Annotated in this window: 53 protein-coding genes and 3 tRNA genes (2 of these 56 only partly in view); 22 read left to right on the top strand and 34 right to left on the bottom strand. The window is 64.2% G+C overall.

The features are described from left to right. Together aceB and rraA are read right to left on the bottom strand one after the other, a co-directional pair. Window positions 1-79, bottom strand: the start of a protein-coding gene (gene aceB, locus KPL76_RS04900) for a malate synthase A (protein WP_216335368.1). Its footprint begins 1556 nt before the window's first position; 79 of the gene's 1635 nt are visible here — the first part of the coding sequence; its start codon is at window positions 77-79; the stop codon falls past the left edge of the window. 287 nt (window positions 80-366) lie between these two features. Continuing rightward, window positions 367-831 (bottom strand): ribonuclease E activity regulator RraA, encoded by a 465-nt coding sequence (gene rraA / locus KPL76_RS04895; RefSeq protein WP_216335367.1) that lies wholly within the window; start codon window positions 829-831, stop codon window positions 367-369. Window positions 832-1043: 212 nt separating this feature from the next. On the opposite strand from rraA, the gene KPL76_RS04890 reads away from it, so the two are divergent. The 5 genes from KPL76_RS04890 to KPL76_RS04870 all read left to right on the top strand — a co-directional run bounded on the left by KPL76_RS04890 (window position 1044) and on the right by KPL76_RS04870 (window position 6808). Continuing rightward, complete coding sequence (locus tag KPL76_RS04890; protein ID WP_216335366.1) at window positions 1044-2051, top strand: NAD(P)/FAD-dependent oxidoreductase; 1008 nt, start codon at window positions 1044-1046, stop codon at window positions 2049-2051. A 112-nt stretch (window positions 2052-2163) separates the two neighbouring features. Continuing rightward, window positions 2164-3879 (top strand): NAD(P)/FAD-dependent oxidoreductase, encoded by a 1716-nt coding sequence (locus KPL76_RS04885; RefSeq protein ID WP_216336090.1) that lies wholly within the window; start codon window positions 2164-2166, stop codon window positions 3877-3879. A 9-nt stretch (window positions 3880-3888) separates the two neighbouring features. Continuing rightward, window positions 3889-4902, top strand: a complete 1014-nt coding sequence (locus KPL76_RS04880; protein WP_216335365.1) for a magnesium and cobalt transport protein CorA — start codon at window positions 3889-3891, stop codon at window positions 4900-4902. A 108-nt stretch (window positions 4903-5010) separates the two neighbouring features. Continuing rightward, a complete protein-coding gene (locus KPL76_RS04875; RefSeq protein ID WP_216335364.1) occupies window positions 5011-6003 on the top strand; it encodes a rhodanese-related sulfurtransferase in 993 nt (330 codons plus the stop codon). 22 nt (window positions 6004-6025) lie between these two features. Beyond that, window positions 6026-6808 (top strand): isocitrate lyase/phosphoenolpyruvate mutase family protein, encoded by a 783-nt coding sequence (locus KPL76_RS04870; protein WP_216335363.1) that lies wholly within the window; start codon window positions 6026-6028, stop codon window positions 6806-6808. A gap of 53 nt (window positions 6809-6861) precedes the next feature. On the opposite strand, the gene KPL76_RS04865 is transcribed toward KPL76_RS04870, so the two are convergent. After that, window positions 6862-8334, bottom strand: a complete 1473-nt coding sequence (locus KPL76_RS04865; protein ID WP_253202181.1) for an LssY C-terminal domain-containing protein — start codon at window positions 8332-8334, stop codon at window positions 6862-6864. A 123-nt stretch (window positions 8335-8457) separates the two neighbouring features. Here KPL76_RS04865 and KPL76_RS04860 point away from each other — a divergent pair, with 123 nt between their 5' ends. From KPL76_RS04860 to KPL76_RS04850, 3 genes are all read left to right on the top strand, one after another. Beyond that, window positions 8458-9438, top strand: a complete 981-nt coding sequence (locus tag KPL76_RS04860; protein ID WP_216335362.1) for an MDR family oxidoreductase — start codon at window positions 8458-8460, stop codon at window positions 9436-9438. 79 nt (window positions 9439-9517) lie between these two features. Continuing rightward, complete coding sequence (locus KPL76_RS04855) at window positions 9518-11173, top strand: hypothetical protein (protein ID WP_216335361.1); 1656 nt, start codon at window positions 9518-9520, stop codon at window positions 11171-11173. 49 nt (window positions 11174-11222) lie between these two features. Further along, a complete protein-coding gene (locus KPL76_RS04850) occupies window positions 11223-13232 on the top strand; it encodes a hypothetical protein (RefSeq protein ID WP_216335360.1) in 2010 nt (669 codons plus the stop codon). Between the two features lie 51 nt (window positions 13233-13283). Here KPL76_RS04850 and KPL76_RS04845 read toward each other — a convergent pair whose 3' ends face one another. The 12 genes from KPL76_RS04845 to hemE all read right to left on the bottom strand — a co-directional run bounded on the left by KPL76_RS04845 (window position 13284) and on the right by hemE (window position 24154). After that, window positions 13284-13670 (bottom strand): hypothetical protein, encoded by a 387-nt coding sequence (locus KPL76_RS04845; protein WP_216335359.1) that lies wholly within the window; start codon window positions 13668-13670, stop codon window positions 13284-13286. 4 nt (window positions 13671-13674) lie between these two features. After that, window positions 13675-15027, bottom strand: coding sequence for a glutamate-1-semialdehyde 2,1-aminomutase (locus tag KPL76_RS04840; protein WP_216335358.1), 1353 nt, complete (start codon window positions 15025-15027; stop codon window positions 13675-13677). Window positions 15028-15055: 28 nt separating this feature from the next. Beyond that, on the bottom strand, window positions 15056-15985 hold the full coding sequence (hemB, locus tag KPL76_RS04835; protein ID WP_253202300.1) for a porphobilinogen synthase: 930 nt from the start codon (window positions 15983-15985) through the stop codon (window positions 15056-15058). Window positions 15986-16327: 342 nt separating this feature from the next. Further along, on the bottom strand, window positions 16328-17107 hold the full coding sequence (locus KPL76_RS04830; RefSeq protein WP_216335356.1) for a uroporphyrinogen-III synthase: 780 nt from the start codon (window positions 17105-17107) through the stop codon (window positions 16328-16330). Next, entirely contained in the window at window positions 17104-18057 is a 954-nt protein-coding gene (gene hemC, locus KPL76_RS04825) for a hydroxymethylbilane synthase (RefSeq protein ID WP_216335355.1), read from the bottom strand. The genes KPL76_RS04830 and hemC overlap by 4 nt, the downstream gene beginning before the upstream one ends. Window positions 18058-18143: 86 nt before the next feature. Then, entirely contained in the window at window positions 18144-19334 is a 1191-nt protein-coding gene (locus KPL76_RS04820) for a ferrochelatase (RefSeq protein WP_216335354.1), read from the bottom strand. Next, complete coding sequence (gene hemQ / locus KPL76_RS04815) at window positions 19331-20098, bottom strand: hydrogen peroxide-dependent heme synthase (RefSeq protein WP_371733938.1); 768 nt, start codon at window positions 20096-20098, stop codon at window positions 19331-19333. The genes KPL76_RS04820 and hemQ overlap by 4 nt, the downstream gene beginning before the upstream one ends. Before the next feature lie 167 nt (window positions 20099-20265). Further along, complete coding sequence (locus KPL76_RS04810) at window positions 20266-20616, bottom strand: DUF3618 domain-containing protein (RefSeq protein WP_216335353.1); 351 nt, start codon at window positions 20614-20616, stop codon at window positions 20266-20268. Beyond that, window positions 20609-21058, bottom strand: coding sequence for a phage holin family protein (locus KPL76_RS04805; RefSeq protein WP_216335352.1), 450 nt, complete (start codon window positions 21056-21058; stop codon window positions 20609-20611). The genes KPL76_RS04810 and KPL76_RS04805 overlap by 8 nt, the downstream gene beginning before the upstream one ends. Before the next feature lie 15 nt (window positions 21059-21073). Further along, on the bottom strand, window positions 21074-21433 hold the full coding sequence (locus KPL76_RS04800) for a YtxH domain-containing protein (RefSeq protein ID WP_216335351.1): 360 nt from the start codon (window positions 21431-21433) through the stop codon (window positions 21074-21076). 32 nt (window positions 21434-21465) lie between these two features. Then, the gene (locus tag KPL76_RS04795) at window positions 21466-22980 is read right to left on the bottom strand and encodes an NAD(P)/FAD-dependent oxidoreductase (RefSeq protein WP_216335350.1); all 1515 of its coding nucleotides are present in this window, start codon (window positions 22978-22980) and stop codon (window positions 21466-21468) included. Between the two features lie 34 nt (window positions 22981-23014). Then, a complete protein-coding gene (gene hemE / locus KPL76_RS04790) occupies window positions 23015-24154 on the bottom strand; it encodes a uroporphyrinogen decarboxylase (protein ID WP_371733972.1) in 1140 nt (379 codons plus the stop codon). A 96-nt stretch (window positions 24155-24250) separates the two neighbouring features. Here hemE and KPL76_RS04785 point away from each other — a divergent pair, with 96 nt between their 5' ends. Further along, on the top strand, window positions 24251-25582 hold the full coding sequence (locus KPL76_RS04785) for a glutamyl-tRNA reductase (RefSeq protein WP_216335348.1): 1332 nt from the start codon (window positions 24251-24253) through the stop codon (window positions 25580-25582). Window positions 25583-25696: 114 nt separating this feature from the next. On the opposite strand, the gene KPL76_RS04780 is transcribed toward KPL76_RS04785, so the two are convergent. Next, complete coding sequence (locus tag KPL76_RS04780; protein ID WP_253202180.1) at window positions 25697-26608, bottom strand: serine hydrolase; 912 nt, start codon at window positions 26606-26608, stop codon at window positions 25697-25699. Window positions 26609-26675: 67 nt separating this feature from the next. Next, window positions 26676-28655, bottom strand: coding sequence for a M13 family metallopeptidase (locus KPL76_RS04775; RefSeq protein ID WP_216335347.1), 1980 nt, complete (start codon window positions 28653-28655; stop codon window positions 26676-26678). Window positions 28656-28680: 25 nt separating this feature from the next. On the opposite strand from KPL76_RS04775, the gene KPL76_RS04770 reads away from it, so the two are divergent. Next, window positions 28681-30006 (top strand): MATE family efflux transporter, encoded by a 1326-nt coding sequence (locus tag KPL76_RS04770; protein ID WP_253202179.1) that lies wholly within the window; start codon window positions 28681-28683, stop codon window positions 30004-30006. Window positions 30007-30018: 12 nt separating this feature from the next. Here KPL76_RS04770 and KPL76_RS04765 read toward each other — a convergent pair whose 3' ends face one another. Genes KPL76_RS04765 through KPL76_RS04755 form a run of 3 tightly spaced genes read right to left on the bottom strand, consistent with a single transcriptional unit; the run spans window position 30019 to window position 33100 of the window. After that, entirely contained in the window at window positions 30019-30783 is a 765-nt protein-coding gene (locus KPL76_RS04765; RefSeq protein WP_216335345.1) for an MBL fold metallo-hydrolase, read from the bottom strand. A gap of 9 nt (window positions 30784-30792) precedes the next feature. Further along, window positions 30793-31986, bottom strand: coding sequence for an MFS transporter (locus KPL76_RS04760; protein WP_216335344.1), 1194 nt, complete (start codon window positions 31984-31986; stop codon window positions 30793-30795). 40 nt (window positions 31987-32026) lie between these two features. Then, entirely contained in the window at window positions 32027-33100 is a 1074-nt protein-coding gene (locus KPL76_RS04755; RefSeq protein WP_253202178.1) for a LacI family DNA-binding transcriptional regulator, read from the bottom strand. Window positions 33101-33195: 95 nt separating this feature from the next. Here KPL76_RS04755 and KPL76_RS04750 point away from each other — a divergent pair, with 95 nt between their 5' ends. Further along, complete coding sequence (locus KPL76_RS04750) at window positions 33196-34434, top strand: MFS transporter (RefSeq protein WP_216335342.1); 1239 nt, start codon at window positions 33196-33198, stop codon at window positions 34432-34434. A gap of 9 nt (window positions 34435-34443) precedes the next feature. Continuing rightward, entirely contained in the window at window positions 34444-35139 is a 696-nt protein-coding gene (gene nucS / locus KPL76_RS04745) for an endonuclease NucS (RefSeq protein ID WP_216335341.1), read from the top strand. A gap of 145 nt (window positions 35140-35284) precedes the next feature. Here the strand turns inward: nucS and KPL76_RS04740 are convergent, their stop codons facing one another. Continuing rightward, the gene (locus KPL76_RS04740) at window positions 35285-36427 is read right to left on the bottom strand and encodes an SLC13 family permease (protein ID WP_253202177.1); all 1143 of its coding nucleotides are present in this window, start codon (window positions 36425-36427) and stop codon (window positions 35285-35287) included. Between the two features lie 114 nt (window positions 36428-36541). On the opposite strand from KPL76_RS04740, the gene KPL76_RS04735 reads away from it, so the two are divergent. After that, window positions 36542-37219, top strand: a complete 678-nt coding sequence (locus KPL76_RS04735; RefSeq protein WP_216335340.1) for an HAD hydrolase-like protein — start codon at window positions 36542-36544, stop codon at window positions 37217-37219. A 42-nt stretch (window positions 37220-37261) separates the two neighbouring features. Here KPL76_RS04735 and KPL76_RS04730 read toward each other — a convergent pair whose 3' ends face one another. Both KPL76_RS04730 and KPL76_RS04725 read right to left on the bottom strand, forming a co-directional pair. Continuing rightward, on the bottom strand, window positions 37262-37564 hold the full coding sequence (locus tag KPL76_RS04730) for a helix-turn-helix domain-containing protein (RefSeq protein ID WP_216335339.1): 303 nt from the start codon (window positions 37562-37564) through the stop codon (window positions 37262-37264). 187 nt (window positions 37565-37751) lie between these two features. Further along, a tRNA-Leu gene (locus KPL76_RS04725) sits at window positions 37752-37838 on the bottom strand. A 208-nt stretch (window positions 37839-38046) separates the two neighbouring features. Here KPL76_RS04725 and KPL76_RS04720 point away from each other — a divergent pair. Genes KPL76_RS04720 through pknB form a run of 7 tightly spaced genes read left to right on the top strand, consistent with a single transcriptional unit; the run spans window position 38047 to window position 47277 of the window. Continuing rightward, window positions 38047-38895: a DUF3662 and FHA domain-containing protein gene (locus KPL76_RS04720; protein WP_216335338.1), complete on the top strand. Its 849-nt coding sequence runs from the start codon at window positions 38047-38049 to the stop codon at window positions 38893-38895. Continuing rightward, window positions 38892-39563, top strand: a complete 672-nt coding sequence (locus KPL76_RS04715) for an FHA domain-containing protein (protein ID WP_216335337.1) — start codon at window positions 38892-38894, stop codon at window positions 39561-39563. Before KPL76_RS04720 ends, KPL76_RS04715 begins: the two co-directional genes overlap by 4 nt. 18 nt (window positions 39564-39581) lie before the next feature. Continuing rightward, on the top strand, window positions 39582-40910 hold the full coding sequence (locus KPL76_RS04710) for a Stp1/IreP family PP2C-type Ser/Thr phosphatase (RefSeq protein WP_216335336.1): 1329 nt from the start codon (window positions 39582-39584) through the stop codon (window positions 40908-40910). 13 nt (window positions 40911-40923) lie between these two features. Continuing rightward, window positions 40924-42315, top strand: coding sequence for an FtsW/RodA/SpoVE family cell cycle protein (locus KPL76_RS04705; protein WP_253202298.1), 1392 nt, complete (start codon window positions 40924-40926; stop codon window positions 42313-42315). 4 nt (window positions 42316-42319) lie between these two features. Beyond that, window positions 42320-43774 carry a penicillin-binding transpeptidase domain-containing protein gene (locus tag KPL76_RS04700; protein ID WP_216335335.1) on the top strand — a complete coding sequence of 485 codons (1455 nt, stop codon included), beginning with the start codon at window positions 42320-42322 and terminating at the stop codon, window positions 43772-43774. Beyond that, complete coding sequence (locus tag KPL76_RS04695) at window positions 43771-45522, top strand: serine/threonine-protein kinase (RefSeq protein WP_216335334.1); 1752 nt, start codon at window positions 43771-43773, stop codon at window positions 45520-45522. The genes KPL76_RS04700 and KPL76_RS04695 overlap by 4 nt, the downstream gene beginning before the upstream one ends. A 57-nt stretch (window positions 45523-45579) precedes the next feature. Continuing rightward, entirely contained in the window at window positions 45580-47277 is a 1698-nt protein-coding gene (gene pknB / locus KPL76_RS04690) for a Stk1 family PASTA domain-containing Ser/Thr kinase (protein ID WP_371733937.1), read from the top strand. A gap of 11 nt (window positions 47278-47288) precedes the next feature. Here pknB and KPL76_RS04685 read toward each other — a convergent pair whose 3' ends face one another. From KPL76_RS04685 to KPL76_RS04675, 3 genes are read right to left on the bottom strand one after another with little or no spacing between them, the layout of a single operon-like run. After that, the gene (locus KPL76_RS04685; RefSeq protein ID WP_216335332.1) at window positions 47289-47930 is read right to left on the bottom strand and encodes an aminodeoxychorismate/anthranilate synthase component II; all 642 of its coding nucleotides are present in this window, start codon (window positions 47928-47930) and stop codon (window positions 47289-47291) included. Beyond that, complete coding sequence (locus tag KPL76_RS04680) at window positions 47927-48088, bottom strand: hypothetical protein (RefSeq protein WP_216335331.1); 162 nt, start codon at window positions 48086-48088, stop codon at window positions 47927-47929. Before KPL76_RS04680 ends, KPL76_RS04685 begins: the two co-directional genes overlap by 4 nt. 1 nt (window position 48089) lies before the next feature. Next, on the bottom strand, window positions 48090-48836 hold the full coding sequence (locus tag KPL76_RS04675; protein ID WP_253202176.1) for a class E sortase: 747 nt from the start codon (window positions 48834-48836) through the stop codon (window positions 48090-48092). A 179-nt stretch (window positions 48837-49015) separates the two neighbouring features. On the opposite strand from KPL76_RS04675, the gene KPL76_RS04670 reads away from it, so the two are divergent. Next, the gene (locus KPL76_RS04670) at window positions 49016-49261 is read left to right on the top strand and encodes a cell division protein CrgA (protein ID WP_216335329.1); all 246 of its coding nucleotides are present in this window, start codon (window positions 49016-49018) and stop codon (window positions 49259-49261) included. 106 nt (window positions 49262-49367) lie between these two features. Here KPL76_RS04670 and KPL76_RS04665 read toward each other — a convergent pair whose 3' ends face one another. Beyond that, the gene (locus KPL76_RS04665) at window positions 49368-50009 is read right to left on the bottom strand and encodes a rhomboid family intramembrane serine protease (RefSeq protein WP_371733936.1); all 642 of its coding nucleotides are present in this window, start codon (window positions 50007-50009) and stop codon (window positions 49368-49370) included. Between the two features lie 237 nt (window positions 50010-50246). Beyond that, window positions 50247-50786 carry a peptidylprolyl isomerase gene (locus KPL76_RS04660; protein WP_205111420.1) on the bottom strand — a complete coding sequence of 180 codons (540 nt, stop codon included), beginning with the start codon at window positions 50784-50786 and terminating at the stop codon, window positions 50247-50249. A 142-nt stretch (window positions 50787-50928) separates the two neighbouring features. On the opposite strand from KPL76_RS04660, the gene KPL76_RS04655 reads away from it, so the two are divergent. Continuing rightward, complete coding sequence (locus tag KPL76_RS04655) at window positions 50929-51447, top strand: hypothetical protein (RefSeq protein WP_216335327.1); 519 nt, start codon at window positions 50929-50931, stop codon at window positions 51445-51447. A 295-nt stretch (window positions 51448-51742) separates the two neighbouring features. Here KPL76_RS04655 and KPL76_RS04650 read toward each other — a convergent pair. From KPL76_RS04650 to KPL76_RS04625, 6 genes are all read right to left on the bottom strand, one after another. Then, a tRNA-Ala gene (locus tag KPL76_RS04650) sits at window positions 51743-51815 on the bottom strand. Window positions 51816-51829: 14 nt separating this feature from the next. After that, window positions 51830-51903 (bottom strand) — tRNA-Ile (locus tag KPL76_RS04645). A 52-nt stretch (window positions 51904-51955) separates the two neighbouring features. Then, window positions 51956-52363, bottom strand: a complete 408-nt coding sequence (locus KPL76_RS04640) for a DUF3566 domain-containing protein (protein ID WP_205106132.1) — start codon at window positions 52361-52363, stop codon at window positions 51956-51958. Further along, window positions 52356-54923, bottom strand: a complete 2568-nt coding sequence (gyrA, locus tag KPL76_RS04635) for a DNA gyrase subunit A (protein WP_253202297.1) — start codon at window positions 54921-54923, stop codon at window positions 52356-52358. The genes KPL76_RS04640 and gyrA overlap by 8 nt, the downstream gene beginning before the upstream one ends. Window positions 54924-55050: 127 nt before the next feature. Next, the gene (gene gyrB, locus KPL76_RS04630) at window positions 55051-57012 is read right to left on the bottom strand and encodes a DNA topoisomerase (ATP-hydrolyzing) subunit B (RefSeq protein WP_216335325.1); all 1962 of its coding nucleotides are present in this window, start codon (window positions 57010-57012) and stop codon (window positions 55051-55053) included. Window positions 57013-57132: 120 nt separating this feature from the next. Beyond that, a protein-coding gene (locus KPL76_RS04625) for a DUF721 domain-containing protein (protein WP_216335324.1) crosses the window boundary here: on the bottom strand, window positions 57133-57407 show its end. It continues 283 nt past the right edge of the window; 275 of the gene's 558 nt are visible here — the last part of the coding sequence; its start codon lies beyond the right edge, outside the window — the gene reads right to left on this strand; its stop codon occupies window positions 57133-57135.

Below are 57407 nucleotides of genomic sequence, written 5' to 3'. Positions count from 1 at the left end.
CAAGGGCATCCGGAGTCAGAATCTCATCGAAGCGATACTCGTTCTCACCGAGGATCTCGATGCGGGGTTGTGTAGCCATTGGTCTGTTCCTTTGAAGGGGGTCGGTGTGGTCGCCGCCATCGTGACGGTGACCGCACCCGGTGGGTTTGGTGGAACTGCTCTGCTTCGCCGAATCACCGAGAGCGAGGATTGCGCTTTCGGGGTTCAACGCAGTGGAGACCCGGTCGAGTAGCCGGTTTCCACCTCACGTTTCTGCTTGTTCACTCCACTGTGATGGCCACACGAGCCCTCCGAACCGAATTCAGGAGTAGAAGATTGGCAAAAGTTCTGCGAACCGAAAAACTGCACGCGGGGCCGGAATGAGCCTCACCGCTCGACGAGGATCCCGTCTTCGTCACACCAGATCCCGGCCCCCGGCCTGAAGATCACCGAACCGACGGTCAGCACCGCATCCAGCTCGCCGGAGCCGGTCTTCGAGCTCTTTCGCGGATTGCTGCCGAGAGCTCGTATGCCCAGTGGCAGCAGCGACAATGCCACACGATCTCGAACCGCACCGAAGATGACGACGCCATTCCAGCCGTTCTCAACCGCAGCTGCGCCGATCATGTCGCCCATGAGGGCAGATCGAAGAGATGACCCGCCATCGACGACGAGTATCTTCCCCGTCCCCGGAGTATTGAGGACTTGTTTCACGAGGCCGTTGTCTTCGAAACAGCGAACCGTTCGGACTTCTCCCTCGAACCTGGCCGCGCCGCCGAACGATCCCATCTGGATCTCAAGCGACTGGAGATCGTCCCCTCGCTCGTCATAGAGATCTGCAGTTGCCGTCATCCGGGGCCCTCACTCTTCGTCTCCATCAGCTTGGCAGCACCCTCCGCGCATTTCGCCCCCGACCGCAGCAGAAGAATGCCGATTCATCTGAATCTGCAAAGGTCGGTCGACGTCAGGCTCACGCCCGCTCGGTCCACTCTCTCGCCGGGAATGCCGGTGCACCGATTCGACAGCCGCGCGCTCGATCCGAGGGCGAGCGGCAGGATAGGGTGATGAGCCTTTCCTCGTCGCCCACATCATCTCCGTCTGTGCTCGTCGTCGGCTCCGGTATCGCGGGCCTCGCCTGCGCCCGGGCACTGCACGACAACGGCGTTTCCGTGAGGGTCGTCGATCGCGGCCGGGTCGTCGGCGGCCGCCTGGCGACGAAGCGGGTGGATGATCGGCCAGCAGACATCGGCGCGCGGTACTTCACCGTGCCAGAGGGCTCCGGTTTCACTTCTGTCGTCGAGGACTGGGTCGCCCGCGGCCTGGCCCGTCCGTGGACCACCACATTCGACGTGTTCTCGGCCGACGGCACGCGACAGAGCAAATCGGGCCCGATGCGGTATGCCGCCCCTGGCGGGCTCCGCTCCCTGGCCACCGACCTGGCCGACCGCCTCCGACGAGACGGAGTCACCATCGACCAGGAGCACACCGTGGAGGGGGTCTCCGACGAGGGTGTTGTGGCGGGCATCCAGTACGACAACGTCGTTCTCGCCATGCCCGACCCCCAGGCCCGGCGGATGCTCGGGCCCGACTCGGCACCGGCCCAGAGTCTCCACCGGGCCGAGGAATGGGAGCCGACGCTCTCCGTCGTGGCCACCTGGCCAGCGAGGCACTGGCCGGCGGATCTTCACGGAGCGTTCGTGAACGGCTCATCCGTGCTCGACTTCGTCGCCGACGACGGTGACCGTCGGGGTGACGGTGCAGCGGTGCTCGTGGCGCACACAACCGCTGAGTTCGCCCGCAAGCACCTCGACGGGCCGGAGAATGCCGTCGGCGAGGTGGTGGATGCCCTGCGCACCCTGCTCGCAATCGATGAACCTCCTTCGAGCACCCTCGTCCACCGCTGGAGCCTGGCCAGGCCGAAGACTTCACACGCTGCGTCGTACCTCGTGGACGGCCACCTCGCCGTCTGCGGTGATTCGTGGGGCGATCGTTCTGCCGTCGCCACGGCCTGGGAGTCGGGTACCGCCCTAGGAACGGCACTTGCGCCAATTGAGTCAAGAAGCCGGAGCTGATGCTCGACCCCCAACCGCGCACCGGTGGTGAGGGGTCACCTCGGGCTCATCCGCACGAATTGTGTCTAGGCTCAGAAGCGTGAGCGAAACCGTGAACGAGGCAGCGTCAACGATGCACGTCATCGCGGAACCGACCTCCTCGAAGGTTGTGATCGTCGGGGGCGGTCACAACGGGCTTGCTGCGGCTGCATACCTCGCGCGAGCCGGCCTGTCGGTGACCGTGCTCGAGCGGCTGCCCCACACGGGAGGTGCGGCCGTCTCGACGTCGCCGTTCACGGGTGTGGATGCTCGGATCTCCCGCTATTCGTATCTGGTCAGTCTTCTCCCCCAGAAGATCATCGACGACCTCGGCCTTCGACTCAGCTTCGCCGAACGCCGCTACTCGTCGTATACGCCGGTTCCAGGAGGCGAGGGCGGGCTCCTCATCGACACGCGTGACGCGGCAGCGACGAAGGCGTCATTCGAAGCGATCGGCGCGGGCGACGATGCCGAGCTCTTCACCCTCTTCGACGAACACTGCGCCCAGCTCACCGGCGCGCTCTGGCCGACCCTCACCGAACCGCTGTTGCGCCGAAGTGAGGCGCGCGCCCTGGTCGGGCACGACGACACCTGGGAGGCGATGATCGAACGACCCATCGGCGACGTCATCGAACGGCACCTGCAGAACGATCTCGTGCGTGGCGTCATCCTCACCGACGCCTTGATCGGCACCTTTGCGCGCGCCACCGACCCGAGCCTCGCCCAGAACGTCTGTTTCCTGTACCACCTGATCGGCAATGGAACGGGCCTCTGGAATGTGCCGGTCGGCGGCATGGGCGCCGTCACCGACGAGCTGCTGCGCGCGGCGACCGAAGCCGGAGCCACGATCGTCACGGGGGCGGAGGTCTGTGCGATCGACGGCGGTTCAGCATCCGTGCCCGCGTCGGTGACCTACCGGCACGATGGCGGCGAGCGCGTCACGGTTTCGGCTGAGACCGTACTGGCGAACGTCGCCCCGGCAGAACTCGACCGCATGCTCGGGCGCGCCACGCCTCCCGCCGCCGCTCCACCTGCCGCTACTACGGCACTTCGGGCGGAGCTAGGCCACTCTGCCCCCTATACGGCCCCAGCCCCGCTGATCTCCGCCCAGAGTCCCCTTGTCCCAGCGGTAGCCGCGCCCGAGGGCGCCCAGGCGAAGGTCAACCTGCTGCTCACCCGCCTGCCGCGACTGCGCGACTCCTCCCTCACACCTGAGGCGGCATTCGGGGGCACCTTCCACATCAACGAGACGTATTCGCAGCTCGACCGGGCGTACCTCATGGCCGAGAGTGGCAGCCTGCCAGAACCGCTGCCGTGCGAGATCTACTGCCACAGCCTGGCTGATCCGAGCATCCTGTCGCCTGCCCTGCAGGCCGCGGGCGCCCAGACCCTTACCGTCTTCGCCCTGCACACCCCGCACCGGCTCGTCACGCGCGCGAGCAACGAGGCCTTTCGTGCCGAGGTGCAGGCTGCCGTGCTCGCCTCACTGAACAGCGTGCTCGCCGAACCCATCGAAGACTGTCTGATGCGAGACGCCACCGGCGAACCGTGCATCGAGACCAAGACCACCCTCGACATCGAAGACGCGCTCCGGATGCCCGGAGGCAACATCTTCCACGCACCCCTCTCGTGGCCCTTCGTCGACGACGACGCCCCCCTCGACACCCCCGCTGAGCGATGGGGAGTCGAGACCGCAGACCCGCGAATTCTGCTGTGCGGCTCGGGATCACGCCGCGGGGGTGCGGTCAGCGCCCTCGGTGGGTACAGCGCCGCAATGGCCGTGCTCGGGGCCCACAGCACAGCGGGGTAGCCTCACTCCATGACCATTGTCGACAACGCCATCTACGTCGATGGCCGGCGCACAGTCGAGCCACAGAACCTCGAGGAGACGTTCGAGGTGATGCGCGAGAACCACGGTGTGGCCTGGATCGACATGTTCCACCCCGACAAGGCCGAACTTCAGCAAGTGGCCGACGAGCTCAGCCTGCACCACCTCGCCGTGACTGACGCGCTGACCGGGCACCAAAGGGCCAAGCTCGAGCGCTACGGCGACACCCTGTTCATCGTGCTGCGCCCCGCGAAATACCTCGACGACGTCGAGAAGGTGGAGTTCGGGGAGGTGCACCTCTTCATGGGGCCGGATTTCGTCGTCTCGGTGAAGCACGCCGACTTTCCCGACATCGGGGCAGTACGCAGGCGTCTCGAGAGCGAGCCCGAGCTGTTCGCAGCAGGGCCCCACGCCATCGTCTACGGCATCATGGACTACATCGTCGACGGCTACGCACCCGTCATGGCCGGCCTGCAGAACGATATCGACGAGATCGAAGACCAGCTCTTCAACGGTGATCGCGAGGTCTCGCGCCGCATCTACGACCTGCTTCGCGAGGTGATCGACTTCCAGCGCGCGACCAGGCCCCTCGACGAGATGCTGCGACCCCTGCTCGACGAACTGAAAGACGATGCCGACCTCGAGATCCGCCGCCACCTCCGTGACGTGCTCGACCACGTGCTGCGCATCATCGACCGGTCTGAGGCGTTCAGAACGCTGCTCGAGAATGCCCTCACCGTGCACTCCACCCTCATTGCGCAGAAGCAGAACGACGAGATGACCCGGATGACCGAGACCAGCCTTGCGCAGGGCGAACAGGTGAAGCGCATCTCCGCCTGGGCTGCCGTGCTCTTTGCCCCGACCCTCGTGGCCGCGATCTACGGGATGAACTTCACCAACATGCCCGAGCTGAAGTGGTTTCTCGGCTACCCGTTCGCCGTCGCCCTCATGCTCGGCTCCGGTGTCGCCCTCTACGTCGCGTTCAAGCGCCGCGGCTGGCTCTGACCCGCCGAGCGTCCTCTTCACTCCATTTCTTCCCCCCTACCTGACTCGGCTCCCGCCGGCCGGGCTCCAGCCGGGGCCCGCCCCAGCACGGGCAGGTAAAATCGCTGCGTGGCCGTTTCGAAGATCATCCTGTACTACGCATTCGTGCCACTGGCCGACCCCGAGGCGATCCGGCTCTGGCAGCGTGATCTCTGCGAAAGCCTGGGCCTGCGCGGCCGCATCCTCATCTCTGAACAGGGCATCAACGGTACGCTCGGCGGCGAGCTCTCTGCGATGAAGCTCTACGTGCGCAAGACCCGCGAGTACAAGGGGTTCGCCGAACTCGACGTCAAGTGGAGCGACGGCTCCGGCCTGTCAGCAGACCCCACGGCAGACACCGAGGCAGGGCGGGCGAGGCTGCCATCGAGCGCCGTCGCCCCGCACGGCTACTCCGTCGACTTCCCCCGGCTGAGTGTGAAGGTGCGCGACGAGATCGTGAGCTTCGGCGCACCCGGCGAACTGCTGGTGGATGATCGTGGCGTCGTGGGCGGCGGTACCAAGCTCTCGCCGCTCGAGCTCCACACTCTCGTCGAGTCGCAGAAGGCCGCTGGCGACGAGGTCGTCTTCTTCGACGGGCGCAACTCCTTCGAGGCCGAGATCGGGCGCTTCGACGGTGCGATCGTTCCCGACGTGAGCAATACCCGCGAATTCGTCGCCGAACTCGACAGCGGCAAGTACGACCACCTGAAGTCGAAGCCGGTCGTCACCTACTGCACCGGTGGCATCCGCTGCGAAGTGCTCTCGTCACTCATGGCGTCGCGCGGCTTCGAGCACGTGTATCAACTCGACGGCGGCATCGTGCGCTACGGCGAGAGCTTCGGTGACACCGGGCTCTGGCAGGGCTCGCTGTATGTTTTCGACAATCGCCTGTCGGTGAATTTCTCACCGGATGCTCGCCCCATCGGAGCCTGCTACCGCTGTGGTTCGCCCACCAGCTCCATGCAGAACTGTGCGGACCTTGCGTGTCGCGCCCAGCTGGTGATCTGTGACGACTGCTCCTCCACAGGGCATGCCGCCTGCGAGCTTCACACCGCTTCGCTCGCTAACCCTCCTCTCGCCTGAACCCTCGACGTAGGCTGGCCGCATGAGTACTCCTACGATCCAGACCAAGGCCGACGAGCTCCTTCGACTGCACCTCTCACCCGACATCCTGTCGGTCGTGAACGTGTGGGACGCGATCAGTGCGAAGGTCATCGCCGATATTCCCGAGACCAGGGCCCTGGCCACGGCGAGCCACAGCATCGCTGCGTTGTTCGGTTACGACGACGGCGAGAAGATCCCGGTCGACCTGATGATCGACATGGTCGGCCGTATCGCCGCGTCGACCAGCCTTCCCGTCTCGGCCGACCTCGAAGCGGGGTACGGCTACCCCGGTGAGACGGTTCGAAAGGCAATCGGTGTCGGCATCGTCGGCGCCAACCTCGAAGACCAGATGAAACCGTTCGACGAAGCAGTGAGTGCCGTTGCGCAGGTCGTAGCGGCCGGCCAGGCCGAGGGAATCGATTTCGTGCTGAATGCCCGCACCGATGCCTTCCTGCGCGCAGGCGACCGCCCCCACGAGGAGGTCATCGCCGACGCCATAGCGCGAGGGCGGGCATTTCTCGAGGCCGGGGCCGCCTGCGTGTTCGTGCCCGGCAAACTCGACGTCGTCACCGTCGAACGCCTGGTCGCCGGTATCGGTGTGCAGCGCGTCAGCGTGATCGGTATTCCCGGCTCGCTCGCACCCGCCACTTTCGAGAAGCTCGGCGTCGCGCGGATCTCCTATGGCCCGTGGAGCCAACGTGTTGCACTCACTGCCCTGGCCGACCTCGCCGTCACCCTCTACGGCAACGGTTCACTTCCCGACAACGCGCGCGCCCTGAACTGAACCCCGGGCGGACGCCGTCACTCGGCCGATCCGTGCGGGTCAGAGCGCCAGTATCAGGCAGCGAGGGCTTCCCCCGCATTCACCGACCTCGACGCGCGCGCAAGGGCACGGCGCGCACGTCGGCGTTCGCGCCGCTCCGAGGAGAAGACCCGCGCGTCCGAACTCGACAGCGCGAAGAGTACGAGGATGTCGAATGAGAGGTTGATGAGCCCAGTCGCGAGTGTGACGTTGATCCGCGTCTGAACAAAATCGATAGCTACTATCGCGACTGCGAACAGGCTGAGCGTCATCGCCGTGAACCGGGCCCAGTTGTACCCCAGGAACATCAACTGGGCGAGCAGGAAGTACCCGACAACCGCTGCGATCGCAAAACCGACGACGATCCACAGCACGAGGTCGGCAAACTGGGCGCTCTCGACGGTGTTGCCCGAAGGAAGGTCGACGACAATCGTCTTCACCGAATCGGCCCAGCCGGCGAAGATGGCGATGACTGTGGTCAGTCCCACGACTCCACGGATGACCATGATGAGAAAACTGATGTAGATCGAGATGGGCCGCTTGACCCGGTTCGAGGAGCCCGAATTGCGCGCCGTGTCGAGAACCACGCGGCCCAACCGGGTGGCGTCAGCGGGGATCGGCGCAGCCGTCACCTCTGCAGCCTGCTCGGCGCCGGCAGCCGACACCGGAACGTCGCTGAGATCGATGATGGGCAGATCGCCGTCTGTCGTGATCGCGTCACCACCGCCGTTGACCGAGTGGTAACCCGTTGAGAAGTTCTTGATGACAGAGAACCGGCCCTCAGGGTTGGCCTCGCGCAGAGTCGAGACGATGTGGTCCCGCTCCTTGTCGGTCTCCTTCTCGATGCGGTGCGTCACCTGGAGGGTGAACAGCGAAAGGCCGACATTGCGGTCGTACGTGCCCGCGGCCATCCATTCTGCCTCGTAACCACCGGGTAGCAACCAGTCACCGGGGGTCTTCCAGAAGCGCACGTGGTGGCGTTTCGCAGGGTTCCCGGCGACCTCCTGCTGGTAGGTGAAATCCTGCATGTTGCCGAAGAGGTAGAGCGGACTCACTGGAGCATCGGAGTAGCTGCGCCGGAAGAGCGTCGACGTCACGATCCGGAGCGAACTGCGAAAGCCGACGTCATCGGCCCGGTGCCAGCCCGCCGCGAGCATCGCCGTGTGCAATTGCGCTTCAGAACCGAACAGGGCCAGGTTCACGGGGTCGCCGAGCAGGCCCTCGTTGGTGCGGGCCCGGCCGATGAAGTAGTCGGGCACGTAGATGAGAGTCAGCATGCTGTGGATGCGCGGGAGCAGCAGGTAGGCGAGCAACAGCCAGAAGATCAGCAGAAACCAGATGTACTGGAATCCCTTGCTGAACGACTCGGTGAGCACGAGGTAGGCAAGCCAGCCGGCCGCGATGGCGCCGAGAAAGAAGTAGATGGTGTCGAGAAACGCCATGATCGAGCGCCGAGGGCGACGCGAGACGGCTGGAGACGGTACCCCCGAGCTCACGCTGGCTGACATGACTCAACCGTAGGGCACGACGCTGTCACGGCGCACCTACAACAAACGTCGCATCGCCTTCCATGAGGTGGGGTCACGCGCCCACGGCTGATGCGCGAAGCTCAGGCTGATTAGGCTGGGAGCATGTTCAGAGCACTGGTGGTCGACAAAGACACCCCTCCCACACTTCGCGAAGTCGACGATGACTTTCTCCCTGAAGCCGACGTAACGATCGCGGTCGAATACTCCAGCGTCAACTTCAAAGACGGCCTCGCGCTCAGCGAGAACGGAGGCGGGGTGGTGCGCACGTTCCCGCTCGTTCCCGGAATCGACCTCGTCGGCACTGTCGAGCATTCCGAAGACCCGGCCTTCGCCATCGGCGACCGGGTGATCCTCAACGGAGACGGTATCGGCGAGAAGTACTTCGGTGGCCTGGCCGAACGGGCACGCGTGCGATCAGGCGCCCTCGTTTCCCTCCCCGACGGCCTCACCGCCGAGCGTGCCGCGGCAATCGGCACTGCCGGATTCACCGCGATGATCGCCGTTCTGGCCCTCGAACGGAATGGGGTCATGCCGGGTTCCGGAGAGATCCTCGTCACAGGGGCGGCCGGCGGCGTGGGGTCCGTCGCAATCGCCCTCCTTGCTGGGCGGGGGTACACCGTGGTGGCGTCGACCGGGCGCGCAGAGGCCGAAGGCGCTTACCTTCGCAGCCTGGGCGCAGACACCGTGATCGACCGCTCCGAGTTCTCGAGCACGGGCAAGCCCCTGCAGAAGCAACGGTGGGCTGGCGCGATCGACTCGGTCGGCAGTACCACGCTCGCGAATGTGCTTGCCCAGACGAACTACGGCGGCACTGTCGTTGCGTGCGGCCTCGCACAGGGCGCCGACCTCCCGGCAACGGTGATGCCGTTCATCCTTCGCTCGGTGACCCTGGCAGGAGCCAATTCCGTCGAGGCGCCTGCAGCCCTTCGCAAACAGGCATGGGCGGCCCTTGCGAACGAACTCGACGGCGAACTGCTCGACTCGATGACCACCACGATCGGCCTCAGCGACGTGATCGCCACTGGAGCCCAGATTCTGGCCGGCTCGGTTCGGGGGCGAACCGTGGTCGACGTTCGCCGCTGACGGGCCGGATGACACTGGCACCCGAAGTGGTTTAGTGAGCATAGTTCACTCATGAGCAAACCTCGGGTATACTGAATGGATGCCCGCGTCCTCTTCCACGTATTCGGTCGGCGTCGCCCGCTTGCCGCGTTCGGCACGAAACTCCGCCGATCCGCAGGGGCGTCGCGTCCCGGCAAATGAGTCCGGTTCAACCAGCGCACCAGCCGGGCACGATCATCCGGGGGCGAAGTCGAATTCGTGGTGGCGACGAGCGCCTGAACGAATCTTCGGTGCGCCGAGCCGGATCATCGCGATCGATGTCACCCGGGGCCTGGCGCTGGTCAGCGTGGTGGTGCTTCTCGCTGTGCCCGGTCTGCTGGCTACGGGAGCGACCGGTGCCGCCGTTCGGAGCAATGCGCCTCTAGATCCCGGCGGTGTTCCTGGAACCCCGGCACTCCCGTCGATGAGCGGCTTCGAGTGGAGCGCAAGCGACTCATGGGTGACTCTGGTTCCTGCCGTTGTTGTTCTTCTGTTCGCAGTGAGTTCCGGGATCTCCGTCTCGTTGGCGGCCGGCGGGCACCGACTGCTGACCGGTGTGCACGGCGTGCAGGTTCGACTCCGACTCCTGTTCCGTGCTGTCATCTGCTTCAGCACCGGGGCCGCCCTGGTCGCAACGTCTGACGCGGTGAGCAGCCACTCCGTTTCTCCAGCACTCGGAATCCAGGGCGAACTGGTTGCACAGCTGGCAGCGCAGCTCGGGCAGGCCCTGCAGGTCATCGCAGCACTGACTGCTCTTTCGATCGTGGTCGTGCGTCTACCGGTATGGGTCCTTTTCACGGTGTCGGGAATCGTCGCAGTGGTCCCGCCGATCGTCTCCAGCATCGTCGGTTCGATCGGTTCTGATACGTCACCATTCATTTCGCAACGGCTCAGCTCGCTCGGTCTTGACCCCTCGTCGTTTGCCCGGTCCGTCTTCGCTTCGAGCACGCTCGGCACCCCGACTGTTCTTTGGGCCGCGCTCTTCTTCGTCGGGCTTGCTCTCGCAAAGCTCAATCTCGCTCGCGTTCGAACGCGACTTGTGGTGTTGGGGGCAGGATTCCTTGCAGCTGGAATCTGCTTCGGCACGGGGTGGGCTCTGGGTCACTCCTCGGCGTCGCTGCCGTGGGCACTGGGCACGCTCACCAACGCGCCTGCCACCTCGAACGTGTTCGCCTTTGTCGGAGTCAGCGGCTCAGTGATCACGGTCGTGGCCGTGCTCCTGCTCGTGGCCCCCCTCCTCCGATGGGGGCTCATTCCTCTGGCGACGACCGGTTCTCTCGCAGCGACCGCGTCGTTCCTGGTGCTGGGAGGAGCGGCGATCACCGATGCAGTGACTCGTGGCGGCTTGCCCGCGAACGCCGTCCTGATCGGGGTCGCAGCCCTGCCCGTGTTCTGTACCCTCTGGCGCTTGCTGCTCGGTCGAGGCCCGCTCGAGCGCCTCGGGCGAAGTATTGAACGCTTCATCTCAGCAGAAGCCCCCACCGAAGATGGGGCTGAACCGAAGTCGTCTGAAGGGAGAGCGGCTCAGCCTGCGTCGCCTGAACCACGGGCAGCCCGGCCACCGCGAGTTCGAGAGTCCAAAGCCCGCGGCCTCGTTCGCCAGAAGCGCCCAGCTCGCCGCGAAGCTCAGACAACGTCTGTCGCTCTGCCTTCCACCGACGTCGGTGCACGCACCAGCTGGAGCCCCGGGGAGACACTCGGCAGGTCGCCGTTCTGACCGACCAGCCCTTCGACTATCGGGCCAAGGGCCCAAGAATCCGAACTTCATGCAACCCGAAATTCACATAAGACGCCTGCTGGGCACGAGCGATCGCCTCCCGGCGGGCCCTCTTGAACGACAGCTCATCGACGAAGCGATTGTGCTTGCCGACGCACTCGGTGACGAACGACTGGGCTACGAAGCTCGACGCCGAATGGCCCGATCGTCAGAGCTGGCGGCCGAAGCGGTCACACTCGCTCCGATGTCCGCCACAGGTTGTCCGATCGATGACGTGCGCAACGACACAGCTGGGGCGAATGACGTTCTGGAATCGGCCACCCCAAACACGATCGAGTTCGAACTCGCGCCCGCATGGCTGCGCGTGGCCCGGGAGCGCGCGACGGTCGGTGACGTCACAGGGGCCAGGTCTGCCATTGCCCGATGCCGTGACTGCCTGGATGCCCCGCCCCCGCCAGGCACTGGGCGTTCAGCTGTTGCACGCCTCTCGGCCGAGCTCTACGCTCTCGAGATACGAATCGCCGTCGAGCGGGGCGATTACGAACAAGCGGAACGCCTGTGCTCGTGGCGCGTCGACGTTCTCATCGAAGATGAACGACTCGACCTGGCCGAGGTGGAACTCCAGCTCGGCCTGCTTCTGTTCGGCGTCGAACCACAGGTCCGGCGAGGCGATCTCGAGCGGGCACTGGGCGAAGCACGACGAAAGGGTTTCGATGCAGAAGCCCAGGTGAGCATCCTGACCGCACTCGCCGAGCTGAAAGTGAACACGGGGCTGGCGAACGAGGCCGTGACCCTTCTTCTCGTCGCGGTCAAGCTCTGCGGCTACCAACCCGACGACGAGACGGTGCAGAGACCCCTCTACCAACTCGCCAGAGCGCGGTTCGCAGCACACGACCACGATGGAGCCCGGGCCGCCCTCGACAGGGTGCTTCGGCACCCACTCGACCGGGCATTTCGGGCCCGCTCACTTCTGCTGCGCGCCCGGGCCCTCGCGTCCGACGGGTCAGAACAGGGCGTCGGGGGCTGGTTCACGGCGCTGGCGCAATCGAAGCCGACCGGTAACCCGGATGCCCGGCGCCTGCTCGAGGCGGTGACCGATGCCGACCGGGCACTCGTTCTCTGCCTCGAGCTCGGTTACAGCCAGGGCATCATCGAGGCCTGTGGCGTTCTCGCAACGCTTCTCGAAGATCTGGGCACGGCCTCCGGGGTGATCGAAGCGTGGCGACGGGCTCTCACCGAGTCAGAGCGCATCCGCCACCCACACACCCAGTTCCTGCGGTTTCGCCTCGCCCGAGCACTCATTGCCGCGGAACGCGGTGCAGAAGCCTGCGCAGAACTGATGGAGGTGTTCGCGTTCGTTGTCGAGATGGGACTGCCCACGACGGAGCGAAGCGAAATCCTGTACTGGCTCGGGCACGCGCAGCGACTCGCAGATGACGACCAGGCTGCCTATGCGAGCTGGAGCGTGGCGCTCTCACTCACACAGCCGCCGCACGAGCCGCGAGCGGCGGTCAGGCTCGGACTCGCACTGGGCCGCCTGTTGCTCGACGACGACGACCAGGCGGCCGTCGATGTACTGAGCCGCGCGCTCCGCTGCGCCCGCCTCCTTCCGGCCGGATCATGGGAAGTCGTCGATGCTCTGCACCTGCTCGGCCAGGCGCAGTGTGCTTTCGGCGATCGCACCGGACTCGACACCCTCGACGAAGCGATCTGCCTGGCGGCCGACTTCGCATTCGACGTGGACGGGTTGTTCGCGAACATCACCGAGTCACGTGCCCACGCCCTCGACAGTCTCGGGGATGACGACGAAGCAGTTCGCGTTGCCGCCCGTGCGACCGCGCTCTACGAACGGGTAGGGCAACGATCATCCGCTGGCCACACCAGTCTCTTCACGGCACGGTTGTTGAGATCGGTCGGCCAGTTGACCGAGGCACAACAATGGTACGAACACAGCGTCGAACTCCTGTCTGCTGAGGGCGCCGTCGCACGGGTCGCTGACGGCGAGCTCCGCATCGTGCGCAAGCAGACTCAGTCGGCCGTGGGTCGGGCTTCGGCCTGAAAGAGACCAGGAGGCCAGCGGCACACCCCCGGTTGCGCGCCGAAGCGCGTTTCAGTCGGCCGCGATCTCCCGCGCGTCAGACGCCTCGAGCGGCGGCAGCCTCAGCGCTTTGAGAAGGCTCAGCGAATGGCGGGTCGTGACGATGATGCGCGAGAACTCCGAATCCTGCAGGTCGATGACCACCGACGTTCGCGTGCCCTTGATCAGCAGGAAGTCCTTGCCATCGTGATACTTCCATGAGCCGACGGCCAGCGTGAGTGGAACTGCCGTTCCCGGAGCGCGAATACCGCGGACCCAGACCCACGGGTCGTCTGTGAGGGCAGCCGACCGGATGTTCTCCAACGGCACTTCGATGTCGCTTCGCCGCAGCGACATGATCTTCTCGGCTCGCGTCAACCTGATCTCGAGGCGATCGGGGTGAACGAACAGAACAGACATGGGTCTATTTTGCCGGTGATTCCTGTGCAGCGGAACGAGCCGCGCCCGGGAGCGCAGACACGATACGATCCATTGCTCTCTCGTCCAGGGCAGCAGAGACGAACCAGGCCTCGAAAACAGAGGGGGGCAGCGAGACGCCGGCATCGAGCATCGAGTGGAAGAACGGCGCGTAGCGGTACGATTCCTGCGACTGCACCTCGGCATAGGTACGCGGCCCACCCGCAGTGAAATCGCCGAAAGCGAAGCTGAAGAGATTTCCCGCCCGCTGTACCGAATGCGCGACACCCTCGGCATCGAGAGCCAGGGAAACGGCGTTCGAGATGGTGGATGCTGCGCTGTCGAGCTTCGTATAGACGCTCTCATCGGCCAATCGCAGGGTCGCGAGACCTGCCGCCACAGCCACCGGGTTTCCTGAGAGTGTTCCGGCCTGGTACACCGGGCCGAGGGGTGCCAGGTAGTCCATCACGTCTCCCCGACCGCCGAGCGCCGCCAGGGGCATACCGCCGCCGACGACCTTGCCGAATGTGAAGAGGTCGGGGGCGTACGGCGTTTCGGCATTCACCTGCGCAGGGGTAGAGGACTCGAGGCCCCACCAGCCGGCCGGGCCGACCCGGAAGCCGGTGAGAACCTCATCCACGATGAGAAGGGCCCCATTCGCGTGCGCAATGTCAGCGAGTGCGGCGTTGAAGCCGGGATCCGGAGCCACGACCCCCATGTTCGCCGCCGCAGACTCGGTGATGACGGCCGCGATCATGCCCTCGTGTGCGGCAAAGACGGCGCGAACAGCTTCGAGGTCGTTGTACGGCAGCACGAGTGTCTGGGCGGCCGTGGCCGCTGTGACCCCGGCGGATGCCGGCAATGCGAGGGTTGCCAACCCTGATCCGGCCTCGGCCAGGAGGGAGTCGGAGTGGCCGTGATAGTGACCCGCGAATTTCACGAGGATGTCGCGGCCGGTGAAGCCCCTCGCCAGACGAATGGCGGTCATTGTCGCTTCTGTACCGGTGGAGACCAGGCGTACCTTCTCGACCGGCGATACCCGAGCTGACGACATGCGAGCGCGAATGGCCTCAGCCAACTCGGTCTCGCCTGGCGTTGAAGCGCCGAACGACAGTCCACGCGCCGCCGCCGCCTGCACGGCCGCGATGACCTCGGGGTGGGCGTGCCCGAGAATCGCGGGCCCCCACGAATTGACCAGGTCGACGTACTCGACGCCATCGGCATCGGTGATGTGGGGGCCGCTGGCCGACACCATGAAGCGCGGCGTGCCACCAACGGAGCGAAACGCGCGTACCGGCGAGTTCACTCCGCCAGGGATGGAGACGCTTGCGCGGGCGAACAGGACGTCGGATTCAGACATGTGTGGTGACCTTGGTTTCAGCGGCTGATTAGGACTGGTCGAGCAGGGTGCGAGCGATCTCTGAAGCGAAGTACGTGAGCACGGCGTTGGCGCCCGCACGGCGGATGCTCGTCACAGACTCCACGATGGCCCTCTCCCTGTCGATCCAGCCGTTGGCGGCCGCAGCTTCGATCATCGAGTACTCACCGGAGACCTGGTATGCCCAGACGGGAACGGGCGAGACCGCCGCGACATCGGCCAGTACGTCGAGGTAGCTCATTGCCGGCTTCACCATGACGATGTCTGCACCCTGCTCGACATCGAGAAGCGCCTCTCTCGCACCCTCCCGACGGTTCGCCGGATCCTGCTGGTATGTCTTCCGGTTACCTCGTAGAGACGAGCCGACTGCCTCCCGGAAGGGGCCGTAGAAGGCAGAGGCGTATTTTGCGGAGTAGGCAAGGATTGCGGTGCCTTGAAATCCGTTCGAATCCAGTTCATCGCGTACAGCAGCCACCTGGCCGTCCATCATCCCCGAGAGCCCGAGGAGTTCGGAACCGTTCTCGGCCTGCGCCAGGGCCATGTCGCGGTATCGAAGCAACGTCGCATCGTTGTCGACCCGCCCTTGGCCATCGAGCACCCCGCAGTGGCCGTGATCGGTGAATTCGTCGAGACAGAGGTCGGTCTGCACCACGAGCGAGTCGCCCACTTCGGAGACGACGACCTGGGTGGCGCGGTTGAGGATTCCGTCGGGATCGGTCGCTCCCGACCCGATGGCGTCTTTCCTCTCGGGGACACCGAAGAGCATCACGCCGCCAAGGCCGAGCGCGGCCGCCTCGGTCACAACACTCCGCACTGAATCCAGGGAGTGCTGCATGACACCGGGCATCGAGCTGATCGGCCGGGCTTCGCCCTCGCGCACGAAGAGCGGCAGCACGAGGTCAGCGGCGTGGAGCCGGTTCTCAGCGACGAGACGTCGCATCGCCGGCGTCGACCTCAGCCGACGAGGCCGAATCGAGAGGTCGATCGTCTGGGCCGGGGCGAAAGTACTCATGCGATAAACCCTACGCGTACAAGCTGTGGGGCCGATCTGTGGGAAGGCATGCCTGGGGCGTGTCGCCCAACTCCGGGTCGAAGGGAGCTGCACGTCTCGGGGTGGCCTGCAAGGCCGAAGAGGAGTTCGCACTGGAAGTGCGGGCGACGATGAGATCCCTACCGACACGGCCCGCCGATCCTACGGATCGTCAGGAACCGGCGGTTGGGGCCCAGCCGCAGGGCGCGTCGAGATGCGCAGCGCAGCCGAAGCGGAGTTGGGAGACAAGCCCTAGCGCGGAGCAAGCGCCGCTTCGATGAGCGCCTGGATCAGGGACTCACTCGAGCGGTCGTGGGCGATTGCGTCGACGCGCAGGCCGTAGGAGCGGGCATCCTGCGCCGTCACCGGCCCGATGCAGGCCACAATCGTGCTTTCGGGAATCGGCCCGAGCTGCAGCTGAACCTGTTCGGCCACGCTGCCCGACGTGACGAGGATGGCGCGGATGAACCCCGCAGCGACCTCTTCACGAATGTTCGGATCGACGGGAACTCCAATGGTGCGGTAGGCGACCACCGATTCGACCGAATGCCCACGCTTGACCAGGCCGTTCGTGAGAACGGGTTTCGCGATCTCACTGCGCAGAGTGAGGATACGAAGCGAAGCACCGGCCTCTTCGAACTGCTTCATCTCACTCAGCAAGCCCTTGGCCGAATTGTCTTCGAGCGGCACGAGGTCGACCTTGTACCCGGCCAGCGACAGGGCTGCCGCGGTCGTTTCACCGACGGCGGCGATGCGTGTCGTCGCAGGGACGATCGCGCGGTGCGCCGAAAGTACGTCGACCGTCGTCGCACTTGTGACTGTGAGCCAGTCGAAAGCACCCCCGGCAAGCCTCTCGAGTGCACTTTCGAGTGCCGCCGCGTCTTCGGTCGGTGCGAAGTTGATGAGTGGGGCGACGATCGGCGTCGCACCGACCGCGCGGAGATCGGAGGCAACTCCGTGGCCCCACGGCCCGCCGCGAGGAACCAACACCCGCCAACCGGTGAGGGGCTTGGTACCAGGTGAGATCGTCATCGGCCACCCCCCAGTTGCGCCAGGTCGGAGGCACCGTCTTCGAGGAGTTGGAGAGCTACATCATGGCCGAGGGCTGTCGCCATCTCGAGCCACAACTGTGAATTGACGGCCGCGTCGCCCGATGGAAGTTCCACCGACCGTTCGCCGCCCAGTTCTTCGGCACCGTCAGCGCTGTAGACGGCTGCCGTCAGTGTGAGAGTGTTTGCTTCGAGTTGTGCGTTTGCTCCGATGGGAGCGCTGCAGCCGGCCTCGAGCGTTGCGAGAACAGCGCGTTCAGCAGCAATGGACAGCCGTGATTCGTCGTGCCGGATGTATGCCAACTGGGGAATATTGTCCTCCTCGCGCGCTTCGATGGCCAGGGCTCCCTGGCCTGGGGCGGTTGGCCAGACGGCGAGGTCGAAGAACTCAGAAACGGCATCGAGCCTGCCCAGTCTGGTGAGACCGGCTGCAGCAAGCACCACGGCGTCCAGTTCCCCGCTCGACACCTTTGCCAGCCTGCTGTCGACATTACCTCTAATGTCGACAACCGTTGCATCCGGCCTGAGACTGAGGAGTTGCGCCACCCGCCTCGGCGATCCCGTACCGATGGTTGCACCCTCCGGCAGATCAGCCAGGGTCAGGCCGTTTCGGGTGATGAGGGCATCGCGAGGGTCCTCGCGCTGGGGCACTGCAGCGAGCACCAGGCCCGGGTATGGCGCCGTCGGAAGATCTTTGAGTGAATGCACAACCAGGTCGCACTCGCCCGCAACCAGCGCCGCCCGCAATGCACTGGCGAACACCCCCGTGCCGCCGATGCTCGACAGCGAGGCACGCGAGGTGTCACCTTCTGTCGTGACCACCGTGATGGTGACCTCGACGCCCGTCAGTCGGGTCAGCTGCTCGGCGATCATGCCTGTCTGGGCGAGGGCGAGGGCACTCCCTCGTGTCGCGATCGTGAGCTTACGGTTCATGAGGTGGGGCGCGTCTCGGTTCGTCAATCGGGTCAAAGGTGTTCTCAGTGCGTGAGCGGTGGTTGTGTTCCCGGGTTCGCCTCTACTCAGGGTGCGAGCCCGCCCAGGGCAGGTTTGAACCCCAGTCGCACATTCTCGCAGCATCCCGAGCGGCAGACGTCATACCAGGGGCCGAGCTCCGTCAGGGACGGGCGTTCGGCTGTCGGTGTTCCGTTCACACGCTCGAGCACCAAGTCAATCAGCCCGCTCACGTACTCTGCGTGAATACCCGGCGTCGGCACCCGAACGCTGTACAAATCGTTATCGGCCGCAGTCTGTGTGGCCTCATTGTCGAGGTCCCACTTGACCTCCATGTGGTCACTGACGAAGCCCAGGGGCACGATCACCACGGCACGGACGCCACGGGCCGGCAATTCGGCGATCGCATCATTGATGTCGGGCTCCAGCCAGGGCTGGGTGGGCGGCCCGCTGCGGGACTGAAAGACGAGTTGCCAGTCCGGCATGGATGATCGCCCGACCCCCACCGCAGCCATCACCACTTCGGCCACCGCCCGGTGCTGCGCCTCGTACGCGCCTCCGGCACCGAAACCGCGCTCGGGCGGGCCGGAGCGGTCGGCGTCGGCCGTCGGAATCGAGTGGGTCGTGAACAGCACCTCGACCTCGCTCGCCAGGTCGATACCCGGCAGAGCCTCGGCGACCTGCTCGAACGCCGTCGTGACACCGTCGATGAAGGGTGAGACGAAGCCGGGGTGGTCGAAGAACTGCCTGACCTTGTCGATCTGCAGTTTCTCACCGAGCCCGGTCTCTTCTAGGGCCCGTGCGTAGTCCTCGCGGTACTGGCGGCAGCTCGAATACGAACTGTAGGCACTCGTACCGATGGCGATCAACTTCGTGTAGCCCGCTGCGTCGGCCTCGAGCAGCGCTTCGCTCAGGTACGGCGCCCAGTTGCGGTTGCCCCAGAGCACAGGCAGGTCGATGCCGCGGGAGACGAGCTCTGCCTCGAGCGCGACCTTCAACTGGCGATTCTGCTCATTGATCGGGCTCACGCCGCCGAAGGCCCGATAGTGGTGGGCGACTTCTTCGAGGCGTTCATCGGGGATACCGCGCCCACGTGTGACATTCTTCAGGAACGGGATGACGTCGTCCTGGCCCTCTGGCCCGCCGAACGAAGCGAGCAGGATGGCATCGTAGGCAACCGGTACCTCGATGTGCTCGGCTCCTGTCGAGGCTGCAGCTGTGGCGTTTCGAACGAGAGGTTGCGACTCGACATCGGTCACTGGAGCACCTCGACGATCTCGGCGGTGCTGATGCGGCGGCCGGTGAAGAAGGGGACCTCTTCGCGCACGTGCCGCCGGGCATCCGTCTGCCTGAGGTCTCTCATCATGTCGACCAGGTTCAGGAGGTTCTCGTCTTCGAGCGCGAGGATCCACTCGTAGTCGCCGAGCGCGAAGCTCGCGACGGTGTTGGCGAGGGTCGTTCGGAAGGCAGAACCCTTGATTCCGTGGTCGCGCAGCATCTGGCTGCGCTCAGCCTCCGGAAGCAGGTACCACTCGTACGAGCGAACGAAGGGGTAGACCGTGACCCAGCTCTGCGGCGGCTTGCCGAGCATGAACGAGGGCATGTGGCGCTTGTTGAACTCGGCGTCGCGGTGAACACCCATGGCGTTCCACACAGGGAGAAGCCCGGTGAACAGTGCCGTGCGGCGCAGCTGGCGCAGTGCCCACTGCAGCGTCTCGGGAACACTGCCGTGGATCCAGACCATGATGTCGGCGTCGGCGCGGAGGCCCGACACGTCGTAGAAGCCGCGGAGGGTCACCTCTTCGCTCTCGATGCTCAGAACAGCGTCATCGAGCTCTGCGACGATCGATGGCACGTCATAGCCGTCGAACGAGACGGGTGCCTCTGGGTTGCGTCGGAAGACAGCCCAGAGCGCGTAACCGGTGACCATCTCGCCGGCGGGCTCCGAGGTGGATTCGATGGTGGAGGGTGCGAGCGGTGCATCGGCCTGGTGCGTCGCCCGATCGGGTGTCGGGAGTGTCATTGTCTTCTTTCGTGCCGCAGGATGCAGAGCGGATCTCGCGGAGTTCGGTGCAAATCGATGGTGGTGTGGAGTGAGGCCTGTGCGTTGTGATGCGTGAGGTTCCCGGTGCATCCGCATCGAGCCTCCCGCACGAAAGGGGAGGGAGATGCAGTCGGAGCCGTGAGTTCTCAGCGCCGAGCTGCGCGGATGCCCAACCAGACGGCGGCGCCCACTACGGCGGCGACACCGGCCGCTGCTGCGACGAGAACAGCAGGATTCTCCTCGCGGAGGGTCTCGACGTGCGCCGCGAACCGGCGCGCTGCGAGCTTCGCCTGCTTCGGAACATTGAGTTTGGTCTCGATTGCGTCGAGCGTCTCCTGCAGGTCTTTGCGATTCTTGGCGACATCGCTGAGGATCTGAGCGTGCGTTCGGGTATCAGCTGGCTTCTCGGGAGCCGGCGGTTGGTTCTTCGCCAGCCCCGCAGCGGCGGCCTTCGAGGCCGCGCCCAGGGGAGCATTTCCCGTGGAGCTGTCACTCATGCTTCTCACCCAATCCCTTTACCGCGTTGATGTCCTTCTTGATGCTGGTGATCGACTCTTCGGGCACCGGGGGCACGCCCTTCTTGATCGAGAGCACGCCGACGAGGATCAGGATCGCAGCGACAACGAACAACGCGGCCGCCACGATGAGTGCGGCCAGCCAGGCTGGGAGGGCCGTCGCTATGCCGAGAACGGCAGCGGCGACCAGCACCGCGAATACGAAGAACAGCAGGAACAGGGCAGCCGCGATGAGCCCGGCCCCGATGCCCAGCTTCGTCAGCTTGGCGGTTACCTCGGCCTTGAGCAGCGTGATCTCGTCTTTGACGAGAGTCGTGATGAGGCTCGGCAGCGCCGAGACGAGTTCGGCAAGGGACTGCTTGGACTTGGGGTTGAGTGCGCTGGAGGTCGGGTCGTGCGGTGTGTCGCCGGGGCGGTCAGCCATGAGAGCTCCCCGCGCCTAGACGGTTGCGTCGGGTGTCGCGGCGGTTGCCGGGCTGGTACTGCCGGCCTTCACGCTGGCATCGCTGGCGGTGGGCTTGGTGCTCACGACGGTGGTCGTGGTCTTCTTGACCCCGAGAACGGTACCCAGCACCTTCTTGACCTGGTCGGCCGCCTTGCCAGAGAGGGTGTCGATCCGCTGGTTCGCGAAACCCTTCACCTGGGTCACCCCAGCCTGCACAGGCTGCGACATCCACACCTTGTCTGCGCCGGCCTTGATCTGTTCGTACCGGGCTTTGCCCGCTCGGGCGCCGAGCACATAGCCTGTGGCGAGGCCGACAACGAAAAGCAGCTTTCCGCGCATGATTTCTCCGATCATCGTTGAGTTGCTTATAGAGGTAAATCGTAGCCCTACGTGCTGAAGAGACTCGCAGCGAGCTCGCGGGCCTTGACCGCAGCTCCATCGATGACATAGGCAAGCCCCGTGCCCGAGATCCAGGCACCGACCACTTCGAGCCCGGGATGCCCGTGCACAGCCTCCACGACGGCATCCACCCGCGCGCGATGACCCACGGTCGCGAACGCCAGCGAGTCGCGCCACTCGGTGAGCGCGAACCCGCGCAGTTGTTCTTCGCTGAGCGGGATCCCGAGCAGCGTGCTGGCGTCGGCCAGCACCTGCCGACGGGTCACCTCACCGACGGGCACTGGTTCCCCTCCCCTGCCGTACGAGAGCCGCACAACGTGCAGGCCTCCGGTGTTGCGGGCCAGCCACGGCCATTTCGCGGTCGCGTGGGTGAGTGCCTTGGCCTTGACCGTCGTGACACCGTCGGCGACCAGCACACCCGTGCCGCGGGGCGCCGCGTCGAGCGCGGGCGCATCGAGAACAAGAGTCGCGAGCGTGACGGCGCTCGCTCCGGGCCAGTCGGCGGTCTGGGTTGCGAGCGTGAGGGCGTCGGGCTCACCGGGGCCCTCCTGCCCGGCGCTCCGCACGAGCTCGAGAGCGGCTCGAAAGCCGGCCGCGACGATTACCCCGTTCGAGCCGAGCACGGTGCCGTCGTCAAGCACGGTCATCCATTCGGCAGCACCCGCAACGGCAGAGGCGACCCGTCGAACGTTTGTCGCGCCGACGCCGAGCTGAATGTCGACTCCCAGCCCTTCGCACTCGGCCTGGAGCGCCTCGACGAGTCGATACATTCCACCGTCGATGCCGGCCACCGCAGAACCAGACCTGGCACCCGCCGCAACATCGATTCCCGACCGCTCGCCCGCGTCTGGGGGTGCCGCCTTCTGGGCGAGCCCCTGATCGGCGATCAGCGACATGACAGCACCCGAGAGCGAGCCCTGGTTGGTCATGGCGCGAGTCAATCCCGGCGCGACGGAGTGCACGTCGACGAGGTCGGGGTGGGCCGAATGCACGCCCGAGACAATTGGTGCCACGAGCCGGTCGAGCACCTTTGAGCCCATACGCCGGCGCACGAGGTCACCGAGGTCGGTCTCTCTTCGCACGCGCAGAAACGGCATCACCCTGTCGAGCTGGGCGCGGAGCGAACCCGACCAGCCGAGAATCGCCCGCACGTCGTTGGCCAGGGGCACGCCGGGAATTCCGAGAACGGTGTTCTTCGGCAGCGGGGCCGCGAATCCGTCGAGCTGCAGCCAGGCCCCCGAGCGATTCGGCGTGACGAGTGCGTCGCCGAGGCCCAGACCGGTCAGGTACGCCTCGACGGTTCCGCCGCGGGTTGCGAAGCTCTCAGCCCCACTGTCGAGCCGGATGCCCGCCACCGTGTGGGTCTGGACACACCCTCCGGCGGCCACCGCCCGGTCGAGAACCGTGACACGCAGCCCAGCCAGGGCCAGCTCACTCGCGGCAACAAGCCCGCCGATGCCGGCACCGATGACGATGACGCTCTGCGAGATTCGTGCAGGCATCGGAGTCGGTGTGGGCGACGGGGCCTCCGGCGTTTCAGGCATCGGTGGAACGCGCGTGCACGAACTCGACGAGCCGGGTGAGAACGGCCGGGTCGGTTTCGGGCGGAACGCCGTGCCCCAGGTTCAGTACGTGTGCCGGGGCTGTGAGACCCCTCTCGAGCACGTCGACGACGTGGGCCTCGAGCACGGGCCACGGTGCGGCGAGAAGGGCGGGATCGATGTTGCCCTGGATGGGCACCGTGCCGCCGAGACGGCGGGACGCCTCATCGAGCGGGATGCGGTAGTCGACGCCGACGACATCTGCGCCGACGTCGTGCATCGCTTTCAGCAGTTCGCCAGTTCCGACACCGAAATGCACAATCGGCACCGTGCGCGCATCGCCTGCCGGGGAGCCCGATGCGCTGGTGTACCCGAGACCGTGCACACTCGACAGTGCCTGGGCCGATGCGGGGGCGACCTTCGAGGTGTAGTCCGCGAGCGACAAGGCCCCGGCCCACGAATCGAAGAGCTGCGCTGCGCTGGCGCCGGCCATGATCTGCGCCCGCAGGAATGCGCCGGTGATCGTGGCGGTCCACTCCATGAGCTCGGCCCACGCTGTCGGATCGGAATGCATGAGCGTGCGTGCAGCGAGGTGGTCCTTCGATGGGCCACCTTCGACGAGGTAGGCGGCCAGGGTGAAGGGGGCTCCGGCGAAACCGATCAGCGGCGTGTCACCGAGAGCGGCGACGGTGAGGGCAACCGCGTCGGCGATGGGGGAGAGGGCGGCTTCGTCGAGCGCGGGAAGTGCCCGAACATCCGCCGCCGTTCGAACCGGGTGAGCCAGAACGGGCCCACGACCGGGAACGATGGTCACGTCGACGCCGGCCAGCTTCATCGGAACGACGATGTCACTGAAGAAGATGGCCGCGTCGACGCCGTGACGCCGAACGGGCTGCAGCGTTATCTCGCTCGCCATCGCCGGGTCGAGACACGCGTCGAGCATTTCGGTGCCGATGCGCAGGCTCCGGTACTCGGGCAGCGATCGCCCGGCCTGGCGCATGAACCACACCGGCGTGACCTGCCCGCGAACGCCCTGGTAGGTCGTGATGAGACGAGATGACGAGGTGCGGCCGTCTTGCAGCGGGTGCGACGCCGGCAATACCTGGGCGTCGACCGTCTTGATGTCTGAGTTCACATCGAACAGTGTCTCACTGGTGTCTGCGACAACCCGAACCCGGGGCAGGACTATGGTCCCGAGCTTCACGGGGCAATTCGCGGATATCATGAGTCAGTGCTGATCTGTCTTACTGCAAGCCACCGGAATGCGAGCTTCGACGTGCTCGAGAAGCTCTCCGTCGGCGCACCGACAGCCGCTCGCACGCTCGTGCTGAACAGCGACTTCATCACGGGTGCGGTCATTCTCGCAACGTGCAATCGCTTCGAGGCCTACCTCGACATCGACGACTCCCACGCTGCCGGCCACCGGATCGCCACTCGCGAGGTCATCGAAGCCGTGAGCGCGGCCTCGGCCGTCGAATCGTCGACCGTTGCAGATATTGTCAGTGTTCTCTCAGGAGATCTCGTCACCGAGCACCTCTTCTCCGTCTCGAGCGGGCTCGAATCGGTGGTCGTGGGCGAAGACGAGATCGCCGGCCAGGTGAAGCGCGCACTCCAGTCGGCCCGCGACGACGGCACCACATCTTCGGCGCTCGAACGCCTCTTCCAGCGGGCTTCACACACCTCCCGCGACGTCAAGACCAAGACAGGGCTCGGGGGTGCCGGCCGGTCGCTGGTGAGGCTCGCGCTGGAGCTCGCGGAAAGCCGCGTCACCGACTGGAGCGCCACTCGCGTGCTGCTCGTGGGCACAGGCAAGTACGCGCGGGTCAGCCTCACAGCGCTGCAGGAACGCGGTGTCACCGATTTCACGGTCTACTCGCCCTCGTCACGCACGGCGCCGTTCGCCGAGCGCCTCGCGATTCCGCAGGTCTTCGGTGACGGGCTGGTCGACGCCATAGCCACTTCCGACATCGTCGTCACGGCAAGCCAGTCACCCGTGACGGTGCTGAAAGCCGACCACTTCACGGCCGCCCTTGCCACGGCCGGAGCCCTGCAGCGCCGCCTGGTCATCGACCTCGGGCTGCCCCGCAACGTCGAGCCCGCCGTGGCCGAGATCACCGGCGTCGAACTCCTCGACCTCGAGACGATCAGCCTGCACGCGCCGATCGACGAGTTCGCTTCGACGACCAGCGCGCGGGCCATGGTCGATGAGGCCGCTGCAGAGTTCACCGCTGCCCGCGTCGAGGCAGAAGTGACCCCGGCCGTCGTGGCCCTGCGTTCCCACTTCTTCGACGTGCTCGACGCCGAGATCGCCCGCGCAGAAGCGCGCGGCGACCATACCCCGGAGACCGAGCGGGCGCTCCGACACCTCGTCAGCGTGCTCCTGCACACCCCCTCCGTCCATGCCCGCGAACTCGCCCGCGCCGGCGAGGGCGAATCGTTCGTCGCCGCGCTCGAGACACTGTTCGGAGTGCATCCGGAGCCGGCGGCCGCACCGGTGACCAAACTCGGCACCGCTCACCTGCCCGTGCAGCTCCCTCAGACACCGCCCGCGCAAACCGCCTGAGGCGCTTCTCACCTCGTGCTCCTCGCAAGCTCCCCGGCCAGGAGACGATCGACTTTCCCCGAAGTGCGAGAATTCGAGCACAATGCTGCGCTTTCGGGAAAATCGACGAGTACCTCAGTACACGTACTCCAGAATGTCGGTGCCGAGGGTACGCATGCCGTCGAGCACAGCCAGCCGCGAGGTGAGCTCCTCATCATTGAAGCGCATTGTCACGGCATAGCTGACGCTGGCTCGCGGGCCCCGAAGTATGCCCACTTCTGAACGGATGCCCGGGCCTGACCCCGTCTTGTTCACCAGGAGCAAGCCGTGGTCGGAGTGCACGTGCGAAAGCGGGTCGAGCCCGAACGCGCTGGCCACCATCGACAGGTCGGCGCTGAGCCCGAGCCAGGCCAGAACCTGCTGGCTCGTCGCCACATCGACGACGGAACCCTCCGCGAGGTCGCGGAACAGTGTGCTGAGTTCGCGCGCCGAACCAACAGAGAGGTGGGGTGCATCATCGGGGCCGCGGTGATCGCGTACTTTGTCGAGAAGGAACGTGCGGTTCAGGCCCAGCGCTTCGCCCCTGGCCCGCACCGCGTCGAGCCCGATGTGCCGCAGCAGAACATTGGTGGCGAGATTGTCACTGGACTGGCCGACCAGCACGGCGAGGTCGGCGACCGGCATCGTCGGAATCTGCAGGTGCTGCCAGAGCCCTGTGCCCGCAGCGGAGTCGGCGACCGTGCGATCGAGCAGGCCATGCGCAGACCCATCTCGCTGGGTCAGCCGGGCCGCGACCTCGATGAGCAGGATGACCTTACCGAGGCTCGCGGTGGGTACAGAGAGGTGGTCGTCGATCGAGAAGAGCACCTTCTCTGTAGTGACATCGAGTGCCGACGCCGTGATCTGAACCCCGGAGAGGGCGAGCTTGGTCAGCGAGACGAAACCACGCTTGAACGTGTCGGTGTCGTGCGACGGGGCGCTCGACCGACGACCGCTGGGCAGCTCGGGCTGGGCTCTGCGCCGATCCTTCCGCATGGTCTGCTTCACCGCCGATCCTTGTTCGGGCAACGTCGTGGCGTTGCTGTCTGGGGCGCGAGAGTGATTCGTGCCGAATTCACCAGATGGCGACGCGGGATTCCGGGGCCAACCACAGGGCATCGTCGTCTGTGACGCCGAACGCTTCGTAGAACTCGGGAATGTTGCGCACGATCTGGTTGCAGCGGAATTCATTCGGCGAGTGGGGGTCGATCGCCAGCAGGCGGATCACCTCTTCGTCTCGGGACTTCTGCTGCCACGCCTGAGCCCACGACAGGAAGAATCGCTGGGCGCCGGTCATACCGTCGATCACCGGGGGCGGGTTCGAACCCAGCGAAATGAGGTACGCCTTCCACGCTATGCCGAGTCCGCCCAGATCGCCAATGTTCTCACCGATCGTCAGTGCGCCGTTCACGTGGTGGTCGGGCACCTGGGCGGGCGCAAGGGCGTCATACTGTTCGATCAACGAGGCTGTCAGCTTTTCGAAAGCCTCGCGGTCATCGGCCGTCCACCAGTCCGTCAGGCGCCCGTCTCCGTCGAATCGCGAACCCTGGTCGTCGAAACCGTGGCCGATCTCGTGCCCGATCACCGCTCCGATTGCGCCGTAGTTGGCTGCAGCATCCCGTGACTCGTCGAAGAACGGCAGCTGCAGGATGGCCGCAGGGAACACGATCTCGTTGAACCCGGGGTTGTAGTACGCGTTGATGGTCTGGGGAGTCATGAACCACTCGTCGCGGTCGAGCGGCCTGCCGACCTTGCCGAGTTCACGCTGGAACTCGAACTCGCTCGTCGCCCGCACGTTGGCGAACAGGCTGTCGGCAGTGAGATCGAGCGCCGAATAGTCGCGCCATTTCACCGGAAAGCCGATCTTCGGCGTGAACTTGTCGAGTTTATCGAGTGCGCGCTGGCGGGTCTCCGGGGTCATCCAGGCGAGGTCGGTGATCGACTGGCGATAGGCCTCGATCAGGTTGGCAACCAACACGTCCATGGCAGCTTTGGCGGTCTTCGGGAAGTGGCGCTCGACGTAGATGCGGCCCACGGCTTCACCCATCGAACCCTCGACCAGGGAGACGCCACGCTTCCAGCGTGCACGCATCGACGGCGTGCCGGTCAGCGTACGACCGTAGAAGTCGAAGTTCTCCTCGACGAACTGCTCCGGCAGCAGCGCTGCGGCGCCGTGCACGACCTTCCAGGTCAGCCAGTCCTTCCAGGATTCGAGTCTGTCGGCCGTGATGAGGGAGGAGAGGCCTTCGAGAAAACTGGGCTCGCGCACAACGATTTCATCGAAGACGGCTGCAGGAGCATCGAGCGCGTCACGCCACAGGGTGAGCGATCCCGCGGGCGAGGTCTCGTCGGCAGAGCCAGCGAACAGGGCCAGCAGCTCGGCCCACGACAGCAGGTTGTAGGTGGCCTGGGCATCACGTGTCTTCACGTTGTCCCAGTGCTTCGAGGCGATCTCGGTCTCGAGCGCTAAGACCCTGGCCGCCCGGTCGACAGAGCTGGCGTCGAAGCCTGCGAGTTCGAACATGCGTTGCACGTGAGCGAGGTACGCCTCACGGATGGCGGCGAATTTCTCCTCGCGGTAGTAGCTCTCGTCGGGCAGAGAGATGCCGCCCTGCTCGACGAATACGAGGTAGCGCTCGGGATTGCCCGGGTCGTTGTCGACGAAGAGTCCGAAGAAGCCGCCGACGCCCTGTCGCTCGAGACGCCCGACCGCCCGCACGAAGTCCTCGAGTGTGGTGATCGACTGCACTTCATTCAGCTGGGATTGGATGGGCGTCGCGCCCAGCTCCTCGATGCGCGCCTCGTCCATGAAGCTCGTATAGAGGTCCCCGAACTTGCGCTCTTCGCTGCCCTCCGCGGCGCCCTGCGCCTCGATGATGATCTCCTGCACGGCCTTCTCGGCGGCCTCGGCGAGCAGGTAGAACGACCCCCAGCGCGCCTTGTCCTCAGGGATCTCGGTCGTGGCGATCCAGCGCCCGTTGACGTGCCTGAACAGGTCGTCCTGCGCGCGGGTCGCAGGGTCGAGTGAGGTGGTTTCGATACCCGATGAGCTCATGGCTCAAGCATACTTAGGCGTGCCTGTGCAAAACCCAGCGGTCGACAGAGACATCCTGCGGCTCGCGATTCCCGCCCTGGGTGCGCTCATCGCCGAGCCACTGTTCCTGCTCACCGACACTGCCCTGGTCGGCCACCTGGGCGAGGTACCACTCGCCGCCCTCGGCATCGCCAGTGCGATCATCCAGACTGCCATCGGCCTGCTCATCTTCCTGGCCTATGCAACGACACCAGCTGTGGCCAGGAGGCTCGGTGCCGGCGACCGAACCGGCGCCATCAAGGCGGGCATCGACGGGCTGTGGCTCGCACTTGGGCTCGGAATCCTGGTGGTCGCGCTCGGGATTGTCACGTCACATGCCGTGATCGGAATATTCACGAGCGATCCCGCCATCGCCGCCGATGCGAACACGTATCTCACGATCTCGCTGGCCGGCCTTCCGGCGATGCTGCTCGTCATCGCCGCAACCGGCCTTCTGCGGGGATTGCAGGACACAAGAACACCCCTGGTGGTCGCCGTCGCCGGGTTCGCCGCCAACGCTGGCCTCAATGCACTCTTCATCTATGGATTCGGCTGGGGCATAGCCGGCTCAGCCGCCGGAACCGTTGTCGCCCAGTGGGCCATGGCCGGGGTCTACCTCGTCATCGCGGTCCGAGCGGCCAGGCAGAGTGGTGCGAGCCTGCGCCCTGGACTCGACGGTGTCGGTTCGGCCGCGGCATCCGGTGGTTGGCTCTTTCTGCGAACAGCGAGCCTGCGAGCCGCTATGCTCGCCACCCCTGCGGTAGCCGCGACCTTCGGCACAGCACAGCTGGGCGCGTTCCAGATCGCACTGACCCTGTTCACGGCTCTCGCACTCGTTCTGGATTCACTCGCCATCGCCGGCCAGGCCCTCATCGGGCATCGTCTCGGTGCATCGGACACCACAGGCGTGAAGCAGATCACCCGGCGCCTGGTGCTCTGGGGTCTCGGTGCGGGCACCGTGCTGGGGCTCCTGCTCGCGAGCACAGCGCCGCTTCTGGGCCCGGTGTTCTCACCGAGCATCGACGTGCAGCGCGCCTTGACCGTCACCCTCTACACGATGGCCGTCGGAATTCCTCTCGCCGGGTTCGTCTTCGTTCTCGACGGGGTACTCATCGGCGCGGGTGACGCCCGGTACCTCGCCCTGACCGGCGTGGTGAATCTGGCGTGCTACGCGCCGCTCCTGGCCGTCGTGATCGCCGCCCATCCCGGCGGCGACCTGGCGCTCGTCTGGTTGTGGGCGGCGTTCGGCTACGGCTACATCGGGGCGCGGGCGCTGACGCTCGGCCTCCGGGCCCGAACATCAGCGTGGATCGTCCCCGGCCTCTCCCGCTGACCAGCCACAGGTTCACACCGTGAACGTCAGGCCCGGCTCGGCGAGAATGATCGCACCGGCGAACGCGTCATGCACCCGTCTCACCGCGTCGGCCGGGTCGAGGTCATCGGCCAAGTGCGTCAGGATGATCGTCAGGGCCCCCGCGGCAGCCGCCGTTCTGGCGGCGTCCTCCGGTGTGTGGTGCACTGCTTCGGCACCCAATGCCTCACGGGAATACCCCGCTTCGCACAGCAGCGTTGCCGATTTCTCAGCCATCTCCACCAGAGACGTGCAGGGCGCAGTGTCTCCCGAGTAGGTGAACGATGTGCGGCCATCGGTGACGGTCAATGCGAACGCAGGAACTCCGTGTGCCACGGGCCCCCACGCGAGCGTGAGGTCGCCGATGATTGTTTCGCCCCAGCCGCTCATCTCGGTGAACTCGAACACCTCGTGCAAGCCCTGCACAGCATCCGGGCCCAGGAATTCGGCGAGCCTGTCGGCCAGCGCTTCCGGCCCGATCACGCGGATCTTCGCCGTCGGCCGAAGCGAGCTGTGCCGGAGCGCATAGTAGGCCACCAGGAGATCGGCCGTGTGGTCCGCGTGCCGGTGTGAGATCCAGATCGCGTCGATTTCGTCGACCCTTGTGCTCCGTTGAAGTTCGGCAAGGGTGCCTGTTCCAGCATCGATCCAGATAGTCGTGGGGTGACCGGAAGTGAGCGCCCCCTGTAAGAGGTAGCCAGAGCACGCGTTGCCCGGCACGGGATAGGGGGTGGCTGTGCCGAGAACCGTGAGCTGCATGCACCCACCCTATTCCGCGAGTGCCGCCAGCGCGCTCGGGGCTGCGATAGCTGCGCCGATCAGAGTCGTCGCGGCCCCGGCGAGCATCGCCACGACGATCCCGGATGCACCCGGCACCGCGTCTGAGATCGCACCCGACAGCAGAGTACCGAGGGCGATCCCGAGCGTGAGAGAACTGACGACCCAGGCGTTTCCTTCGTTCAGGCGTGCGGACGGTACCAGGCGTTCTGTCTGCGTGAAAACCTGCGTCAGCAGGGGCGGAAGCATCAGTCCTGACGCGAAGACGGACACAAACCAGAACCAGACCGGGGCATCGACGAAGGTCAGCGGCACATAGAGCACAGCCAGTGCCAATACCTGCCAGCGAATACTCGAATTGGGCGAAGTGTGAAAGGGGAACCGCGCAACGAGCAATGCACCGGTCAGACCCCCGGCAGCATTGATCGCGAGCGCCCACGCGCCGACGGCGGGCAGACCGACATGCTCTCCGTAGCCGGTCACGACGATCGTGAGCGACCCCAGGGGCACACCGACGGTCAGTTGCACGAGCGCCAGTCGTCGAAACGGTGCGAGGCTGAGCAGGGGCCGGGCATCCATCGCAGACAAGGCTTCACGCACGTGACCTTCGACCCGTCGCAGCTGACGGTGTGCGGTGAACGCCGCTGTTCCGATCAGGCCGAGCGCAGCCATGAAGAGCACGTTTCCCTGGGCCCCGAACAGCAGGATACCCACGGCCGTGACGAGAGGGCCCGTGATGAAGAGCGTCTCCTGGGCGGCGGCATCGAAGCTGAAAGCCGAGGCGAGTTGTCTGCCTGGGCTCATCATGCGCGGCCAGAGCGAGCGAAGGCTCGACTCCAGCGGTGGAGTGGCGAGGCCGGCGAGCGCCGCGAGCACGACGGCGAATGCGGGGGCCTGCACCGCCGCGAACGAAAGCACACACAGCGAGAGCGTTGCCAACGCCGCCGAACCCAGAAGAATCACGCGAGGCCGGCCGAAGCGGTCGATCAGCCTGCTCAGCAGGGGCTGGCCAACCACGCTGAATGCCACGTACACCGCTGTCAGCAGCGACGCGAGAACAAAATCACCACCCTGGTCGCGAACGAGACGCACAATCGCGAGCGAACTCATGGCCTGCGGCAGGCGACCGACTACCGCTGTGCCCAGCAGTGTCACGGTTCCGCGCACCTGCAGGGCTGAGGTCATCCTTCGATCCTACGAGGTGGGCCGACGAGCCGACGCGCCATCAGTCCGGCACGGGTCCTGAGGTGTTGCCCACGTGCAAGTACGAAGTCAAGCTGACGTCACCGGACTCCCGCCCGGAGAGCAGCTGGGTCACCGCAAGCCCTGCGGCTCTTCCCTTCTCGGTGGCCGGCTGCACCATGGTGGTGAGGTCGTAGTCGCTCATTCCCTCGATACGCAGGCCATCGAATCCGACGACCGTGAGATCGCCTGGCACGGAGAGTCCCAGGGATTCTGCTGCACGAATAGCGCCCACTGCCAGGAGGTCGCTCTGCGCGATGATGGCTGTCGGGCGATCCGCGGGTGCAGCATCCAGTACCGACAGAGCGGCCTCGTAGCCCTCGTCGCTCGATGACAGCCGAGCGACAGCTCCCCCCAGGCCCGCAAAAACGTCGCGCGCACCGGCGAGTCTGTCGATCGAGGTAGCTGTGGTTGCCGAGGCCTCTATCTCCTCGGTGAGCGGGCGCAGAATCCGGTTGGAGTCGAGTGGAAGAGTGATTGTGGCAACCCGGCGGTGCCCGAGATCGAACACATGCCGGGCAATCGTCGCCGACGCCGCGCGATTGTCGAGACTGACGCTCAGAACCCCATCGAACCGCTGGCCCTCGATCGCCACCATCGGAATGTTCCGCTGCCTCATGATCTCAATGGAACGCGCCAGGTGCGGGCTGCAGCCCATGAAGATCGCCGCATCGAAGACCGCGGTCTGGATGCTCGACTCCCCTTCACCGTTCCACGTCAGCAGCAGCATCCCATCGCTCTCACCGAGCTCCTGCGAAATGCCGTCGAGTGCCGCAATCATCATCGGATCGCGAAAGGAGTTCAGCACACGGTCTTCGAGAATCACCCCGACGATGCCCGAACGCCCCTGGCGCAGCGATCTGGCTCGCGGGTCGGGGCCGGCATAGTTGAGTTCCTCGGCCGCCTTCAACACCCGGTCGCGCGTCTTGGCCGAAATCGAGCCGTCACCGCTGAAAGCAATGGATGCTGTCGAGCCCGAGACTCCCGCACGCTTTGCCACATCGGCCAGCGTGGGCCGCACCGGTGTGCCCGGGTGAGGTTGATTGTGTGCACTCACATCGAATAGCGTAGTCCAAAGAAATCGAATCGATTCGACTTTGACAGATCCCCCCGTCGGACTCCGCATCCTGAGCTTGTTCCCAAGGAATCACCATGACCCAGCCAGCCGCCCCGCAGTCGGCGACCCGCTTGCACCTCATTGCCTGGCGGAATGCCGTCTTCGTGATCTTCACCCTCAGCGGGCTCTCCATCGCCACCTGGGTTTCCCGACTTCCGGCAGTGCGCGACGAACTCGGCCTTGACACCTCGGCTGTGGGCCTGATGATCCTCGGCCTGTCGTTCGGGGCCATCCTCGGTCTCGTCGTCGCCCCGCAATTCATCGCCAGGCTCGGCCCTCGGGGGGCAGTGATCCTCTCGCTCAGTCTGAACGGCATCGGTCTCGCTGGAGCGGGAATCTCTGCTGCCGTGTTTCCTGAGCCCTTCCTTGCAACCGTGTTCCTCGCCGTTCTCGGATTCGGCAACGGCTCACTCGACGTGACGATGAACGTGGAGGGAGCAGCAGCGGAGCGTGCGATCGGTCGAACGCTTCTCCCGTTGATGCATGCCTTCTTCAGCCTGGGCACAGTGATCGGCGCTCTCATCGGCGCTGCCGCTTCTGGCCTCGGCATTCCTGTCTCCTGGCATCTCACGGCCTTGGCCGTTCTCATCATCCTCACGGGCGTTGTAGTCGTGCGATTCATCCCCCACGAAGTAGATGTCGAAGACCCCTCGACCAGCGCGAAGACTCCCTTTCGCGTGCGGGTCAGGGAAGGCTTGGCCGTCTGGGCCGATTCGAGGCTGCTGCTCATCGGCCTGATCATGCTCGGCATGGCGTTCGCCGAGGGGTCAGCCAACGACTGGATCGCCCTGGCCACCGTCGACGGCCACAACCAGAGCAATACGACCGGTGCGCTGATGTTCGGTGTCTTCGTGGTGGCGATGACCGTCGGCCGCGTCGCAGGCGGCCCCATTCTCGACCGGCTCGGCCGTGTGCCGGTGCTGCGGTGGTCTGCCCTCGTCGGTGCCATCGGCCTGCTCATCTTCATTCTCACTCCCGCGCTCTGGTCGGCCATGCTGGGCGCTGCGCTGTGGGGAATCGGGTCGTCGCTCGGGTTCCCGGTCGGAATCTCCGCGGCCTCCGACGACCCCAAGACGGCTGCCGCCCGGGTCAGCGCGGTCGCAATCATCGGCTACGTCGCCTTCCTTGCCGGCCCGCCGCTGCTCGGCTTTCTCGGCCAGCAATTCGGCATCCTGAACGCGCTGTACGTCGTACTTGCGCTGCTCGTCCTCGCGGCCCTCGCGGCCCCTGCGGCCCGCGAACTCACCGGCAGATTCGCCCGCAGAACCTCGTAGGCTTTCGGGGTGCGACTTGTTATTGCGAAATGTGCCGTTGACTACGCGGGGAGGCTGAGCGCCCACCTGCCCCTGGCCACACGCCTGCTCATGCTGAAGAACGACGGCAGCATTCTGGTGCACTCCGACGGGGGCTCGTACAAGCCGCTCAACTGGATGAGCCCACCCTGCACGCTGCAGATCCTCGCCCCAGACGACGAGCAGCAGGATGCCGGCATCACCGAACTCTGGAAGGTCACTCACGCGAAGACGGCCGACCTCCTCGTCGTGTCGATCCATGAAGTGTTCACCGACACCTCCCATGACCTGGGAATCGACCCCGGGCTGATCAAAGACGGCGTCGAGGCGCATCTCCAGAAGCTGCTCGCCGAACAGATCGAACTGCTGGGAGAGGGGCACACCCTCGTTCGCCGCGAATACATGACGGCAATCGGCCCTGTCGACATTCTCGCCCGAGACGCGAACGGGGCAGCAGTTGCGGTGGAACTCAAGCGGCGTGGAGACATCGACGGTGTCGAACAACTCACCCGTTACCTCGAACTGATGAATCGCGACCCGCACCTTGCTCCGGTGACGGGAATCTTCGCAGCCCAGGAGATCAAGCCACAGGCCCGCACCCTGGCGCACGACCGCGGAATCCGCACCCTGTTGCTCGACTACGATGCCATGCGCGGCCTCGACAGCGGGGTCCCCACACTGTTTTGAACTGTCTGGTTCGCCGCCGCCTCTGCGGCGAACTGCTGGGAGAGCTTGCGGAGCTGAGGTCTGCTCCCCGGGAAACATGGGAAGCGACGTACACGCCGCCGCTTCCCATTGACCCCGTTGGGTTCGCCGCGAGCAGCCCGCAGGGTCAGGGGGCGCCGGTTGTCAGCCAGAGGGCCAGGGTCGCCAGCGGCAGCAGGACAGCGACACCGACGAGACCGAGCACAACAAAACGCGACCACGGCACCGAGACCCCGAGAGCTGTGACGCGCTGGTGCCACAACAGAGTCGCGAGCGATGCCCATGGCGTGATGAGCGGCCCCAGGTTCACGCCGATCAACAGTGCGGCCAGCCTCGCGGGTGAACCGGCCGCCGGTTCCAGAACCAGATAGGCAGGCAGGTTGTTGATGCCATTGGCCGACAGGGCCCCGAGCCCCGAGAGCTGGAGGAGGGCGGGAAACGACTCGCCCGAACCGGAGACGGCGGCGACAGCATCCGAGAGCCCGTGCACCTGGGCGGCTTCGACGAGCACGAAGAGCCCAGCAGCGATCGCGACCGGAGACCACGGAATGAGTCTCCAGCGAAGCGTTGCAGGCCGGCGCACCACGAACGCGACCAGAAGCACGAGCGCTCCGATGCTTGCGGGAATCCACACCGGCACCCCCGACACCAGCGCCGGGAGCAGAATGACGACGACGACGGCCGAGATCACCAGGAGGGTGCGATCGGCCACGGCTGCACGCTCTGGCACGTCATAGCTGCCCCGCAGACGCCGGCGGAACAGCAGCGAGAGAATGACCACCGGAACCACGACGCCCACCGCAGCCGGCGCCCACACTATGCTCGCGAAAGCCAGCGGGCTGCCCCCCGACATCTGTTCAGCCGCAAGCAGGTTCGTCAGGTTCGAGATCGGCAGCAGCAGCGACGCCGTGTTGGCGAGCCACACGGTGGCGATGGCGAAGGGAATGGGGGAGATCCCCGCGTGCAGGGCGAGCAGCACGACGACGGGCGTCACGAGCACCGCAGTCGTATCGAGCGAGAGGAAGATCGTGCTGAACGTTGCGAGAACGAGAACGAAGAGCCAGAGCATCCATACCCTGCGGCCGCCCCAGCGGGCCAGTCGGTCAGAGAGTACGGCGAACAGCCCGGCATCGGCAGCAAGTTCAGTGACGATGGTGATGCCGACGACGAACCCGAGCACCGGGCCCACTCGCTCGAGCAGCGCCACTGAGTCCGAGGCCGGCAGGATGCCCGTGGCCACCACGATCGCAGCGAGTACAACGAGTACCACCGTGAAAACCAGGCCGGCGGTCACTTTTTTCTGGGGAGCAGATGCGTGTTCTATCTGGCGAGTGTAATTCGCCGGGAAAAGAGCCTGTGACAACGGAGCCCTAGAATTGCCCGGATGACTACTCCACTTGACCCGAAACACAAGCCGTGGTCGTGCATTCTCTTCGACCTCGACGGCACGATCACCGACTCGGCGCCCGGAATCATCGGGAGACTGTCGCGAACGCTCGCTGCGCTCGGGCGCCCGGTGCCGCCGCCAGAAGAACTGGTGCACTTTGTCGGGCCCCCCATTCTCATCGGGTTCGAACTGGTTGCCGGCATGAATGAGTTCGAGGCCAAGGAAGCGCTGCTCGTCTACCGCGACCTGGCTGCCAGCGAAGGGCCACAAGACGACGCCGTGACGTTCCCCGGCATGGTCGGCCTCGTGAAGTTCCTGCACAAGTCCGGCATTCCGCTGGCCATCACCACCTCGAAATCTGAGGTTCAGGCACATCGGATTCTCGAGCACCTCGATCTCAGCCACGCGTTCGTCGTGATCACTGGTGCGAGCGAAGACGAGACGCGAAGTGCCAAGGCCGACGTGATCGACGAAGCACTGGTTCGCCTTCGTGCCCTTGATGTCGACCTCTCGAATCTCGTGCTCGTGGGCGACCGCATCCACGACATGGAGGGCGCGGCCGAACACGGAATCCCGCCGATCATGGTCGAGTGGGGTTACGGCTCACCGGCCGAGGCCGAAGGCGCGATCGCCATCGTGCACTCTGTCGACCAGCTGCGGTCGCTTCTCATCTAGGGCGTGTAGAGCCTCCGGATGGCCGACTGACCCTCGGGGTCGTCAGCGCGCCAGGCGGTGGCGTTCCCGAATCAGGTCAGCGGCCGTCACCGTGTGCGTGCGCTCCGGGAGCATCGCAGTCGTCAGGTTAGCGATCCATTCGGCGGCATCGACATTGAGGGCGCCGGCCAGGCTCACCAGCGTCGAGAGTGTGGGGTTCGCCTGACCCCGCTCGATCTTGCCCACATTGGTGACGTGCATCTCCGCCAGGTCGGCGATGTCTTCCTGGCTCAGCCCGAGCTTGAGCCGGGTTGCACGAATGCGCTCGCCGACAACGCGGGAGGCTTCGGACTGCGGTTCAGACATACCTCATGAATACTTGCCAGAACCATGGCTGGCCAGAGCGTTGGAACCTGATGCTTTAAAGCATCGGGTATGGATGATCGGAAAGTCGTAGGCCGGAATCCCGTGCACCTGAACAGCCTCCCTGCCCACGAGGCCAGACGACGAAGGCCCCAGGCCGGTTTCATACCGGTCGGGGGCCTTCAACTGCTGGTGCGCGAAGGGGGACTTGAACCCCCACGTCCTTACGAACACACGGACCTGAACCGTGCGCGTCTACCAATTCCGCCACTCGCGCCAACTCAGCGAGGTTAGCACCCCTTGGGCGGAATCCGAAATGACGCTCGAGCACGACGCGTCCTCCACAGGGCTCGATGAAGCTCCGAAGTTCACACAAATTCGCCGCCGCAGTGCTTTAACACCAACGGCAAGTAACATCTGTCATAGCATTCAGGCCGGAACCTTGTGCAGACCCCTGCGTCTGTCGCACCGATCATGGGAGACGAGTGGGAATACTGGACAACTTCGAGAAGGGTCTCGAACGTGCTGTCAACGGCGCATTCGCCAAGACCTTTCGTTCGGGGCTGCAACCGGTTGAGATCGGCTCCGCATTGAAGCGCGAGCTTGATACCAAGGCGGCGGTGGTCTCCCGCGACCGCATCCTGGTGCCGAACAGTTTTGTGGTGAACCTGAGTTCAAGCGATTTCCAGCGCATGAGTGCCATCGGCCCCACACTCATCGACGACCTGACTGAGATCGTGCAGAAACACGCCACGACCCAGAGTTTCCAGTTCGCAGGTGGCATCAGCGTGAAGCTCACCGAGGTCGCCAAGCTGAGCACCGGTGTTCTCGAGATCGTGAGTTCGACCATCCAGCGAGACGTCACCTGGACCCCCGTGATAGATGTCGGGGGCAAGCGTTACCCACTCACGGCAAGCCGCACCATCATCGGTCGCGGTCGTGAGGCCGACATCACCGTCGACGACACAGGCATCTCGCGAAAGCACATCGAGGTCCTCTGGGACGGCCACAAGGCAGAGGCGAGAGACCTCGGCTCCACGAACGGGTCGCAACTGAATGGCCAGGCCTTCAGCAGGGCGATACTCGAACCCGACTCGGTGATTCAGATCGGGCGCACCAGGGTCGTCTTCCGAGTGCTGGCCCAGACCCACGACACCACTGCCGCTGCGCAGGCGCCGAGCGAGTCGGCTCGTCCGATTCCCGTAGATCGGCCGGCGAACGCTGCCCGGCCAGCGCAGCAGGAGCAATCTGCCGCCGGCGCCCCCGTGATCCCGAACGACTCGCCAGTCGACCAGGAGCATCCTGATCCCGGCGGATTCCGGTGGGACCTATGAGTGAACTCACCCTGCTCATCCTGCGATTCGGATTCCTCGCGCTTCTCTGGGTCTTCGTCTTCGTGATCGTCTACGCGATGCGCTCCGACCTCTTCGGCCAGCGCGTGCGCAAGATGCGCGACCCCTCTGCAGCGGCAGCGCCCGCCGACCCGTTTCCGGGCGCCAACACCACTGCAGGCGCCGGGGTCGGCGCGGTAGGTGCGCAACAGCCCCCGCGAGGGGCACCACCCGTAGCTGGCGTCGTCGTCGGTGCCGCAGCGTCAGCGACTCCGCTCGCTCCATCTCACCCACCGACCCCGCCACCGCAGTCGAAGATCCCGGTCTTCACACCCTTGGAAGGTTCCAGTGCCGGGGTGCACCCTCGTGCAACGACGAGCAACGCACACAAGCTGGTGATCACCTCGGGCACCAAGGGCGGCACCGAGATCGAACTCGGTGTCGAACCGCTGACCATCGGTCGCTCAACGGATTCCAGCGTCGTGATCCGCGACGACTACACTTCGACCCATCACGCCCGGCTTCTCAATTGGAACAATGAGTGGGTCATCCAGGACCTCGACTCGACCAATGGGACTTTTCTTGACGGTAAGCGCGTCACCCAACCCACTCCTGTCCCGCTGAACACGCCGATCAAAATTGGGTCAACCAGTTTTGAACTCCGGCGCTAGCGGCAGGGAATCCACACAATGGCGTTAGTGACCGCAAGCGCAGCCGTCTCCCATGTCGGTAAGGTGCGCTCGAACAACCAGGACTCCGGGTACGCCGGCAAGTCCCTGTTCGCGGTCGCGGACGGCATGGGCGGGCATGCCGGTGGCGATGTCGCGAGCGCCCTGGCCCTGAACAAGCTGCTGGAGATCGACGGCGAGTACAGCTCGGCCGTCGATGCGGAATTCGCCCTGCAGGAGGCGATTGTCAGCGCGAACGCCATCCTGGCCGAAGCGGTGTACGAGCATCCGGAGCTCACTGGCATGGGCACGACACTGAGCGCCCTCGTGCGAGTCGGGCACAGTGTGGCTCTGGCGCACATCGGCGACTCACGAATCTACCGCTATCGCGATGGCAAACTCACTCAGATCACCACCGACCACACCTTCGTTCAGCGACTGGTCGACAACGGCAGAATCACGGCAGAAGAAGCCAAAGTCCATCCTCGACGGTCGGTTCTCATGCGTGTGCTCGGGGACGTGGATTCGACGCCTGACGTCGACCTGCAGGTCATGGACACCCGACCGGGTGACCGGTGGCTGCTCTGTTCAGACGGGCTGACGGGTGTCGTCGAGAACGAGCAGATCGCCGAGGCTCTGTCTGGAACAGCCACGCCAGAGGAGGTCGCCGACCTCCTGGTGAGCGAGAGCCTCGACCACGGGGCGCCCGACAACGTGACCATCGTGATCGTCGACATCAGCGAATCGTTCACCGGCAGCACCTACATCGCGCAGACGGTCGGGGCCGCGTCGAAGCCGATCGCCTTCGACGGCGCTCCCGGCCGGCGCAGCACCAGGATTCCCGGCATCCGCCTGCACCCGCGCCCCGTGCAGCCCAGCCACTTCGAAGCGCAGTCGGACGACTACCTCGACGAACTCATCGACGAGGGTCGACGGCGCAGCCGTCGGCGCAAGCGAACCTGGCTGATCGGCAGCATCGTCGTCGCGATCGCCATTGCCATCGGACTTCTCCTCAGCTACCAGTGGACCCAGAGCAGGTACTTCGTCGGCGTTTCCGACGGCAAGGTCGCAGTATTCCAGGGCGTTCAACAGACGATCGGGCCGATTTCACTCTCCCATGTCTCTGAGACGACCTCCATCCCCGTCGACACCCTGCCGAGCTACACACAGTCGCAGGTGAAGAACACCATCAGCGCGGACTCGATCGGGGCAGCGCGCGCCGTTGTGCAACGGCTGCAGGACGCAGCCCTCAGCGGTGTACCACCGACCGGCGACCTCACCACTCCGACGACGGCCGCACCGACCCCCACTCCTACGCCGTCACCAACGGGGGTGACACCCGGTGGATGACACAGAAACCGCCCTGCTGACAGCGAAGCCCGAGTACGCAAGCGTCGGGGCACGGGAGAAGCCCCTGCGGCGCATCCGGGTGCCTGAGAAGCTTCGCAACCTCGAGATCTTCCTTCTTCTCTTCGCCTGCATCATCAATGCCGCCGCCGTTGTCATGGTGCAACTCGGCGCTCTGGGCGCAGTCGACTTCGGCCAGGTGGCTCTTCTCGGTGCCGGCCTCTCGACCCTTGTCATCGGCATGCACGTGGCTCTGCGTTTCGTCGCACCCAACGCCGACCCGTTCATCCTGCCCATCGCTACGCTGCTGAACGGCATCGGCATCGCGGAGATCTACCGTATCGACCTCGAACAGAACGCCACGGGCTGGGACAGCACCGCGACGCGCCAGGTCGTCTGGAGTGCGGTTGCGATCGTCGTAGCACTGGCGGTGATCATCGTGATTCGCAACCATCGCGTACTTCAGCGGTACACCTATGTCTTCATGGTCATCTCAGGCGTTCTGCTCCTGCTTCCCATCCTGCCGGGAATCGGCAAGGAGATCTACGGTGCAAGGGTCTGGATCGGGGTAGGGCCGTTCTCGTTCCAGCCCGGTGAGGTCGCAAAGATCGCCCTGGCCATCTTCTTCGCCGGTTACCTCGTCTCGCGCCGCGACAGTTTGTCGATGGTGGGGCGCAAGTTCCTCGGCATGCGGTTTCCGCGCGCAAGGGATCTCGGCCCGATTCTCGTCATCTGGGCCGCCTCGATGGCCGTGATCATCTTTCAGCACGACCTCGGTACCGCACTGCTCTACTTCGGCCTGTTCGTCGTCATGCTGTATGTGGCTACGGCCCGGCTGAGTTGGGTGGTGCTCGGGGTCGGGCTGTTCCTGGGGGGTGCTCTCGTCGCCAGCCAGGTGCTCACCTACGTCAATGACAGGTTCGCGAACTGGCTGAACCCGTTCGACCCCGCGCAATACAACACCGACGGTGGCAGCTACCAGCTCGTGCAGGGCCTCTTCGGCCTGGCCAATGGCGGTCTCATCGGCACCGGTCTCGGCCAGGGCCGGCCCAGCATCACCCCACTCGCGCAGAGCGACTACATCGTGGCGAGCCTCGGCGAAGAACTCGGAATGGCCGGTCTCTTCGCCATCCTCTGCCTCTACCTGCTCTTCATCGCCCGAGGACTGCGCATCAGTTTCGCCGGCCACGACGACTTCGGTCGTCTGCTCGGCGTCGGTCTCACCTTCGTGGTGGCACTCCAGGTCTTCATCGTGATCGGCGGGGTAACGCGTGTGATTCCTCTCACCGGGCTCACAACACCGTTCCTGGCGGCCGGTGGTTCGTCACTGGTGGCCAACTGGATCATCGTCGCCCTGCTCCTGAGACTGTCAGACACAGTGCGCAGTCAGCCAAGGCTGGTGGTCTAGTCAGATGAATCGTGAACTCAAGCGTGTGACCATCGTGATCCTGGCGATGTTCGCGGCACTCTTCGTGTCGGTGACGACCATCCAGTTCTTCTCTGCGGATGCCCTGGCCAACGATTCGCGCAATGCCCGCACCATCTACGCGAGCTATTCGAAACAGCGTGGGGCGATCCTCGTGCAGGGCCAACCGATTGCACAGTCGGTTGCCTCTGCCGACGAGTACAAGTACCAGCGCACCTACACGAACGGCCCGTTGTACAGTGCCGTGACCGGCTACTTCACTCTCGACCAGGGTTCCACAGGAATCGAGAGCGCTCTGGATTCCGAACTGAGCGGAACCTCCGGATCCCAGTTCCTCAGCCAGCTCAACAGCGTCGTCACCGGCCAGAACCCCCAGGGAGCATCGGTCGAACTCACCATCGACCCCAAAGTACAGCAGGCTGCCTTCGACGCCCTGGGCAGCCAACAGGGTGCGGTGATCGCCGTCGAACCGAAGACCGGGCGAATCCTGGCGATGATCTCCAAGCCGGACTACGACCCGAACTCCCTTGCGGTGCACGAATCGTCTGCCGTGATCAACGCTTACAACACGCTGAACGACGACGCGGGGCAACCGCTCATCAATCGAACCCTGGCCGGAGATCTCAACCCTCCTGGTTCGACGTTCAAGATCGTCACCTCGTCGGCAGCGCTGCAGAACGCCGGCCTGAGCGCCGACTACCAGCTGCCGAACCTCTCTGGCTACCAGCTGCCCGGCAGCTCGTCCGTCGTGCACAACTCGGGGGGCGGCACCTGTGGCCCGGGTGAAAGCGTCTCGATCAAGACCGCGTTCGTGCTCTCCTGCAACATTCCGATGGCCGAGCTCGGTGTGCAGATCGGCTCGAGCAAGCTCACCGACATGGCCACGGCGTACGGCTACAACTCCGGTTTCGACTCTCCGATTCCTGTCGAGGCGAGCCAGTTCCCTCCCCTCCAAGATGATGCAGGCCTCGCCCTGTCGTCTTTCGGGCAGGCGAGCGTACGCTCATCCCCCATGCAGATCGTCGAACAATCGATGGCCGTGGCGAACGGCGGCGTCATCATGCAGCCGAACCTCGTCGACACGATTTCAGCACCCGACCTGACCGTGCTCCAGCAATTCGAAGCCAAGAAGCTCAACTCGCCCATCACTTCGGTAACGGCTTCGACACTTTCTTCATGGATGATCGAAGCCGTCAATTCGGGCGCGGCGACTAATGCAAGAATAGATGGAGTCAGTGTGGCCGGTAAGACAGGAACAGCAGAAAACGGGGCGGGTGATCCGTACACTCTGTGGTTCACAGGTTTCGCTCCTGCAGACAACCCCCAGGTTGCCGTCGCAGTGGTGGTACAAAATGGCGGCGGACTAGGCGAATCCGGCTCAGGCAACCAGATTGCTGCGCCGATTGCCAAGAAAGTACTTGAGGCGGTGCTGAACAAATGAGACCCACAGCAGGGCTCACCTTCGGGGGAAGGTACGAGCTATCCACTCGTATCGCCATCGGCGGTATGGGCGAAGTATGGCAAGCGACCGATCTGGTGATCGGCCGCAATGTCGCCATCAAGATCCTCAAAGACGAATACCTCGGCGACCCGGGCTTTCTCGAGCGGTTCCGGGCCGAAGCGCGGCACGCAGCCCTCGTGAACCACGAAGGCATCGCCAACGTCTTCGACTACGGCGAAGAGGAGGGCAGTGCCTACCTCGTGATGGAGCTCGTTCCGGGCGAAGCGCTGTCGGTCATCCTCGAGCGCGAGCATGTGCTGTCGACCGATCGTGTTCTCGACATCATTGCCCAGACTGCCTCAGCACTGCAGGCCGCCCACAACGCCGGGCTGGTGCACCGTGACATCAAGCCGGGAAACCTCTTGATCACACCCGATGGCCGGGTCAAGATCACGGACTTCGGCATCGCCAGAATTGCCGACCAGGTTCCTCTCACGGCGACCGGCCAGGTGATGGGCACGGTGCAGTACCTGTCCCCTGAGCAGGCAAGCGGCCAGTCCGCCTCGTCGACCACAGACATCTACTCTCTCGGTATCGTCGCCTACGAGTGCCTCGCGGGCAAGCGCCCGTTCAGCGGTGAGTCGCAGGTCGCCATCGCGATGGCGCAGATCAACGACGCTCCGCCGGAGCTTCCGGTGACCATCTCCGAGCCCGTGCGCAACCTCGTCATGTCGTGCATTGCAAAGAAGCCAGCTGACAGGCCTGCCTCGACCGCCGCACTTGCTCGTGCCGCAACCGCCCTTCGCCAAGGGGATGTAGCTCTTGCCGCCGCCGCGGTCCCGGCCATTCTCGGCGGCTCTGCTCTCCCGCCCAACACGGCAACCATGCTGATGCCTGCGGCCAACGGCGATCCGACCGTGGCGACAACCGTGTTGGGTGCGGGTGGTGCAGCCACTGCGAGCCTGGCAACGGCAAGCGGCATCGACTCGCCCGAGGAGAAGAAGAAGCGTTCGCCATGGACGTGGCCGCTCATCGTGCTGATCATCATTCTCGCCCTCGTGCTGGTCGGAACGATTGTCGCGCTGGTCACCGCCAACAAGGGATCAACCGCCCCCACGACGCCCAGCGTCACGGCGACAAGCGCCAGTCCCACTCCGACGAAATCTTCAACACCCAGTGCGACCCCGACCGCGACCGCAGTCGTCGTCAACGAGGCCGACCTCAAGGGCAAGACGTTCGACGCGGCCGCTGCCCTGCTCCAGGCACAGGGCCTCGGGGCGAACAGGGTTGTCAAGAACGCGGCTCCCAGTGCCGACATGGTCGACGTCGTCTACCAGGCGAGTCCGGTCGGTAACGTGGCCAAAGGCACGACGATCGACCTCACCGTCTACGGAGACGCCGTCGCGCCGCCGGCACCCACATCGACGCCGACCTCGACGCCGAAATCCGTTGCAGCGAATTCGACCTTCGTCGTCTCCTGGGCGGCGTACAGCTGCCCGTCTGGATTCACCCTCTCGAGCTACGATCTCGACGCAGGAGGAGCCACGGTGGCAATCGCGCCCGGAACCAATCCCGCAGCGACACTCATCGCGCCGGCCACAGCCGAAACGATCAGCATCTCCTACAAGGTGACCTGCTCTGCCAGCGGTGCGACCAGTGGGCTCCAGTCGGCCTCATCGCCGGCGCTGTCTCTCGTGATCACCGGCGCCGCGCCTGCCACGCCGACTCCGACACCCACCAAGCCATAGCCATCAACCGACATCCCTGCCTGGCCAGTCGGCCAGCCGACCATGGAGAGCTGCACCGTGACCGATGACAATCGCCTCCTCGCTGGGCGGTACCGCATCGGTGACATCATCGGTCGCGGCGGAATGTCGAACGTGTATGTCGGGCGTGATGAGCGACTCGGCAGACAGGTCGCTATCAAGCTCCTGAAGTCCTCGCTCGCCGGGGATCCGATCTTCCGCACCCGCTTCCGCCAAGAGGCCCAAGCCGCCTCTCGAATGGCCCACCCGACGATCGTCCGGGTCTTCGATGCCGGTGAGGAGCGCGTCAGGGAACCGGGCGGGGCTGAGGCCATCGTTCCCTTCATCGTGATGGAGCACGTCCAGGGCATCCTGTTGAAGGACTTGATCAGGCAGGGGCCTGTAGACCCCGCTGAAGCTGTGCGGATCACCGACGGAATCCTCACTGCCCTCGAGTACTCCCACCGGGCAGGAGTCGTGCACCGCGACATCAAGCCCGGCAACATCATGCTCACGAACTCCGGCCAGGTGAAGGTGATGGATTTCGGTATCGCCCGTGCCATCTCCGATTCGTCAGCGACAGTTGCCCAGACGACAGCAATTCTCGGAACCGCCCAGTACTTCTCTCCAGAGCAAGCGCGCGGCGAGTCGGTGGATGCCCGAACTGACCTCTACTCGACCGGCATCGTACTCTTCGAACTGCTCACTGGCAGGGCACCCTTCCGCGGCGAGACTCCCGTTGCGGTTGCGTACCAACACGTGAGTGAGGCACCAGTCGCTCCAAGCTCGATCAATCCAAAGGTTTCGCCGGCGCTCGACCAGGTCGTCGCCCACGCCCTCGCAAAAGATAGGTTCGCCCGCTTCCAGAGTGCAGCGGACTTCAAGGTCGACCTCCAGATCGCGGGCGCCGGCAAGATCCCCTCGAAGCGACTGCCGGCAGAGGATTTTCAGGCATCGCTGTTCGGCGCTCCGCCCACACTGACCTCTGGCTCTGACTCCGCGCTGACGCAACTCGCCGGCGATGACGAGTACGCCGTTCGCACGCAGTCGCGCCCTCCGGTCATCTGGATCTGGGCGGGGATAGCCAGCGTTGCCGTGATTCTCATCGCGATTCTCTTCTGGGTCTTCACGCTTCGCGAAACCACCATCGTCCCTGACTCGTCGCGAATCATCCCCATCGTCACAGGCCAGACCTATGACGGCGCGAATGCGACCCTGCAGCAACTCGATCTGGTCACCCAGCGGTTCGATGAGAACTCGCCAACCGTGCCGTCAGGCCAGGTGATCAGAACAGATCCGCCTTCAGGTACCGTGGTGCAACCGAAGACTCTCATCAGCATCTACGTCTCCGCAGGAAGACAGGCCGTCTCCGTTCCGAATGTAGCCGGTTCGTCGGTACCAGACGCTTCAGCGAAGCTCACAGCGCTCGGGCTCCAGATCGGCCTCACCAACAAGCAGAACTCGGCAACCGTTCCGGCTAACACGATCATCAGCACAGATCCTGCGGCTGGATCCCAGAGCTTTGTCGGAGACACTGTGAACTTTCTGGTCTCCAATGGTCTGGTCACGGTACCCGGCGTGGAGAATCAGCCCCTCGACCAGGCGACCGCTACGCTCACGGGATTGGGGCTGACGGTGAAGACCGAACTCGACACCACGTGTAAGAGTGTCGCCGGGCATCCTGTGACGACTCAGTCGATTGCGGCGGGTGACGCGCCACAGGCGTCCGAGATCACACTCAAGTACTGCTCAGGCTGACGCGAACCGGCTCAGGCTGGGCTGTGCATCAAAGGGCTCAATGGCTCAGCCGCGGCCTTGGCAGACTCCAGGCCAGCGGTCACAAGCCAATTCGCGAGCATCTGGTACCCACCCTCGGTGAGAACCGATTCGGGGTGGAACTGCACGCCGTAGATGGGTGCGATGCTGTGACGAAGACCCATGATCACTCCACCCTCTGTTCGTGAGGTGATGACGAGTGTGTCGGGAACCGTTCCGTCGACGACTGCGAGTGAGTGATATCGCGTCGCGGTGAAGTTCTGCTCGACACCGTCGTAGAACGAACTCTCATCATGAACGATGATCGATGTCTTGCCGTGCATCAGCTCTTCGGCGTTCGTGACGGTCGCGCCCATTGCCTCGGCGATCGCCTGGTGCCCCAGGCAGACGCCGAGAAGTGGTGTCCGGGTTTCGAGCGCCGCCCGCACTACCGCTATTGAGACCCCTGCATCTGACGGTTTACCGGGCCCCGGTGAGATGAGAACGGCGTCATAGTCAGCCAGTACCGTCGCGACGTCTTCGGGCGCGAATGAGTCATTGCGTACGACGGTGGTTTCGGCCCCGAGCTGATGCAGGTAGCCATTCAGCGTGTAGACGAAGCTGTCGTAGTTGTCGATGACGAGCACATGGGTCATTGGTTAACCGTAACGGGTTGCCCGGGGGTCAACATGACGTCGACCCACGGAAAGATCCCGAAGAACAGCGCCGCCAGAATCACGATCAAGAGAATGAGAAGGAGAAGAATCCGCAGCCAGACCGGGCCCGGCAGGAGTCTCCACAGTGCGGCGTACATCTCACGCACCCTTTCCGGTGAGTCCGGCGATTTCTGCCGGGGCCCCAGCGTTGCGGGGCGTGAACGACTCGAGAACTCCGTAGGCGATGATTCGCTCCGACGCGATGTACAACGGGTTGCAACTCGTGAGAGTGATGATGCGGTCTGTGGCCGCCACCGACGTCACCTGCGGCACGGGAGACAGCACCCCGACCTCCTCTGGTGTCACATATTCAAGATCACGAAATCGGTAGGTGTACCAGCCGTCCTGAGTTTCGACATAGATGGCGTCACCGAGCTGGAGTTCATTGATCTTGATGAACGGGCTGCCCCAGCCATCCCGATGGGCTGCGATCGCGAAGTTGCCCACAGCCCCTGGCATCTGGCTCTGCTCGTAGTGACCGGCACCCCCTGCATTGAGGACCGTACGAGCGTCTACGCCTTCAGCCACAGTCCGTTTGTAGTCCGCCCCGAATCGCGGCACGTACAGGACGGCGAACTGTTTGGTCTCTGCCGGGGCCGCCATCACCGGGGGCGCGTCCGCGGCTGACGCCCCCGGTACTGCCCCAGACGACGGTGACGTGGTCGGCACTGCCTCTGTGGGGCCCGCAGTCGGCGCACTCCACTGCTGTGAGAGCCCGGATGCGTCGTTGGACTGTGCCGCATTCAGCGCAATTCCTTGAATCCACAGTTGCCAGCCGAGAAAGAGGAACACGAGCACGCCCGCGGTGATCAACACCTCGCCCGCCACACCCACTACTGCGCGCACGACCGACCCACCTGAGCGCCGTGATCCTGAATGGCGCGAGGGGAGCCGGTGTGAAGATGAGTTTTTCTCTGGCACGTCGTCCATACTATGAGCGGAAGGTGGGGTATCGCTGAATGACTAACAGGCTATCAAGTGAGCATTTGAGCGAGTCAACAGCATTCCCGGCTAGAATCGTCGGCATGGCACGCGAGAAGACACGACCAGCCCAGCAAGTAGCGCAGAAGACCTCTGACGACAATGCCGCGCCCAACCCGGTGTGGTTCAAGCCAGTCATGTTCGGCTTCATGTTGGTTGGGCTCGCGTGGATCATCGTCTTCTACGTCAGCCAGGGCACGCTGCCCATTCCCGATCTGCAGAGCTGGAACATCCTCATCGGATTCGGCATCGCCTTTGTGGGCTTCTTGATGACAACACGCTGGCGCTGAGGTCTGGCCCAGCTTCGTAGCCCACGCGCGGCATTCGCACAACAATTACACCAATGTAATTATCCCCAATGTGAGTAAACCTGTGCATAACTTTGAGGAGAGTGCCTCAAACGAATGCGCGGACCACCGTCACAGCGATGAGTAGAACGAAGAGTGCGGCCGTGAGACCAACCTGCAGCCACTGCTGCCTGCGCTGACGCGTCTCGATGAAGATCATTCCCACCAGGGCTCCAACGACCAGCCCACCCACATGGGCCTGCCACGAGATCCCCGGCACGAGGAACCCGATGGCCAGGTTCAGGATGACCAACACAACCAGTTGCGACATGTTGCCGCCAAGCTTACGGACGATCACAAACGTCGCGGCCATCAGACCGAAGATCGCTCCTGACGCCCCGATCACTGCGCTGGTGCCCGGGGTCAGCAGATCAATCGCCACCGCACCACCGATGGCCGAGAGCAGATAGAGCACCAGGAAGCGCCAGCGACCGATCATCGGCTCCAGCACCCGTCCGAAGATGTACAACGAGTACATGTTGAAGGCGATGTGCAGAATGCTGAGGGGCGACGAAATGCTGAACGGGTTGTGGACGAATGCGTACGTCAGCATTCGCCAGGGCTCGACAGGGAAATAGCCGGTGTTCTGCACGTAGACACCAGCGAATTGAAGTGCTTCGGTCACGCCGAGCGCCGGCACCAGTTGAAGAATGAAGACAAAGACGGTTGCGGCGATGATGCCATACGTCACGACGGGAGCAGATGAACCCCTGGTCGTCGCCCTGGCCGCCCTGACGAACGCCGGACGTCTCTTGTATTCAGGCCCTGAACTCGCCGCTCGTGCACAGTCGACGCAGTGCACACCGACCGCAGCCTGCACTTGGCACTCTGGGCACACTGTGTTGCCACAGCGCTGGCAGAGGATGTAACTCTGCCGATCGGGGTGGCGGTAACAGAAGTTCGTCGCCGTCTCCGGGCTGGATGACAATTAGACCTCTGAGACCTCAACACTCTCGATGACAACAGCATCAAGAGGTCGGTCGTAGGAATCCGTGGCGACAGCCGCGAGCTTGTCGACGATACGGCGGGAGGAATCGTCGGCAACCTCACCGAAGATGGTGTGCTTACCGTGCAACCACGTTGCCGGCCCGACGGTGATGAAGAACTGCGAGCCGTTGGTTCCCTGGCCGCCCTGAACGCCGGCATTCGCCATGGCCAGTACGTAGGGCTCGCTGAAACCGAGCTCAGGGTTGATCTCGTCGTTGAACCGATAACCCGGACCACCGGTGCCGTTGCCCAAGGGGTCGCCCCCCTGGATCATGAATCCCGGGATGATGCGGTGAAAGATACTGCCGTCGTACAGCTTCGCGTTCGTGGCCGCACCCGTCTTCGGGTCTGTCCACTCGCGCTCACCGGTGGCCAGGCCGACGAAGTTCTTGACGGTCTGGGGAGCGTGGTTGCCATACAGGTTGACGGTGACGTCACCGAGGTTCGTGTGGAATGTTGCGACATGGGTGTGCTTGGGCATGGAACAATTCTGTCACACCCCTTCCGCCGCACAGTCAAGGGTCAGCGTAAAGAAAGCCGATGGTCAGCTACCAATGTGGGGCCGCGACCATTTGCGTGGCAAGATAAGGGTGATCCGCGTTGTCAGCCGATGGAGGTTTCTGATGAGTCTCACCCGTAAGCGCCGGAAGGCATTGAAGCGTCTGCGCAGCAGCGCTGAAGAACTGTGGCTTGACCAGCAGTCGATCCTCGACCGCGCCAACCACGTGGCCCACGAGGCAAAGCTTCAGCTCGGCGAACTCACGAAAGAAGAAGTGGTTCCCCGCGTCCGCACCGCGACCAGCCAGGGCGCCACCGTGCTCGCCCGCAATGTCGCAGCCGCAAAGGTGGCCGGCGAACAGGCCCGCGCCCGCTTCGCGAGTGACTATCTCCCCGCCATCGGTGGTGCACTGGGTTCAGCAGCTGCAGCGATCGGCGTCTCGGAGAATCCCACTGTGAAGAGCGTTCTGGCCCGAACCCAGCCGCCAGCCGCGAAGAAGGCGGCTCACATCGGCGCCTACTTCGCTATTGCCGCTGGCGTTGTCGCCGCAGTCGGCATCGGTTACGCGGTGTGGCAGACCTTCCGCGCCGACGACGAGTTGTGGATCAGCGAAGACGAGCTCGACACTCCTCCCACCGCCTGACTCTCTCTCAGAAGAAACCCGGCCGCGCTTGGCGCCGCCGGGTTTTTTCATGCCCTCCAGCGCGGGGACGGGCGAAGCCAAACGAAACCCTCCCACAGAGCTTCATACGCGTTCGCCCGGCAGGGACGGGCGAAGCCAAACCGCCGATCCACACGGGACTGAGATGAAGAAAATCGAGCGACCGCGCTCGATCGGTTTTCTTCGCGTTCGCCCGGCAGGGACGGGCGAAGCCAGAAGTCAACACCACCTCCTGGGCTCCACAAAAAAAGACCGGCACAAGGCCGGTCTTTTTTCGTGGAGCCTAGGAGAATCGAACTCCTGACCTCCTGCTTGCAAAGCAGGCGCTCTACCAATTGAGCTAAGGCCCCGTGAGGGTTTTGTGTGGGGGTACCGGGATTTGAACCTGGGACCTCTTCATTATCAGTGAAGCGCTCTAACCAACTGAGCTATACCCCCATTAGGGCTGTTTTGTCGGAACCCGACGCAACTTCTCTATCTTACCCATTACCTACTTGTTCGTGAAACCGAGCATGACTCCGCCAGTGATCTTCACTGTCAGGTTGTAGAGAACAGCAGCGATTGCACCCAGGGCGGTGATGACGATCACGTCGAGAATGGCGACGATGATTGCGAAACCCATGACCTGGCCGAGAGAGGCGAAGTCATTCAGGTTGAAGTTGCCACTGCCGGCAATCTCCGTCAGCACACTGTTGATCGAGTTGAAAACACCCGTCTGGTTGAGGAGCGACCAGATCAGGAATGTCGCCACCACGGTGACGATACCGAGAATGATCGACCAGAGAAATGAGAGCTTCAAAATCGACCAGAAGTCGACGTAGACCAGCCGAAGCCGAACCTGCTTGGTCTGTGCGGGCCGTGATGACTTCTTGGCGAGCTTCTCGGCTACGTTACTCATCGATTACTCGATCCTCTTCTTCGGTCTCGCTCGGGGTTTCAGGGGAGTCACTCACGACTGGGGCTGCGGTATCAGCTCCGCTTGTCACGGTATCGACGGTTGCCGACTCTTCAATGACCACAGCACGTTCCGTGTTCTTTGCCAACGCGATGATGCGGTCCTCATCGGCAAAACGAGCGAATACGACGCCCATGGTGTCACGGCCCTTGGCGGGCACTTCAGCCACGGCAGAGCGTACCACCTTGCCGCTGGCAAGAACCACCAAGACCTCGTCGTCCTCGTCGACGATGAGCGATCCGGCCAGGTCGCCACGGGCATCCTGCAGCTTGGCTACCTTGATTCCGAGCCCACCGCGACCCTGCAACCTGTACTGGTCCACCGAGGTGCGCTTGGCAAAGCCACCTTCGGTGACGACGAACACGAATCCGTCTTCAGTTACCACTGACGCATCGAGAAGGTAGTCCTCGTCACGGAATTTCATGCCGATGACACCAGCGGTCGATCTGCCCATGGGGCGAAGGGACTCATTCGACGCCGTGAAGCGGATAGACATGCCCTTCTTCGAGACGAGGAGCACGTCGGAATCCTCTTCCACGAGCAGAGCCGAAACGAGTTCGTCCCCTTCACGGAGGTTGATGGCGATGATGCCGCCTGAGCGGTTGGTGTCGTATTCACTGAGGGCGGTCTTCTTCAGCAGGCCCTCCCTGGTCGCCAGAACCAGATAGGTTGCGGCTTTGTAGTCCCGAATGTCGAGCACCTGGGCGATCTGCTCATCCGGACCAAGGGCGAGAAGGTTTGCGACATGCTGACCCTTCGCATCGCGCCCTGCTTCCTGCAGTTCGTAGGTCTTCGCGCGGTACACCCGGCCCATGTTCGTGAAGAAGAGCAACCAGTGATGGGTGGTCGTGACGAAGAAGTGCTCCACGACGTCGTCTGCTCGCAACTGGGCGCCCTTGACTCCCTTGCCACCACGATGCTGGCTCCGGTAGTTGTCGCTTCGAGTTCGCTTGATGTAGCCACCACGAGTCACGGTGACGACCATCTCCTCTTCGGGGATGAGGTCTTCCATGTTCATGTCACCGTCGAAGCCGAACATGATCTCCGTGCGGCGATCGTCACCGAACTTCGCAGCGATCTCGGTCAGTTCGCTGATGATGATCTCGCGCTGGCGCTCAGGGCTCGCAAGAATCACATGGTACCCATCGATCTCGACCTGCAGCTCGGCGGCTTCATCGGCGATCTTCTGTCGTTCGAGAGCGGCCAGGCGTCGCAACTGCATCGTGAGAATCGCATCAGCCTGGATCTCGTCGATCTCGAGCAGGCTCATGAGGCCGAGACGGGCGTCTTCGACAGTCGCCGAACGCCTGATGAGCGCGATGACGTCGTCAAGGGCATCCAGAGCCTTGAGGTACCCACGCAGAATGTGCATACGCTCTTCTGCGCGGCGAAGACGGAACTGGGTGCGGCGCACGATGACGTCGATCTGGTGGGCGACCCACTCGGTGATGAACCCATCGATCGGCAGCGTTCGGGGAATACCGTCGACGATTGCCAGCATGTTCGCGCCGAAGTTCTCCTGCAGCGAGGTGTGCTTGTAGAGGTTGTTCAGCACGACCTTCGCAACCGCATCTCGCTTGAGCACGATGACCAGACGCTGGCCTGTTCGACCCGACGTCTCATCGCGGATGTCGGCGATACCGCCGATCTTCCCGTCTTTCACGAGGTCCGCGATCTTGATCGCGAGGTTGTCGGGATTCACCTGGTACGGCAGCTCAGTGACGACCAGGCAGTTGCGACCCTGCAGCTCCTCAACACTGACAACGGCGCGCATGGTGATCGAGCCCCGCCCCGTGCGGTACGCATCGTGAATGCCCTTCGTACCGAGAATCTGGGCGCCGGTGGGAAAATCGGGCCCCTTGATCCGTTCGATCAGGGCGTCCTGAAGCTCTTCACGGGTGGCGTCAGGATGCTCGAGGTACCAGATCGCGCCCGATGACACTTCGCGCAGGTTGTGGGGTGGGATGTTCGTGGCCATGCCGACCGCGATGCCAACGGAACCGTTGACAAGGAGGTTCGGGAAGCGGCTTGGGAGCACAACCGGTTCGAGAGTGCGCCCATCATAGTTGTCCTGGAAGTCGACGGTCTCTTCCTGGATGTCCCTGACCATCTCGAGCGCGAGGGGAGCCATCTTGGTCTCGGTGTAGCGGGGGGCCGCAGCACCGTCATTGCCCGCGGACCCGAAGTTACCCTGGCCGAGGGCGAGCGGGTACCGGAGGCTCCACGGCTGGATGAGGCGCACGAGCGCGTCGTAGATGGATGAGTCACCGTGCGGGTGGAACTGGCCCATGACCTCGCCGACGACACGCGCTGACTTGGAGAAGGCCCGGTCAGGCCGGTAACCACCGTCGTACATCGCGTAGATCACCCTGCGGTGGACAGGCTTCAGGCCGTCTCTGACATCGGGAAGCGCTCGACCGACGATGACACTCATCGCATAGTCGAGATACGAACGCTGCATCTCGAGCTGCAGGTCGACCTGCTCGATACGGTCGGTCATCATGCCTCGGGAGTCCGGGGCAATGGAGTCGCCTGTTGGTGTTTCGTCAGTCATGATTCTCTATCTGTCTTGTGGACGTGCTCTGTCTGGGTAGCCGCACGTTCGCGGCGCATCACAAACCGAACGGGTGCTAGATGTCGAGGAACCGAACGTCTTTCGCGTTCTTCTGGATGAAGTTGCGCCTGGACTCAACGTCTTCACCCATGAGCGTCGAGAAGATCTCGTCTGCCGCTGCCGCATCATCGAGGGTTATCTGGCGGAGAGTGCGGGTGTCGGGGTCCATCGTGGTGTCCCACAGCTCTCGGTAGTCCATCTCACCGAGACCCTTGTAGCGCTGGATGGCGTTCTCCTTCGGGATACGCTTTCCGGCGGCCGCACCGTGCTCGAGGAGTGCGTCACGCTCCGCATCGGAATAGACGTACTCGTGGGGAGCGTTCGACCACTTGAGGCGATACAGCGGCGGCATGGCCAGGTACACGTAGCCCAATTCGATCAGTGGGCGCATGTACCGGAAGACCAAGGTCAGCAACAGGGTTGTGATGTGCTGCCCGTCGACGTCGGCATCGGCCATGAGCACGATCTTGTGATATCTGGCCTTGTCGGGGTTGAAGTCCTCGCCGATGCCCGCGCCGAACGCCGTGATCATCGCCTGGACCTCGTTGTTGCCGAGTGCGCGATCGAGGCGTGCCTTCTCGACGTTCAGGATCTTCCCACGCAGAGGGAGGATGGCCTGCGTCTCCGGGTTGCGACCCTGGATGGCAGACCCGCCGGCCGAGTCACCCTCGACGATGAAGATCTCGGATTTCGCAGGATCGCGGCTCGAGCAGTCCTTCAGCTTGCCGGGCATGCCGCCACCTTCGAGCAGACCTTTACGTCTCGTCTGCTCACGGGCCTTCCGGGCGGCCATTCGTGCCTGCGAAGCCTGGATCGCCTTACGGATGATCTCACGAGCCTCGGTCGGCTTGCGGTCGAACCAGTCAGCGAGTTCCTTGCCGGCGACACGTTGCACGAAGGCCTTAGCCTCGGTGTTGCCGAGCTTGGTCTTCGTCTGGCCTTCGAACTGCGGCTCGGCGAGCTTCACCGAGATCACGGCGGTGAGGCCTTCGCGAACATCGTCGCCGGTGAGGTTCTCGTCTTTCTCTTTCAGGATGCTCTTCTCGCGGGCGTACTTGTTCACAAGCGTGGTGAGAGCCGCCCGGAACCCCTCTTCGTGCGTGCCGCCCTCATGCGTGTTGATCGTGTTGGCGTACGTGTGCACGCTCTCGGTGTACCCGTTGGTCCACTGCATGGCGACCTCGAGCGAGATCTTGCGATCGGTGTCTTCGCTCTCGAACGAGATGACTTCATCGTGGACGAGTTCGTTCTTCTTCGCGCGGTTCAAGTATTCGACGTAGTCGACAAGGCCCTGTTCATAGAGATAGCTGACGACGACGTCTTCTTCACCGCGCTCATCGGTCAGAGTTATTCGCAGACCCTTGTTGAGGAAAGCCATCTGCTGAAAACGCGCACGCAGCGTCTCATAGTCGAATTCGACTGTCTCGAAGGTCTCCGTGCTCGGCCAGAATGTTGTCGTCGTGCCCGTCTCTGTCGAGACCTCGTCTTGTGAAAGCGGTGCCTGGGGAATGCCGTGTTTGTAGCTCTGGCGCCAGACATGGCCCTGGCGACGAACTTCGACGTCGAGTTCGGCCGACAGTGCGTTGACGACGGAGATGCCGACACCGTGCAGGCCGCCCGAAACGGAGTAGCCGCCTCCGCCGAACTTGCCACCGGCATGCAGGATCGTCAAGACGACTTCGACCGTCGACTTGTTCTCCTGCTTGTTCAGATCGACGGGAATTCCCCGGCCGTTGTCGACGACACGGATGCCGCCGTCTTTACGCATGGTGACCAGGATGGTGTCGCAGTAACCGGCGAGAGCCTCGTCGACCGAGTTGTCGACGACCTCGTAGACGAGGTGGTGAAGTCCACGCGGACCGGTTGACCCGATGTACATTCCCGGACGTTTGCGGACCGCCTCAAGACCTTCGAGAATCTGGATGGCGTCTGCGCCGTACTCGGTTTCGGAGTCCGACTGATCAAGTGGGGATGTCATGGATATAAGGGCTCCAAAGCAAGAAAGGGCGACCCTTCATTCTACCAAACTATGCTCGCGGCACGAGCTTTGCTGGCGATCTGGGGCGTTTATTTTGGCGGGGTGACCAGTTTTGCCTTGTCAGCCGTAGGTATCGCGAGGGCCCCGCCCTGGAATTGATCTGGAACCTCTTTTCCATGATGGAGCGTCAGGGGCAAGAAAGCGCACTGACTCGATTCCGGCATCGGGGTACTCGACAGCGATGCGTGTAAGGATCATCGTTCGCATATGTCTCAGCTGCGTTGCCCACGCGGTCGAATCACACTGCACAGAAAGAACAGAGTCGGTGATATCTGCCGGATGACTGTGTTCGGCAGTTTCGGCGCCGGCAATCTCCTTCCACGCCAGCATCAGAT

The organism is Subtercola sp. PAMC28395 (assembly GCF_018889995.1).
Taxonomy (GTDB): domain Bacteria; phylum Actinomycetota; class Actinomycetes; order Actinomycetales; family Microbacteriaceae; genus Subtercola.
This window is presented reverse-complemented; position numbering and strand designations above follow the sequence as displayed.

Bases quoted from the DNA above. Each gene is read 5' to 3' on its own strand.
- rraA (WP_216335367.1), bottom strand. From the start codon at position 831: ATGACGGCAACTGCAGATCTCTATGACGAGCGAGGGGACGATCTCCAG.
- KPL76_RS04890 (WP_216335366.1), top strand. From the start codon at position 1,044: ATGAGCCTTTCCTCGTCGCCCACATCATCTCCGTCTGTGCTCGTCGTC.
- KPL76_RS04885 (WP_216336090.1), top strand. From the start codon at position 2,164: ATGCACGTCATCGCGGAACCGACCTCCTCGAAGGTTGTGATCGTCGGG.
- KPL76_RS04880 (WP_216335365.1), top strand. From the start codon at position 3,889: ATGACCATTGTCGACAACGCCATCTACGTCGATGGCCGGCGCACAGTC.
- KPL76_RS04870 (WP_216335363.1), top strand. From the start codon at position 6,026: ATGAGTACTCCTACGATCCAGACCAAGGCCGACGAGCTCCTTCGACTG.
- KPL76_RS04865 (WP_253202181.1), bottom strand. From the start codon at position 8,334: ATGTCAGCCAGCGTGAGCTCGGGGGTACCGTCTCCAGCCGTCTCGCGT.
- KPL76_RS04860 (WP_216335362.1), top strand. From the start codon at position 8,458: ATGTTCAGAGCACTGGTGGTCGACAAAGACACCCCTCCCACACTTCGC.
- KPL76_RS04855 (WP_216335361.1), top strand. From the start codon at position 9,518: ATGCCCGCGTCCTCTTCCACGTATTCGGTCGGCGTCGCCCGCTTGCCG.
- KPL76_RS04850 (WP_216335360.1), top strand. From the start codon at position 11,223: ATGCAACCCGAAATTCACATAAGACGCCTGCTGGGCACGAGCGATCGC.
- KPL76_RS04845 (WP_216335359.1), bottom strand. From the start codon at position 13,670: ATGTCTGTTCTGTTCGTTCACCCCGATCGCCTCGAGATCAGGTTGACG.
- KPL76_RS04840 (WP_216335358.1), bottom strand. From the start codon at position 15,027: ATGTCTGAATCCGACGTCCTGTTCGCCCGCGCAAGCGTCTCCATCCCT.
- hemB (WP_253202300.1), bottom strand. From the start codon at position 15,985: ATGCGACGTCTCGTCGCTGAGAACCGGCTCCACGCCGCTGACCTCGTG.
- KPL76_RS04830 (WP_216335356.1), bottom strand. From the start codon at position 17,107: ATGACGATCTCACCTGGTACCAAGCCCCTCACCGGTTGGCGGGTGTTG.
- hemC (WP_216335355.1), bottom strand. From the start codon at position 18,057: ATGAACCGTAAGCTCACGATCGCGACACGAGGGAGTGCCCTCGCCCTC.
- hemQ (WP_371733938.1), bottom strand. From the start codon at position 20,098: ATGACACTCCCGACACCCGATCGGGCGACGCACCAGGCCGATGCACCG.
- KPL76_RS04810 (WP_216335353.1), bottom strand. From the start codon at position 20,616: ATGAGTGACAGCTCCACGGGAAATGCTCCCCTGGGCGCGGCCTCGAAG.
- KPL76_RS04805 (WP_216335352.1), bottom strand. From the start codon at position 21,058: ATGGCTGACCGCCCCGGCGACACACCGCACGACCCGACCTCCAGCGCA.
- KPL76_RS04800 (WP_216335351.1), bottom strand. From the start codon at position 21,433: ATGATCGGAGAAATCATGCGCGGAAAGCTGCTTTTCGTTGTCGGCCTC.
- KPL76_RS04795 (WP_216335350.1), bottom strand. From the start codon at position 22,980: ATGCCTGCACGAATCTCGCAGAGCGTCATCGTCATCGGTGCCGGCATC.
- KPL76_RS04775 (WP_216335347.1), bottom strand. From the start codon at position 28,655: ATGAGCTCATCGGGTATCGAAACCACCTCACTCGACCCTGCGACCCGC.
- KPL76_RS04765 (WP_216335345.1), bottom strand. From the start codon at position 30,783: ATGCAGCTCACGGTTCTCGGCACAGCCACCCCCTATCCCGTGCCGGGC.
- KPL76_RS04760 (WP_216335344.1), bottom strand. From the start codon at position 31,986: ATGACCTCAGCCCTGCAGGTGCGCGGAACCGTGACACTGCTGGGCACA.
- KPL76_RS04750 (WP_216335342.1), top strand. From the start codon at position 33,196: ATGACCCAGCCAGCCGCCCCGCAGTCGGCGACCCGCTTGCACCTCATT.
- KPL76_RS04735 (WP_216335340.1), top strand. From the start codon at position 36,542: ATGACTACTCCACTTGACCCGAAACACAAGCCGTGGTCGTGCATTCTC.
- KPL76_RS04730 (WP_216335339.1), bottom strand. From the start codon at position 37,564: ATGTCTGAACCGCAGTCCGAAGCCTCCCGCGTTGTCGGCGAGCGCATT.
- KPL76_RS04715 (WP_216335337.1), top strand. From the start codon at position 38,892: ATGAGTGAACTCACCCTGCTCATCCTGCGATTCGGATTCCTCGCGCTT.
- KPL76_RS04710 (WP_216335336.1), top strand. From the start codon at position 39,582: ATGGCGTTAGTGACCGCAAGCGCAGCCGTCTCCCATGTCGGTAAGGTG.
- KPL76_RS04700 (WP_216335335.1), top strand. From the start codon at position 42,320: ATGAATCGTGAACTCAAGCGTGTGACCATCGTGATCCTGGCGATGTTC.
- KPL76_RS04695 (WP_216335334.1), top strand. From the start codon at position 43,771: ATGAGACCCACAGCAGGGCTCACCTTCGGGGGAAGGTACGAGCTATCC.
- KPL76_RS04685 (WP_216335332.1), bottom strand. From the start codon at position 47,930: ATGACCCATGTGCTCGTCATCGACAACTACGACAGCTTCGTCTACACG.
- KPL76_RS04680 (WP_216335331.1), bottom strand. From the start codon at position 48,088: ATGTACGCCGCACTGTGGAGACTCCTGCCGGGCCCGGTCTGGCTGCGG.
- KPL76_RS04670 (WP_216335329.1), top strand. From the start codon at position 49,016: ATGGCACGCGAGAAGACACGACCAGCCCAGCAAGTAGCGCAGAAGACC.
- KPL76_RS04660 (WP_205111420.1), bottom strand. From the start codon at position 50,786: ATGCCCAAGCACACCCATGTCGCAACATTCCACACGAACCTCGGTGAC.
- KPL76_RS04655 (WP_216335327.1), top strand. From the start codon at position 50,929: ATGAGTCTCACCCGTAAGCGCCGGAAGGCATTGAAGCGTCTGCGCAGC.
- KPL76_RS04640 (WP_205106132.1), bottom strand. From the start codon at position 52,363: ATGAGTAACGTAGCCGAGAAGCTCGCCAAGAAGTCATCACGGCCCGCA.
- gyrA (WP_253202297.1), bottom strand. From the start codon at position 54,923: ATGATGACCGACCGTATCGAGCAGGTCGACCTGCAGCTCGAGATGCAG.
- gyrB (WP_216335325.1), bottom strand. From the start codon at position 57,012: ATGACATCCCCACTTGATCAGTCGGACTCCGAAACCGAGTACGGCGCA.